Source organism: Pseudomonas sp. 1912-s, from assembly GCF_029269205.1.
Classification (GTDB): domain Bacteria; phylum Pseudomonadota; class Gammaproteobacteria; order Pseudomonadales; family Pseudomonadaceae; genus Aquipseudomonas.
Genome location: NZ_JARIXR010000037.1, coordinates 1 through 49,893 on the forward strand (window position 1 = coordinate 1; position 49,893 = coordinate 49,893).

Sequence of the window (49,893 nt, forward strand, 5' to 3'; positions counted from 1 at the left end):
GCGGCCTCTACAAAGGACGTAGACGGATATGGGGTGGTCGAGCTGAGGTGCGAAGTGTCCTTTACATGGCTGTCTTGTCCTCGAAGAGCCATAACCCGGTGATCGAGAGGTTTTACAACCAYCTGCTTGCTGCAGGGAAGACGAAGAAAGTAGCGCTGGTGGCATGCATGAGAAAGTTGCTGACGATCCTGAATGCGATGGTGCGCGATCAAAAGCATTTCGCTGAAATGGCTTGAATTTCGACACGGTTGCTCACTCCGGTACTACTCCGCGGGCCGCCGCGACGGGGCGTCCCTGCCCCGTCGCGGCTAAACCGGCGTCCTGCCGGTTTACCCGCTCCGCACCACCTGCGTTCGGCCAGCGTGGTTTAACGGGGCGCCTAAGATCAAGATCAAAAGCAGATCAAGAGCACAGCGGCCTACAGGCCGGCTTGAGTGGTGTGAAGCAAAGGCAAAATCAAAATCTAAAGCCAGAGCGGGCACGGTCCAAATGTAGGAGCTGGCTTGCCGGCGATGGTCGTTAACGATGACGTTGGCGTCCTGAATGAACGCGGCGCTCTCAGGATTTTCGCCGGCAAGCCGGCTCCTACAGAAAAGCGGCTCTGCTTTTGCTCTGGATCTGGCTTCTACCACTCAAGCCGGCCTGTAGGCCGCTGTGCTCTTGCTTTTGATCTTGATCTGACTGCCCCAATAAGCCCGAGGCCGAACGCAGGTGGTGCGGAGCGGGTAAACCGGCAGGACGCCGGTTTAGCCGCGCTGGGCCAAGGATGGCCCATCGCGGCGGCCCGCGGAGCAGCGCCGGAGTGAGGGAACGCCGAGCCACAGCGAGGCGCCGACAGGCGGGGCAGAGCCCTTTGCTTACTTTGGGGCTTTTCCAAAGTGAGTCGCTGTAAGAGCGAAACCCATAGCGGCCGTTACCGAAGAAACGGATATGTACCCCGTCAGCTGTACATATCTCCTCCCCCCACCCCACCTACGCAACTATTGGTTACAAGTTGGTGATAACCTCACTTTCCCCCCACCCAGACCTGTCTCCCCGATGCCCAGTGAACCCGCGCTGCTGTTACGTCACCACCGCCCTTTCATCGCGTTCTGGCTGGCGCGGATCTTCACCGCCAGCGGCTTCCAGATGCTCACCGTGGCCATCGGCTGGAACCTCTATCAACTGACCGGCAACGTGCTGGACCTGGGTCTGGTCGGCCTGGTGGAGTTCGTACCACGGGTGCTGTTCATGCTGCACACCGGCCATGTGGCCGACCGCTACGAACGGCGCAAGGTCGCGGCCATCTGCCAGACCGTACAGGCCTTGATCGCACTGTCCCTGGCGATCGGCGGACTGACCGGCAACGTCACCCGCGAGATGATTTTTATCCTGGCGTTCCTGCTAGGCGCTGCGCGCTCGTTTGAAATGCCCACCACCCAGGCCATGCTGCCGAGCATCGTGCCGACCGCACTGTTTCCCCGCGCCGTGGCGTCGTCGCAATCGGCCCAGCAATTGGCAACCATCGTGGCGCCGGCCCTGGGCGGTTTGCTCTATGCCTTTGGCAGTGTCTGGGTGTATGGCCCGACCGTGGCGCTGTACCTGATCGCCTGCGTGCTGACCCTGAACCTGCCGGCACGGCAGACGCCGTTGAACAAGGCCAAGGCGACCATGGACTCGTTGCTGGCCGGGATTCGCTTTATTCGCAGCCGGCCCGACATCCTCGGGGCGATTTCCCTGGACCTGTTTGCCGTACTGCTGGGCGGTGCCACGGCCCTGCTGCCGGTGTTTGCCAAGGACATTCTGCTGACCGGGCCGTGGGGGCTCGGGCTGCTGCGCTCGGCACCGGCGGTCGGGGCGCTGGTCATGTCCTTGTGGCTCGCGCGATTTGCGGTAGACCGGCATGTGGGGCGGATCATGTTTACGGCGGTTGGGGTGTTTGGCGTGGCGACCATTGCGTTCGGCCTGTCGACCTCGTTCTGGTTCTCCCTGGCGGTGCTGGTGGTATTGGGCGCAGCCGACATGATCAGCATGGTGATCCGTGCTTCGTTCGTACAGCTGGAAACCCCCGATGAAATGCGCGGCCGGGTGAGTGCGGTGAACGGGCTGTTTATCGGCGCGTCGAATCAGCTGGGCGAGTTCGAGTCAGGGATCACTGCCCACTGGTTCGGCACCGTACCCGCCGTGGTCATGGGCGGGATTGGTACGCTGGTGGTGACCGGGGTCTGGATCAAACTGTTCCCGACCCTGGCCAACCGCGACCGCATGCATGTGCCGGCGCAAGACACCAAGGTTTAGAACACCTTGTCGAGGGTGACGGGAAAGTCCCGCACCCGCTTGCCGGTGGCGTGATACACCGCGTTGGCCACCGCCGCCGCCACCCCGACTATCCCGATCTCGCCAACGCCCTTGGAACCCAGGGCGTTGACGATTTCGTCGTGTTCTTCGACAAACAGCACGTCAATCTCGCCGATGTCCGCGTTTACCGGAATGTGGTACTCGGCCAGGCTGTGGTTCATGTAGCGGCCCAATTGATGATCAATCTGGGTTTCTTCATGCAACGCCATGCCAATCCCCCAGACCACCCCGCCGAGGATCTGGCTGCGAGCCATTTTCGGATTGACCACCCTCCCCGCCGCAATCGCACTGACCACCCGGCTGACCTTGATGGTGCCCAGGTCCTCATCCACCCGCACTTCGACAAACACCGCCGAATGCGTGGCTGAGGCATAGCCTTCGCGTTTCTTGTCGGGCTCGCAATCCACCTGCACTTCCAGCGCCTGCTCGCCGCTGTCCTGCACCAGTTGCGCCAGGGAGATGCGCTGGTCACCGGCATGCAACTGGCCATTTTCGAACCGCGCCGACTCGGAGTCCTTAAAAGCCGGATACGTCTTGCGCGCAATGTCCAACAGCTTGGCATTCAACGCCTCACACGCCTGCTGCACCGCGCTGCCCACCGACGACACGGTAAACGAGCCACCTTGCAACGGCGCCGTCGGCAGTGACGAATCCCCCAGCAGGAATGTGACGTCGCCTACCGAAACACCACTGGCCTGGGCGGCAATTTGAGCCATGACCGTGTAGGTGCCGGTGCCGATATCGGTGGTGGCACTGCTGACCGTGAGTTTGCCGAGGTGGTCGATGCGCGCCTTGGCGCTGGCCTTCATTTGCAGGGCTTCCCACACGCCACCGGCCATGCCCCAACCGATCAACTGGCGACCATCACGCATGCTTCGCGGTTCCGGGTTGCGCTGGCTCCAACCGAACCGTTCGGCACCTTCGCTGTAGCATTCGCGCAAGGCCTTGCTGGACCAGGGCTTGTCTTCATTCTGATTGCGCTCGGCATAGTTGATCAGCCGCAACTGCACCGGGTCGATGCCCAGGGCGCAGGCCAGTTCGTCCATGGCGCACTCCAGGCCGATCACCCCAAGCGCCGCGCCGGGGGCGCGCATGTCCAACGGTGTGAACACATCCAGCGGCACCAGCTTGTAGGTCAACAGCACGTTGTCGCAGTGATAGAGCATGCCGCTCCATTCCACCACGTGTTCGCTGAAGTCTTCGAAGCGCGAGGTCTGGCCGATGGCGGTGTGCCCCAGCGCGAGCAAGCGACCATTGGCGGCAGCGCCCAGCTGCAAGCGTTGCAAGGTGCGCGGGCGGTAGCCGAAGGTGAACATCTGTTGGCGCGTGAGGGTGACGCGTACTGAGCGCTTCAACGCCAGGGACGCCATGACTGCCAATGGCAGTTGGTACTGCGGACGCAAGCCGGAACCAAACGCGCCGCCGACGAACGCGGCAAAGATCCGTACCTGGCTTTTGTCCAGGCCGAAGACTTTCTGCACGTAGGCCTGGCAGTTCTGCGGGCCCTGGGTTTTGTCGTGGATATGCAGGGTGCCGTCCGGCTGATACAGCACGGTACTGGCGTGGGGCTCCATCGGGTTATGGTGTTCGATGGGCGTGCTGTAGTGCAGATCCAGGCAGGTGGCGGCACCGGTCCATTCGGCCTGGAAGTTGCCGCGCGGCTTGGGCGGTGTTTGCGGCGACGGGTGCGCCTGGTCCTGCAAGGCCAGCAGGTCGGTCTCGGAGGGCTCGACGGCGTATTCGATCTCCACCAGGGAGCCGGCGTGGCGCGCCAGCTCCAGGTTATCGGCAATCACCAACGCCAGGGGCTGGCCGCTGTAGAGCACACGGTCGTTATACAGCGGGCGAAACGGCGAGCCGTCGGCGGCATCGGCGTCGGCGTAGCTGTCATCGTAGCTCGCCAGTTTCGGGCGGTTGAGGTGATCGAGCACCATCACCACACCGGGCAGCGCCAGGGCTTTGGACGCATCAATGCGAATGACGCGCCCCTTGGCGATGGTGCTCGACACCACGCTGCCGTGCAGCAGTCCATCTTCGGGAAACTCACCGGCATAACGCGCTTGCCCGGTGACCTTGAGCAGACCGTCCACCCGGTCCAACGGTTTGCCGATCGCGCTCATGACGTGGCTCCTGCAACAGCGGCATCGCTCAGGGCGCGAATGATCGCGCGGCGGGCCAGTTTGATCTTGAAGCCGTTGTGCTCCAAGGGCTCGGCGTCCAGCAGCAGGGCTTCGGCGGCGGCGCTGAAGGTTTCGCGGCTGACGGCCTGGCCGATCAGCGCCGCTTCAACCGCGCGGTCGCGCCAGGGTTTGTGGGCGACGCCGCCCAGGGCCAGCCGGGCGTCGACGATCACATCGCCGTCCAATTCCAGCGCAGCCGCAACCGACACCAGCGCGAACGCATAGGACGCCCGGTCGCGGATTTTCAGGTAGTGGCTGTGGGCAGCCAGGTGGTCGGCCGGTAACTCGATCGCGATGATCAGTTCGTCGTCGGCCAACTGGTTATCCCGCTCGGGCGCGTCGCCCGGCAAGCGGTGGAAATCGGCAAACTCGATGACCCGTGCACCGCCACGACCTTGCACATGCACCCGGGCATCCAGGGCAGCCAGGGCCACGCACATGTCCGAGGGATGGGTGGCGACGCACTGGTCGCTGGCCCCGAGGATCGCGTGGATGCGGTTCAAACCGACCCGCGCCGGGCAACCACTGCCGGGCTCGCGCTTGTTGCAGGGCACGGCGGCGTCATAGAAGTAGTAGCAACGGGTGCGCTGCAACAGGTTGCCGCCGGTGCTGGCCATGTTGCGCAATTGCGGTGAGGCACCGGCAAGGATGGCCTGGGACAGCAGCGGGTAGCGCTCCTCGATCAAGGGGTGCCAGGCCAGGTCGGCGTTGCTCACCAGGGCGCCGATCATCAAGCCGCCCTCAGTGGTTTCTTCAACGTCGCGAAGCGGCAGGCCGGTGATATCGATCAGGTGTTCGGGGCGGCTGATGTTTTCTTTCATCAGGTCCAGCAGGTTGGTACCACCGGCGATAAAACGCGACGCCGGGCTGACCAGGTGCACCGCCTCCTGCACGTCGGCCGGCTTGCTGTAGTGGAAGGGATTCATTGCTCACCTCCCTGCGTGCGGCACGCGGGCAAGGCTTCTTCAATGGCGTCGCGGATGTTGTTGTAGGCGCCGCACCGGCACAGGTTGCCGCTCATCAGTTCCTGGATTTGCGCGGTGTCGTGGGCGCGGCCTTCGCGGGCCAGGCCCACCGCCGAGCAAATCTGCCCCGGGGTGCAGTAGCCGCACTGGAAAGCGTCGTGCTTGATAAACGCCTGCTGCATCGGGTGCAGGTCTTCGCCCGAGGCCAGGCCTTCAATGGTGGTCAACTCGGCGCCGTCGCACATCACCGCCAGGGTCAGGCAGGCGTTCACCCGCTTACCGTTGAGCAACACCGTGCAGGCGCCGCACTGGCCGTGGTCGCAGCCCTTCTTGGTGCCGGTCAGGTCCAGTTGCTCGCGCAGCAGGTCCAACAGGGTGGTCCAGGGCAATACGTCCAACTGAAGGTCTTGGCGATTGAGGGTCAGGCGTATCGGATGGCTGACGAACGGCTTGGCCGCCGCGCCGTTGGGGGTCGCGCTCATAAACACCTCACGGATTGGTGTGCAATCGCGGCGTTCAGGGAAGTCGCCGTCTTAGCGGTACGACTTCCCGGGGTTATGAGCGTTCAAGGCAATTGATGGGTGGTGATCAGCGAATGCTGAGGGTGGTGACCAGTTGGTTGCGCGGCGGGTTGATCGACGTGTTGCTGTACTGGAACGTGCCGCCGGCTTCGATATCCAGCTGGAACGTATAGATGTAGCCCATCAACGTGCCGGCGCCGCTGCACGCCTGGCTGATGGCGCCGACCTGGCAGATGGCGGTGCTGCTGCCGGACACCGGCGCGCCATCGAAAAACGCCTGGGAGCTGTTGCCCAGGCCGACTTCCATCACATACACGAAGGTTTGCCCGCGGTGCGTGCACATCTGGGTGCTGGCCGCCCGCTCAGGGATGGTTTCAGTGCAAGTGGCCGACTGCACCTTGAACACCCGCACCTCGCTCAACGCCGGTGCAGGCGCGCCCCACGCCGGTGCTGCGCCGAGCCACAGGCCGATACAACCGAACAGAGCTAGACTCCAGGCGCTGGCTTTTTTCATGCTGTCGATGACCCTGTAATAAACGTCGGCGCAGTATGCCTCAAGGCCATGATCAAGCCTATGCGCCACTGGCCCTCGGCTGCTGGTATGATGCGCCGCTTTTTCCGATCCTCTCTGGAACCACAGGCGCTTGGCGCAGTTTGTGCTTTGACTTAGAGGTCAACAAATAACGACGCAAAATAGCGTCACAGGGAGCAGGCATGCTGGAAAAGCTGTTTCAACTCAAGGCACACAATACGAATGTGCGCACCGAGATTCTCGCGGGCGTCACCACCTTCCTGGCCATGGCCTACATCCTGTTCGTCAACCCGAGTATTCTCGGCGAGACCGGCATGGACAAGGGTGCGGTCTTTGTCGCGACTTGCCTGGCGGCCGCCATCGGCTCCACCGTGATGGGCCTGATCGCCAACTACCCGATTGCCCTGGCACCAGGCATGGGCCTCAACGCGTTCTTCACCTACACCGTCGTCCTGCACATGGGCCATACCTGGCAAGTGGCGCTGGGTGCGGTGTTCATCTCGGCGGTGCTGTTCTTCCTGCTGTCGATCTTCCGCATCCGTGAATGGATCATCAACAGCATCCCGTTGCCACTGCGCTCGGCGATTGCGGCGGGTATCGGCCTGTTCCTGGCGCTGATCGCCCTGCACAACGCCGGCATCGTGGTCAGCAACCCGGCCACCATGGTGGGCCTGGGCGACCTGAAACAACCGGCACCGATCCTCGCCACCCTCGGTTTCGCGCTGATCGTTGCGCTGGAAGCCCTGAAAGTGCGCGGCGCGGTGTTGATCGGCATCCTGGTGGTGACCATCGCCTCCATCGCACTGGGCTTTACCCCGTTCGGCGGCGTGATGTCGATGCCGCCTTCGCTGGCCCCGACTTTCCTGCAACTGGACATCAAGGGCGCCCTGGACATCGGTCTGGTGAGCGTGATTTTCGCCTTCCTGTTCGTCGACCTGTTCGACAACTCCGGCACCCTGATCGGCGTCGCCAAGCGCGCAGGCCTGATGGGCAAGGACGGCCACATGCCGAAAATGGGCCGTGCGCTGATCGCCGACAGTACTGCGGCCATGGCCGGCTCTCTGCTGGGCACCTCGACCACCACCAGCTACATCGAATCGGCGGCGGGCGTGAGCGCCGGTGGCCGTACCGGTTTGACCGCCGTCGTGGTCGCCATCCTGTTCCTGCTGGCGCTGTTCTTCTCGCCACTGGCGGCCAGCGTACCGGCCTTCGCCACCGCGCCGGCGCTGCTGTTCGTCGCCGTATTGATGACCTCGGGCCTGGCCGAAATCGACTGGGACGACATCACTGTCGCCGCGCCGGTGGTGATCACCGCCCTGGCGATGCCATTCACTTATTCCATCGCCAACGGCATTGCCTTCGGTTTCATCGCCTGGACCGCCATCAAGCTGCTTTCGGGCCGCTACCGTGAGCTGAACCCGGCGCTGGTGATCCTGTCGATTCTGTTTGTGATCAAGCTGGGCTGGTTCAACGCATGACTTTTGACGCCGCAAGCTACACCGTTCAACTGCAAGACAAGGTCACGCGCTTGCGTGACCTGCTGGCGCCGTTCGACGCGCCAGAGCCGCAGGTTTTCGACTCGCCCTTGCAGAACTTCCGCCTGCGGGCGGAGTTCCGCCTGTGGCGTGAAGGGGGTGAACGTCACTACGCGATGTTTTCCCAGGACGACAAGCGCACGCCGATCCTCATCGAAGAATTCCCGATTGCCAGCCTGCGCATCAACCAGTTGATGCCGCAGCTCAAGGCCGCCTGGCAAGCCAGCGCCGCCCTGAGCCACAAGCTGTTCCAGGTGGAGTTCCTCACCACCCTGGCCGGCGACGCGATGATCACCCTGTGCTATCACCGCCCGCTGGACGAGCATTGGCACACCGCCGCGAACAAGCTGGCGGCTGATTTGAACGTGAGCATCATCGGCCGCTCCAAGGGCAAGCGTGACGTGATCGGCCGCGATTACGTGGTCGAGAAACTCGATGTCGGCGGTCGCACCTTCAGCTATCGCCAGCCGGAAGGCGCGTTCACCCAGCCCAACGGCACGGTGAACCAGAAGATGCTCAACTGGGCATTCGAAGCCCTGGGCGATCGCAGTGATGACCTGCTGGAGCTGTACTGCGGCAACGGCAACTTCACCCTGCCCCTGGCCACCCGCGTACGCAAAGTGCTCGCTACCGAAATCAGCAAGACCTCGGTCAACGCGGCCCTGAGCAACCTCGATGAAAACGCGGTGGATAACGTCACCCTGGTGCGCTTGTCTGCCGAAGAACTGACCGAAGCCTTGAACGAAGTGCGGCCGTTCCGACGCCTGCACGGCATCGACCTCAAGAGCTACGAGTTCGGCAGCGTGTTCGTCGACCCGCCGCGTGCCGGCATGGACCCGGACACCTGCGAGCTGACCCGACGCTTCGAGAACATCCTGTACATCTCCTGTAACCCGGAGACGTTGGCGGCGAACATTGCGCAACTGCATGACACACACCGGATTACCCAGTGCGCGATGTTTGACCAGTTCCCGTGGACGCACCACATGGAATCGGGTGTGTTGCTGACTCGGCGGTAAGTCCCCAGGACACCGAAAATATCCCATGTGGGAGCTGGCCGGCTCTCACATGGGATCCTCATGTATCAGTGGAATCACCGTCCTCCAGCACCTCCTTGCGTGGCCGGCCGCCCTTCTTGCCATTGGCTCGGGCGGCCGCAGATTTGGCGGCGCTGCTCTTGCGACCGTTGCTGGAGGCGACCAGGTTTGTAGCCAGGGCCATTAACGGCTGGCTGGTGGCGATAAGGCCCGTGATGGAGACATCCAGGTCCTGACCCTCACAGCAAAGCGCCTTTCCGCCAAAACCCACCTCCAACTGCTGGAAATCCTGCAAGGTAAACCCTTTGAACTCCGGCAGCCCCGCCACCGGCAACAGGATCCGACTGCCGTCGCTGAAGCCAATGGAAATGCTGTCATTCTCATACCGCACATTGCTGGCGTTGGCGTACAAACGCTTCGACCTGCGTCCCCGGTCGATGGCCTTATCGATATCGGCCTCGGTAATCGGTACATACGGTAAAACCTTGGCCTTTACGATTTTTTTCATAAATCGATCTCCACAAAACCCGGTGCCCTGACCAGATTCAAAATTGTTTTCTGCCCCACGACATCGTGCCGGGCACGTGCGATCACATAGACACCGCGCTGAATGATCAACCCAGGCAACACCTCGCTGGCTTCCCAATCCCAGGAGTGATTCTCCAGACAAACCGTTTGCAGTTTTTCCCACCAGATCCGGCGTGCCCGCGCCAGGTAATGCGGTTGCATCAAGGTGTAGCGAATTCCTTCAAGAATCGACATCGATGGCCGGCGCCGTTCGGGGTCTACGTCCCACAACGCCACATGCCCATCCAGAAAGCTGAAACGAAACCGCGCATCCCATTCCTTGCCCGCCACATGCACATGAGGCGGGCAATGCTCATCCCTGAGAAACACCGCAATCACACATCCTTTGTAAGTGCCTACTTTCATCGTAACCCATCCGTTAGGTTATTTTCCGTCAGGTAACACTTTTCCTCATGCACCCGACAACCGGCTCCATGCCCCGAAGCTGTTTCACAGATTAGTAACCACGAACAACCCGTCGAATGCCGGGTTGTAACCACTCATGCCGATGGCTGGAAATACCCCGCCAACGCTCGCAGGTCCTGCTCGTTCAGCAACCCGGCGAAATACTTCAGCTGTATCCGCGCCAGCAGGTACGCATGCCGTGCATCCGCCAGGTCGCGGCGGGCCGTGAACAGTTGCTGCTCAGCGTCCAGCACGTCGAGGTTGACGCGCTCACCGCCGGCCACACTTTTTTTGGTCGCCGTCACCAAGGCCGTGGCCGAGCTGACCGCCATTTCATACGCCCGCACTTTGGCCGCGCCGCTGGTGTTGAGGTTGAATTGCTTGCGCAGTTCGATCAACGTTCTGGCGGTTTGCGCGTCCAGCTCGTATTGGGCCTGGGACAGTTGATTGGCGGCCTGGCGCGTCGACGCCGACACCGAGCCACCGGCGAACAGCGGCAGGCTGACCTGGATCCCGACGCTGTTGGTGTCGTATTTCTGGTTGTAGCTGCTTTCCGAATCCGAGCTGGTCTGGCGGCTGCTCGCATACAGGCTGACCTTGGGCATGTGCCCGGCGCGCTTGCGCTCCACTTCGTATTCGGCGACGTCCAGCGCGTGGTGCTGGGATTTGAGCTCCGGGTTGTTGGCCATCGCCATTTCCCGCCAGGTCTCGAAACGGTTGGGCTCCAGCGGCGGGATCTCGAACTGGCGAGTCAGCGGCGCCAACTCGTCTATCTGCAACGGCTGGCCAACAATCGCTTCCAGCTCGCGCAAGGCTGCGTCCTGGGTGTCCTGGGATTCGATCTCTTCGGCCTGGGCCAGGCTCAGGCGTGCCTGGGTTTCCAGCACATCGGTGCGGGTGCCCTCGCCGCCCTTGAGCAGCCGTTCATTGAGTTGCAGGCGCTCGGCGTACGCGCGTTTCTGGGCGCGGCTCAGCTCGATCCGCTCCTGGGCCAGCAACGCCTGGCTGTAGGCGCTCAACACCCGCACGGCCAGTTCCTGGCTCTTGCTGCGAAAGCGTTCATCGGCAAACAGCGCCTGCGCCGCACCCTGGCGATAGCGCGCATAGGCTTCGTAATCAAGCAGCGGTTGTTGCAGGGTCAGGGTCGAGGCATAGCTGCGGTAATCGCGGTCGCTGGTGACGTTGCCCACCGCCGTCGACTGGGTGACTTCGGATTCATTGCGCGAGTTGTTGTAACTCCAGGACAGGTTCGGCAACAGCCCGGCGCGTCCGATGATGCGGTTTTCCTCGCCGGCCTCGCGCTCCTGGATTGCCGCCTGAAACGTCGGGTCGTTGCGCAGGGCCAAGTCATAGGCGTCGAGCAATCCCAGCGCCTGGACCGATCCACTGCAGGCACAACACAGACCGAATAACAGCGCCTTCATTCTTCCACCAACGCCATGTGAGTCCGATCCAGCAAGGGTTTGAACAGGTAGTTGAGCATCGAGCGCTCACCGGTTTTGACGAACGCTTCCACCGGCATGCCCGGGCGAATCTGCAAGCCGTCGAGCTGGCGCATGCCGGCTGCGCTGACCTGGGCGCGCAAGGTGTAATACGGCTCATCGGTGCGCTCGTCGACCTGGCGGTCGGCCGACACCAGCGTCACTTCACCGGCAATGCGTGGGGTGGTGCTCTGGTTGAACGCCGAGAACAGCAACTCCACCGGCAAGCCCGGGTGCACCTTGTCGACCATCTGCACCGGCACCCGCGCTTCCACCAGCAGTGGTTCGCCCTGGGGCACGATGTCCATCAGCGCCTGGCCGGGCTTGATCACGCCGCCTTCGGTGTACACGTCCAGCCCCACCACCACGCCAGCCGCCGGCGCGCGCACCAGGCTGTTGGCCAGTTCGAATTCGGCCGAGGCCAGCCGGTTGCGCAAGTCGTCGCTGCGGGTGCGGGTTTCGGCCAGTTGGCCGCGCAGGTCTTTCTGGAAGTCTTCGCCGAGCTGGCGGATGCGCAGGCGCAGTTCAAGGACTTGCCGTTGCAACTGGCCGATGCGGCCGAAATCCTCGGCAATCGCACCGTCGAGCTGGGCATACAGCCGTTCATTTTCCAGCAGCCGATTGCGCGGGATGTAGCCGTCCCGCGCCAGCTCGCGCAGGCCTTGCAGTTGTTCATTCATCGCGGTGCGTTGCAGCACTTTGCTGGCCTGGGATTCGCGGGTGCCGCGCAATTGTGCCTCGGCCCCGGCGATGGTTTCCCGCAGGCCTTGCTGCTCCGTGGCCAGGGCCTGGGCCCGACTGCTGAACAGTTGCCGTTGCAGGCTCAAGGTGGTGGCGGCCTCAGGCTCGTTCAGCAGTTCGGGGCCGAAGACGATGGCCGACAAGCCTTCGCTCTCGGCACTCAAGCGCGCTTCGCTGGCCTGGGACGCAATGAACTGGCTGCGCAAAGACTGCATCTGCCCGCGCAACGGGGTTTCCTTCAGGCGGATCAATACCTGGCCGGCGCTCACCACCTCGCCATCGCGCACCTCGATCCGCTCGACGATCCCGCCCGCCGGGTGCTGCACCGTCTTGCGGTGCCCCGATACCATGACCTTGCCGGACACCGCCACGCCCTTGTCCAACGGCGCCAGCGCGGCCCAGCCGAGGAACCCGGCAAACCCGCCGAGCACCAGCAACCAGCCCAGGCGGGCGTATTTTTTATCGTCCAGCGCCAGCACGTTGTTCACCGGCGGCACGCTGTTGTCCGTCACAAGCACAGGTCGGCTCATGCTTTTTTTCCTTCACCGAGGCGGTAGCTCATGCTCATCGCCGACACCGGTTTGGGTGGCGCGGCCGCCGGTTTCTGCGTGGCCTCCAACACCCGCGCCGTGGGCCCGAACGCCTGCAACTGGCCGTCCCGCAGGATAAGCAGTTGGTCCGTCAACGCCAGCACAGGGGTCTTGTGGGTGATCAGCACCAGCGTGCGACGCTGCGCCTTGAGCAAGGTGATGGCATGGAGCAAGGCCTGCTCGCCGGCCTCATCGAGATTGGAATTGGGCTCATCCAGTACGATCAGCGCAGGCAAGCCGTACAGCGCCCGCGCCAGCGCGACACGTTGCTTCTGCCCGCCGGACAACCCGGCACCGCCCTCCCCCAGTTGGGTGTCGTAGCCTTGGGGCAACTGCAGGATCAGTTGATGCACGCCGGCCATTTGCGCGGCAGCGAGCACCTTGTCCGAATCCACGGAGTCGAAACGCGCGATGTTGTCGGCAATGCTGCCGGCGAACAGCTGGATGTCCTGGGGCAGATACCCAATGTGCGGGCCGAGTTGTTGCTTGTCCCATTGCGCCAGGTCCGCGCCGTCCAGCCGCACCTTGCCGGCCATCGGCGACCAGGCCCCCACCAGCAACCGCGCCAGGGTCGACTTGCCGCAACCGGAAGGACCGATCACGCCCAGCACGTCACCGGCAGGCAGGCTGAACCCGAGGTTGGCCAACGCGGGCCGTCGACTGCCGGGCGCACACGCGCTTACCTGCTCGACCGTCAACTGGCCGCTGGGCGCCGGCAAGCTCATGCGCTCGGTGCGCGCCGGGTTGGCCGCCAGCATCAGGGTCAAACGCTCATAGGCCAGGCGCGCCGAACTCCACTGTTTCCACACGCCGATCAGTTGGTCGATAGGGCTCAGTACCCGCCCCATCAGGATCGAGCCGGCGATCATCATGCCCGGCGTAATCGCCCCCTGCACCGCCAGCAATGCGCCCAAACCGAGGACCAATGACTGCAACGCCAGGCGCACGCCCTTGGACCAGGCACTGATGGCGGCGGTCTTTTCACTGGCCAGGTTCTGCGCCGCCAGAAAGGCCTGGTGCTGGGCAAACCAGCGCGCACGCAGGGTTGCCAGCATGCCCATGGCTTCGATGGCTTCGGCATTGCGCAGGTTGGCCGTGGCCTGCTGGCTGGCGCTGATCGACAGCTGATTGGCCTGGGTCAACGGTGCCTGGCAGATGTGCTGGTTGGCCCACGCCAGCGCCATCAGCATCAGCGCACCGGTCAGCGCCAGGACGCCGAGCCAGGGGTGGAACAGGAAGATCACCAGCAAGTACACCGGAAACCACGGCGCATCAAAAAACGCGAACAGCGCCTGGCCGGTGGCGAACTGGCGCAAGGTCGTCAGGTCGCTCAACGCCTGCCCTGCCGCCTGGGTGCCGCCCTTGAGTTGCGCCTCGAACGCGGCGTCGTACACCCGCTGGTTCAGGCGCATGTCCATCTGTGTGCCAAGGCGAATCACCACCTGGCTGCGCACCCACTCCAGCGCGCCCATCAAGCCGAACAAGCCAAGGATCATCAGCGTCAGCATCAACAGGGTCATCGGGTTGCCGGAGGCCAGCACCCGGTCGTAGACCTGCAACATGTACAGCGCCGGGGCCAGCATCAACAGGTTGATCACTGCCGAAAACAGGCCAATGTTGAGGAAGCCACTTTTATAGGCCGTGAGAGCGGCCAGGGTTTCGTTGCCGGCATGGCGCATCGAGGGATTCTCATGGGGGAAATCGGGAAGCGCCGCCCGCGTTTGACACGCCGCGCGCCGCTCCGCAGAATTTGTCACCGCCGTCGCCCTGGCCTTCGAAACTCACGGCGACGACGGGGTTTACGCAGCGAATGGGAGAGCGATCTTCCATTCGCTTTTTTCATTGCGCAGCAAAAATCAGGCAGCGAGTGCCCAGTCCTGTGCAACGTCCTGCACGCCTACCAGGGCGACGTCGGTGGTGGTTGCCGTAGCGTGTGCTGCCAGGCCGGCCGAGATCTCGTCGAAGGTGTTGGCGGTGGACAGGCCGAAGTCGTCCAGCAGGTTGTTGAGCACGGTTTCCAGTGCCGAGGTGTTGCCTTGCATCAGGCTGTAGATCACGTTCTGAACGTCGTTGCCGACGCGGCCTGCACCTTGTGCCGCGCTCAGGTCGAGGCCGTTGAAAGCCACTTTGAACGCATCGAGGGTGAAGTCGCTGCCATTGCCGCCGCCCAGGCCGGTGCCCAGTTGAACGTTATCCAGGTTGCCCCACAGGTAGTGGTTTTCGTTGTGGCTGGCTGGCAGCGCCGGGTTGAATACGTAGTGCAGGCCGTTGCTGGTGTTGCTGTCGGCAATGAAGGCGTAGTCGGAATTGTTGGCGCCGTGGGTCGAATACTGGTCGCCGCTCAGGGAGCCGTTGCTGAAGCCGCCGGTGTTGCTGCTGCCGTGACCCGCAGTGTTGAACCCCAGTGCCCAGTCGGTCAGGTAGTCCGAGACGGAGTAAGCACCGAGCGCAGCTTCGTAACTAACAGAAATAGTCATCACTTAACCTCGTTATAAACAACACGATTGATCAGCACGCTCATGCAGCGCACTTTTTGCCCACCCTTGGGCAAAACCGTTGGTTGATAAAGTGCCGTGGCACCTTGATCAGAACTTGTATTCGAGCATCCCGCTCAACGTTCGCCCGCGCGCCAGGCTCAGGTTATTGGCATCCCCCATGGCGACGAAGTAGGCCTCATCGGTGGCGTTTTCCAGCGCCAGGGCGATGTTCAATTGGTCGGTCATCCAGTAGCTGGCGTACAGGTCATAGAGGGTGTACTGGGGCCAGAGCGCCTGGTCGATGAAGTCATAACCTTGTGAGTCGAGGTTCTCGCCATTGCCTGAGCTGTAGCGCACGCGGACGCCCATATCGAGTCGCTTTTCCAGGAAGCGCGCGCCCAGGGTCAGCGAGCCGCGATCAGCCGGCATATAGGTGGCGTTGCCCATGATCCGGCCACAGCTTTCCTTGTTGTTGGCGACATCGTCGTCCAGCACTTCATACGTGGTCACCGGGCGCAGGCCGATCGTGCCGTTCGGCCGGGTGTAGCGTTCATAGCGTGTGGTGGACGGCCCGTTCTTCTTCGCCCCGCCCATGTAATAGTTCTTCGAGCAGAACTCGTTGCTGCCGATCATGTGGGTGTAACTAAGGTTGGCGTAGGCCCGCCCCATGTCGTAGTTGAGTTGGTACTCCACCCCCCGGAAGCGCGTGGGGTTGGTGTTATTGACGTACGCCATCGTGCCGAGAAAACCGCCGGCGGAGGTCTCCGGCAAACTGACGCTGTGATTGAGGAAAGAGAAGTTCTCGATCCGGGTATCGAAGTAAGCCACCTTCATGCCCAGGCGGTCGTCACCGAACAGCAGCCCCTCTTTGAATACGTTCACGCCCACTTCCCAGTCCCGCGACTCTTCGGGTTTCAGGAACGGGTTGGGAAACACCCGCTCTGATGAGCTGCCACCGTGAGGACGCCCGGTCATGAAGGTTTCCGTCACCGCCGGCGGGCGCCAGCCCTTGCCCCAGCGGGCGTAGAGTTGCATCCAGTCCAGCCCCGGCTTTATGCCGATACCGAACGTGGGAGAGAACTGGCCCTCTTCTCTATCAATGTCGAAAACCTCCTCGACACGCTTGGCACCTACCGTGCTGCTGTAGAACCGATCGCGCCGGTACAGCGTCATCCCGGTGACCCCTTCCAGCCGATAGCGGTCGTACCGCAAGCCCGCCTCCAGCGTCAGCCAGTCGCCATATTCGTACTGCAGGTTGTTGAACAGGCTGGCGATGGTGCGTTTGCCACCGGGCGTCCCGCCTTCAACGTAAGGCAACAGGCCGGAAAGGTTGGTGGCCTCGACCTTGTTGGTACTGGGCTTGAACTTGTCTTGATACACCTCCACGCCGTAGTTCCAGCTCACATGACCCAACGCATCGAAGTCGAACCGCGACGTGTTGTCGCCCTGTACACCCCAGGTATCGGTCTGAAAATGATCCGTGTAGCCCGCCACATAGTTGCCGGAGGTCAGTGTCGCGGCGTGGGGCGCATTGTCCCGGTCCATCTGTGTGGTGACGTAGTAGACCTTGGCTTTGAAATCGATCAGCGGGTTATCCGGCGTGTAGCGATAATCCAGCCCGACGTTCTTGGCATTGAGGTTGTTCTTGCTGACGCGCTGGTAGTACACGCTCTGGTTATCCGGGGCGGTGTAGGCCCACGCGTCATTGCTGTCGCTGTCACTTTCCAGGTAGCTCAGTTGCACCCGTTGGTCATTGGGCAGGTTCAGGCCGAACTTGACGATTTGGGAGCGGGTGACGCTGCCGGTGTCACCGACCTCACTGTTCAGCCAATCGTCGAAGGCCGCAGGCTGGGAGTCGCGAGCGCGCAAATGAGTGCCCAGTTTCTGGTCGTTGTGGGTACCGGCGCGGTAGTCGCCAAAATGCCGTTCGCTGTACCCCAGCAGCACGTCGCCGCGCTCGTCGCCAAAGGCAAACACACCGCTGCCGTTGAAATAGGTGCCGTTACCCAGTTCACCAATCCCGCTACCGGCGCGCAGACGCCCGCCATAGTCCTTGCCATCGGCCAGGAACTCACTGGCCTCCAGGGTCTTGAAGGATGCAATCCCGCCCAACACGGCAGCGCCGCCCTGCCCGGACTGGCTGCCCTTGTCGATTTCGATGCTGGAGATGAATTCCGGGTCGATCAACATCGTGCCGTTGCGCTGCTGGTGGCCGTTGACGTTGAAGTTCTGGCGCATGCCGTCGATGTTCATGTTGACCCGGCCGTAGTCCTGCACGCCGCGGATGTTCACCGAAAGGCCCGGGTCACGCTGGTTGACGGCGGTGTACACGCCGGCGGTTTCTTCGAGCATGTCGGCGGCGTGGCGTGGTGGGCGTTTGTCGATCTGCTCGCGACTGATCACGGCCACCGAGCGCGGTGTGTCGTATACCCAGTCGCTTGGCTTGCCGTTGGTGTTGCCGGTGATGGTGGTGGTGCCCACGGTCAGCGCACCGTCATGGTCGGAGCTGACGCGAGTCAGCGTCACCTGCCGGTCCCCGGTAAAGCGGTACTCCACCGGTGCACTGCCCACCAATCGGCCGAGGCCTTCCTGGGCGCTGTAACGGCCCTTGAGCGCGGTGCTGGTGAGGCCTTGCAGGCGCGCGCTGTCGAAGAGCACTTGCAACCCGGCCTGGTCAGCGAACGTCAGTACGGCAAGGCCCAAGGGTTGCGCCGCAATATCAAACGTCAATGTGACAGGCTGTGACTCACCGGCCGGCGCCTCGGCGGCCTGCACCTGGCAGGCGGAGGCGAACAGCCCCAGGTGGATGGCAAGGGCCAACCGGCTACCGGTGTTGCGCCCCTTGGTGATTGCAGACATCGACGTTATCCCTTCGCTGACCATTCTTGTTTATGCGAATACTTCTCACTTAACAGGACGTGTCAGGCGTCGGAACTCAGTAAGGTTTTTTTGAAAGTTTTTCCGAAGGGCGTAAATGGGGCCCGGCGACCCCATCAATAGATCAGGCTCAGCCCCGCCAGATCAAAGCGCTGCACCTGTAATTCTTCGGTCAGGGTGCCGAGGGCCGTGTCGAGCATATCGAGGCGGAACACGCCGCTGACTTCACGGGTGCCGAGGTCGGCATTGGTCAGCACCACCTTGCCCGGCCGGTAGCGGTTGAGCTGCTCGATGACCTTGGCCAGCGGCAAGCGGTCGAAGATCAGCACACCGCGACGCCAACTGGTGGCGCGCTCCAGGTCGAGGTCGTCGAGGGCGACCACGCCGTTCTCGGGGCTGTAGCGCGCAGCCTGGCCTTCCTTGAGCACGGTTTCTTTCTGCGGCACCGCTTGCAGCGTGACGGCCACACTGTGTTGCAACACCCCGACCCAAGCCTGCCGGTCGTCCTCACGTTCGACCACAAACCGCGTGCCCAGGGCGCGGGTTTGCCCGCTGGCGCTCTGCACCACGAACGGCCTTTTCTCCTCACCGGCCATGGGCGCCACATCAAAGATCGCCGAGCCTTTGATCAGGCTGATGCGCCGCTGCACACCGTCAAAATCCAGCTTGATCGCACTCGCAGAATTCAGTTGCACGCTGCTGCCGTCCGCCAGGTGCACGGTGCGCACTTCGCCTTTTTGGGTGAGGTAATCGGCCTGCATCTGCAGCAGCGCCTCAGGCCCGCGCACCCAGCCGACGCCGGCCACCACCAGCAACAGCGCAACACTCGCCGCCATGCGCCACGGCCTGCGGCGACGAGAGCCGCGCACCGGCGCCGCGGTGGCGGGCGGCCGCTGGCGATGCACCGTCTCATCGCGATGCACCTCGCCCAGCGCCGCCCACGTCTGCTCGGCAAACCGCAGCGCCGCTTCATGGCGGCTGTCCCTGGCGATCCATTGGCGCAACTCGGCCTGCTCCTGATCGGTCAGGGCGCCGGCGTGCAGGCGCACCGCCCAATCGGCAGCCGCCTCGGTAATGCTGTGCTGTTGCGGACCCGGGCTATTCACGTGTGAATCTCGAATTTTTCGTTATATAACGCTGTGACGTCTGACCCCAGGTTTGTCGGTAATTCATTCGTCGGACGGCCCCGCCTCACCTTCCTGCAAACGCTGCATGACATACGCCAGCGCCTTGGCCAGGTGCTTTTGCACTGAACTGTCGGAAATGCCCAGGTGGCGCGCGACCTGGGCATGGGTCATGCCCTCGATCCGGTTGAGGCGGAAAATCTGCCGGGTACGCTCCGGCAATTCCGCCAGTGCCTGCTTCAATGCCTGCCGCTGTTGCTGCGCCATCGCCTGAGCCTCCAACCCGGCCATTTCATCTTCAATCTCGGCCAGCGCCTCATGGGGCACGGAGTCGGTCTTGCGCCGCGCCTCCTGGCGGATATGGTCGATCAGCAGATTGCCGGCCGTGCGATAGAGATAGCCCTGGGAGTTGTCGATGCGCTCGCTGGCCGGCTTTTGCGCCAGGCGCAGGAAACTCTCCTGCACCAGGTCTGCGGCCAACTGCGGGTCCCGTACCTTGCGTGCGAGATACCCGCGCAGGGTATCGGCGTGCTTGAGAAACAGGCCTTTGAGATCCACGTCCGACAAACCGACTCCCTGGAATGTAAAGGAAACAGGCGGGCATCTTAAGCGTTATCGAGAATGATTTTCAATTGAATAAACAGGTGCGGGTGGAGACGTCAGAGATCCAGCAGTTCAGGGCCAAAGAAACGCTCGAAAAACTCGGTCGGCTGATTGTCCTCCGTCAACAAGTCGAAATGCCGCCCCACCCCACGCCCAACCGACAACAGTGTATTGGCCGACGCCGGCGTGCCGGCATAACCATGGCCAATCAACCACTGTTGCGTCGATAGTCCTTGTGCCCGCGCCAACGCCGGCGCCCGGCCTGCGAGCCAGGCATTCACCAGGCAGACCTGCTCACGCTCCTCGCCATGAAAATAGGTGGCCACACCGCCGTTGGCTTCAAGCAAACCCGCCTCACCTCCGTCGACGATGGTTTTCAAGCTGTCCAGTGAGCACGCAGGCAGATCGAACTCTTCAGCCCGCAGCGGAAAACCGTAGGCACGCGCAGTACTTGCAGGCCGCCCTTGGCTGATCAGCCAATCGAGAAAAGTGATGCCTGGATTTTGTTGGCGGAACGCCAGATATGCTTTAAGCACCGCGGCGAAGGGATGGCCGGTGGGCACCCAGCCGCGTTTTTTCGGCGGCGTTGGGGCGGGTGAAGCCGCGGAGGCGGAGCGCAAAAAGCAGCGCAAGTCATAACCGAGCATGAACAACGACGCTTCGAAGGCATGGCAGCGCTCGCGTAGCGACAGCTGTGGCTGCGGCGGCGTTGCCTGGAACAGCGACGTACGCGTCAGCACCTCCCGGATGATCCAGCCCAGTTGCACCTGGGCGCGGGCCCATTTCTCGCGCGGAACCTGAGGGCTGAAAAACTGCGGGGCATTGGCATAACCCAGTTCGCCGGGGTTACGGATTTGCTTTCCACGTGCCGCGCCGGAGGGGAAATCCAACACTGCCGGGCACGTGGCCGTTTGCCGATACAGGGCATAAAGCATGGCGATGGCCGCGCCGACACGGCTGTCGTAGATCGGTGAACCGCTGACGTCGACCAGCGCATGGATCTTGGTCAGGCCGGCATCGAAGCGTCGGATTGTGCGCGAATCAAGGGCACTGAGCCTTTGCGAGCCAGCAAGGTCGAACAGCGGCTGGCAGGCCGTCAAGTACGCCACCAAGTCATGTTTGAGCATCAACTGACGCAAGAACACCAGCGCTCCCCGTACGCCGCCCCATTGCAGGACTGCCACGCACGCCTTGAAGACTTGCTGGTCATTCCTGGCCAACAGGCCAGCTTGCAGACGTTGGTGCAGCAGGGCCAATGACGCCTGGGTCTGACTCCAGTTCTGTGAGGTGACCCAGTGCCCGGTGACCGGATCCTGCCAGCGGGTTTTCCAGCAGTAGTGAGGCAGCAACGACTCGATGCCGACCACACGCTGCTTCAAACCCATGGGTACATAGCGGCTCCGGGAAAAATTCAATTGCACCGTCAACCGGGGCAATTCCAGGCAGAGCCAATCAATAAAGGCCTTCACATCAGGTTGAGCGAGAAACCGGGAACGCAACATGGATACCACCGGGTAAGTCGAGGAGTGAGCCAACACTATCAATGGGCCCACTGTGGGAAAGCGCAGTGCGCATGATGGCATATCGACACCCCTCGGAAAATGCCGCAATCTGCCGCGTCGTACACCGGTAAAACTGACAGGTCATTACGCCCTACTGACAGGGCACCACAGGATTCTCAAGAAGAGATAGCGTCATGAGCGATGCAGTACGCTTCAACCAGATCATCGAAACCTGGCGGCAACAAAAGGACTTCCAGGACCTTTTACCCTACAACCAATACCGTCACTGGCTCGACTACCAGCGCCTGCACGAACACAACTTCCAGAACATGTTGTTCTGGTTGCTCAACCCACGAGAAGGCCACCAGTTGGGCGACTTTTTCGTCCGAGCCTTGCTGGACGCGCTACCAGCGTTTAGCCCGGCGAACAAAACCGCCCTGGAAGGCTGGATTGAGGAGGAAAGCTGGATCGCCCCCGAGACGTTGCAAGCCATGAACCTGCACAGCCTGTGCGTGGCGACCGAAGCCGGACGTATCGATCTGGTTCTGGTCGACCCCGTCAACCGCTTCGTGATTGCCATTGAACGCAAGGACCAGCATGTCCTGACCAAAGACCAACTGAAACGCCACACCGACTGGATCGAGGAACATTACGGGCAGCACTACTACTGGCTCGGGGTGGTTTGCGACAGCCGCCACCAACTTCGCCAACAGCCGTTCACTGACAGCAATTGGCTGCATATCGACGATCAATGGCTGATCACAGCCCTTGATCAAGCCGTGAGCCGGGCGCAACCCCATGTGCAGGACCAACTGCTCAATATTCGTTCGCGCCTGGGTTTGATCGAGTCATGGGAAAACGACCCGGTCTTCGTTGCCCTGAAACCCAAACTGGCTGAGTTCGCCGCCACACATTCCGGGCTTATTGACGAGTTGCTAAGCCTGAAGCTGACTGCTCCCGAGGTGCCGCTGGTCGGTATCGACGCGCAATGGGCAGTCAAACACCTGCTGCCGGCGCTCGCCAAAAGCAACGCCGAAGACGAGCAGGTCAAGGCGGTCCTGCACGCCGTCGAGCATTTTGAATTGCTCTATGCCTTGAGAGACCTGCACAAGCGCCGCCCCGCGCGTTGATGGTGTCGCCGGCAAGGACTGTTCGATTATCGAACCGTCCTTGTCGTTTTTGCTGTGCCGGCGATTGACCAAATTAACCAATCAGTACATTTTCTACCCACAGACCAAAGGCACCTTCATGCCGACTAATAAAAACTGTGGAGAATCCCTCATGCCCCCGATCGTGCTGGTGCTCAACGGCCCCAATCTCAACCTGCTCGGCACCCGCGAGCCCGCCACTTATGGCCATGAAACCCTGGCCGACCTTGCCGCCCTGTGTGGCCGCAGCGCCGAGCAACTGGGCCTGAAAGTCGAATTCCGCCAGACCAACCACGAAGGCGAATTGCTGGACTGGATTCACGGCGCCCGCGCCCGTTGCGCCGGGATTGTGATCAACCCGGCAGCCTGGACCCACACCTCGGTAGCGATCCGCGACGCGCTGGTGGCCAGTGAAGTACCGGTGATCGAAGTGCATTTGTCCAACGTGCATGCCCGGGAAGCGTTCCGTCATCACTCCTTTGTGTCGCCGATCGCCAAGGCGGTACTCGCCGGCTTTGGCAGCCATGGTTATCACCTGGCCCTCGAACACTTCAGCAAGACCTTGAAGGGATGAACCCGGTGTCCAGACGTCGAATTCTCGCCGGCCTGATCGGCGCCGGCATCCAGGCCTCCCGCACGCCGGCCCTGCATGAGCACGAGGGCGATGCCCAGGGCTTGCGGTACCTGTATCGCCTGATCGACCTTGACCAGTTGCAGGTGGATACCCGCGCCCTGCCCGACCTGTTGATGGCGGCCGAGCAGATGAACTTCACTGGCTTGAACATCACCTACCCGTGCAAGCAGGCGATCCTGCCGTTGCTGGATGACCTGTCGCCCGAAGCACGGGGCATCGGCGCGGTGAACACCGTGGTGTTCCGCAACGGTGAACGCATCGGCCACAACACCGACTGCCTGGGTTTTGCCGAAGGCTTTCGCCGCGGCTTGAATGACGTGGCACGCAGGCACGTGGTGCAGATGGGCGCGGGCGGTGCCGGGGCGGCAGTGGCCCATGCGCTGCTGGGCGAAGGCGTGGAACGCTTGAGTATTTTCGACATGGACCCCGAGCGCGCCCGGAGCCTGGCGGACAACCTCAACCAGCATTTCGGTGTCGGCCGGGCCAAGGCGGGCAATGACCTGGAAAGCGCCATGGCCGAGGCCGACGGCCTGGTGAACACCACACCGATGGGCATGGCCAAGCTGCCCGGCATGCCGGTGCCGCTGCACACTTTGCGCGCTGATTTGTGGGTGGCCGAGATTGTGTATTTCCCGCTGGAAACCGAACTGCTGCGCAACGCCCGCGCCCTGGGTTGCCGCACGCTGGATGGCGGCAACATGGCGGTGTTTCAGGCGGTGAAGGCGTTTGAGTTGTTCAGTGGGGAGGTGGCGGATGCAGAGCGCATGCTCGCGCACTTCCAGAGCATGAACATCGAACTGTAGAAACCGGATCAAAATGTGGGAGCTGGCTTGCCTGCGATGCAAGCACCTCGGTACTTCAGACAAACCGAGTTGATCCTATCGCGGGCAAGCCCGGCTCCCACATTTGCTCGGTGTTGAACTCAGGCCTGCAGGTAGCGCAACACCGACTCGCAGATCATCGCCCGATGCCGCTGCTTGACCGCCTCGTCCGACAACTCGATCTGAAAGATCTCGCTGAAGGTGTGGCGGTTGGACACCCGGTAAAAGCTGAACGAGTTGATCAGCAAGTGCACGTCCAGCGGCTCCAGCCCTTCACGGAACAGCCCCAGTTCGGCGCCCCGGCGCAATGTGGTGCCGAGGGCTTCGAGGATGTTGCTGTTCATCGCCTTGATCGATGTCGACTGCTTTACATACTCGGCGTTGTGGATGTTCTCGATGCTCACAATCCGCACAAAATCCACGTTCTGATCATGGTGATCAAAGGTGAATTCCACCAGCCGACGGATCGCTTCCCGAGGCTCCAGGGCCGTCAGGTTCATCCGGGTTTCGGTGTTGCGAATGTCGCCGTAGAGCTTCTCCAGCACCTCGACGTAGAGCTGCTCCTTGCTGCCGAAGTAGTAATAGATCATGCGCTTGGAGGTCTGGATACGCTCCGCGATCGCGTCCACCCGGGCGCCGGAAAGGCCCTGGGTGACAAACTCGACGATGGCTTCCTGGAGGATGTTCTCGCGGGTCTTTTCCGGGTTGTTCTTGCGACTCTTGCGCGGCGCGGCGGCCGCGGCGGGAAGCTCGGAAGTCAGGGTCATGGTGCGCTCACGGCCTTAGGTGCAGGCGGTGATTATGGGCTGCCGCGCACGCCGAAGGAAGCGCCGGCACCTTACAGCCTGGCCTGGCGCGCCGCACCGCTGCGGGACTTGGCCATGGCCGCCAGGCGCACCGCCACGTTGGCCGCGCCGTAACCGGCATAACCGTTCTTGCGCTGGATGATCTCGAAGAAAAACCGGCCTTCGAACGGCTCGGTGTACACGTGAAACAGCTCACCGCCCTGGGCGTCGCGGTCGTACAGCACGTTGTAGTACGCGAGCTGGCTGAGGAACTCGTCATCGAAGTCAAACCGCGCCGCCAGGTCATCGTAGTAGTTCAGCGGGATATCCAGCAGCGGCACGCCGGCATCCTTGGCCCGGCTGACCTCGGCGAAAATGTCCGCGCAGTCGAAGGCAATGTGGTGCACACCCGAGCCGCGATAGCTCGACAGCGCGTGGGAAATCGCGGTGTTGCGGTTCTCTGAAATATTCAGCGGCAGGCGAATCGAGCTGCAACGGCTGCGCAGTGCGCGGCTTTTCACAAGGCCGTACGGGTCGGGCAGTACCACTTCGTCATCGGCTTCGAAATCCAGCAGGCTCTTGTAGAACAGCACCCAACTGTCGAGGCTGTCGGCGGGCAAGGCCATGGCCATGTGATCGATGCGCAACAGGCCGCCACTGGCAGCGCTCGCCGGTTGCAGGTTGAAATCGGTGTCGTAGAGACCACCTTCGTTCTGGTCCACCAGGTAGATCAGGCTGCCATCCGGTGCGCGCACCGCCGCCAGCTCCAGCTCATTGGGGCCGACCAGGCCGCGATACGGCTGGCCCTTGTAGGCCACCGCCCGCTCCAGGGCCTTGGCGCTGTCTTTCACGCGGATCGCCGTGGCGCACAACGACGGGCCATGGGCCTCGAAGAAGTTATGGGCGAAGGAATAGGGTTCGCAGTTGAGGATCAGGTTGATATCGCCCTGGCGCAGCAAGCTGACGCTCTTGGAGCGATGCTGCCCGGCCTTGACGAAGCCCAGGCGCTCCAGCCATGAGGTGAGCTTGGCGCCGAGGTTTTCATCCACAGCGAATTCGAGGAATTCAATGCCGTCGTATTCGCTGGCGGCGGGGGTTTGAAACAAAATCTCGGGGACCGGTCTGGCTTCCTCGGCCAGCCGCTGGCGGGTCTTCTCTTCGAGATACAGCAGCGAGCGCAGGCCGTCGGCGGCATTCGCCCGGGTCGGTGCGGCGCGGAAGCCGTCGTTGAAGATTTCCAACGACAACGGCCCGGTGTAGCCACTCTTGATGATCGGGGCCAGGAAGCCTGCCAGGTCGAATTCGCCCTGGCCGGGGAAGCAGCGGAAATGCCGGCTCCACTCCAGTACGTCCATCGCCAGGAGCGGCGCGTCGGCCATCTGCACAAAGAAAATCTTGTCGCCGGGGATCTCGGCGATGGCACTCGGGTCGCCCTTGAGGGACAGCGTGTGGAAGCTGTCGAGCAACACGCCGAGGCTTGGGTGATCGATCTTGCGCACCAGGTTCCACACCTGTTGCCAGGTGTTCACATGCCGTCCCCAGGCCAGCGCTTCGTAGCCAATGCGCAGGCCACGGCGGCCGGCGTGTTCGGCCAGCAGGCTCAAATCATCCAGCAGAATGCTTTCATCGCCGACGGCATCGGCTGACGCGTTACTGCACACCAACACCAGGTCGGTGCCCAACTCCTGCATCAAGTCGAATTTGCGCTCGGCCCGCTCCAAGTTGCGCGCCAGGCGGTCGCGGCGGCAGCCTTCAAAATCCCGGAAGGGCTGGAACAGGGTGATGGCAATGCCGAGGTCGGCGCACATTTGCCTAACTTCACGCGGGCTGCCGTCGTCATACAGCAGATCGTTTTCAAAGATTTCCACGCCATCAAACCCGGCCGCCGCGATGGCTTCGAGTTTTTCCGGCAGGGTTCCGCTCAAGGAAACGGTGGCGATGGAGCGTTGCATGGGGCGACTCCCGGCATTGAGGCATGTCTTGTTTACGGCAAATTATTGGCCGCTGAACTCCTCACAGCAATTGAAATGTACGAACCGGTTAGTTTTATGGGCGATTATCGAACAGAATGGCAATCAGCGAATTGACGATTTTTTAGCCACTGCGCACCATCGACAGCACATTGAGTCCCGCTCCTGTTGAGCGGCCTCGGTTAACCAAGACCCTGAACACACCATAAAAATTTCAAAAAAACGGGTACTTCCTCATGCCTTCGCAAACTCCCGCCGTGGCCGTGCGCCACAGCAATCCCCATAGCGGCATCGGCGACAAAATCCGTGGCGCCATGGCTGTCGGTAAAACCCGCTGGGGCATGCTGGCCCTGGTGTTTTTCGCCACCACCCTGAACTACATCGACCGCGCCGCACTCGGCGTGATGCAGCCGATCCTGGCCAAGGAAATGAGCTGGACGGCGATGGACTACGCCAACATCAACTTCTGGTTCCAGGTCGGCTACGCCATCGGCTTTGTGCTGCAAGGCCGGTTGATCGACCGGGTCGGCGTCAAGCGCGTGTTCTTCTGCGCGGTGCTGCTGTGGAGCCTGGCCACCGGCGCCCACGGCCTGGCCACCTCGGCGGTGGGCTTCATGGTGTGCCGGTTCATCCTCGGGCTCACCGAGGCCGCCAACTACCCGGCCTGCGTCAAGACCACCCGCCTGTGGTTCCCCGCCGGCGAGCGTGCGGTGGCGACCGGGATCTTCAACGCCGGCACCAACGTCGGCGCAATGATGACGCCGATGCTGCTGCCGCTGATCCTCCACGTGTGGGGCTGGCAGGCGGCGTTCCTGTGCATGTCGGCACTGGGCGGCATCTGGCTGGTGTTCTGGGGTTTGAAGTACTACAACCCCGAAGACCATCCGAGCGTGAAGCAATCGGAACTGGACTACGTGCAGCAGGAAGTGGAACCGGAACAACCCCGCGTGCCGTTCAGCCGAATCCTGCGCATGCGCGGCACCTGGGCCTTCGCCCTCGCCTACTCGATGACCGCGCCGGTGTTCTGGTTCTACCTGTACTGGCTGCCGCCGTTCCTGAATCAGCAATACAACCTGGGCATCAACGTGACCCAGATGGGCATCCCGCTGATCATCATTTACCTGACGGCGGACTTCGGCAGCATTGGCGGCGGGATTCTGTCTTCGTTCCTGATTGGCCGCGGGATGAATCCGATCAAGGCGCGGCTGTTGTCGATGCTGCTGTTCGCCTGCTGCATCGTCGGCGTCATCATGGCCGCCGGTTCCAGCCAACTGTGGGTCGCGGTGTTTGCCATCTCCCTGGCCATCGGCGCGCACCAGGCCTGGACCGCCAATATCTGGAGCCTGGTGATGGACTACACGCCCAAGCACATGATGAGTACGGTGTTCGGTTTTGGCGGCATGTGCGCGGCCATCGGCGGGATGTTCATGACCCAGATCGTCGGCCATATCCTGACCGTGACCAACAACAACTACACCGTGCTGTTCACCCTGATTCCGGCGATGTACTTCATCGCGCTGGTCTGGATGTACTTCATGGCGCCACGCAAGATTCCGACCGTCGAGGTCTGAGTTTCCTACCTGCGCCGCTGCTGCCAGGCAGCGGCCAACCCGCTCAGGCAAATCACCCCGATCCCGACCACGGTGGTCAGGTCCGGGGTGTGGTTGAACACCAGCCAGCCCAACAACCCCGCAAACACGATCTGGCAATAGCCGAACGGTGCCAGCAGCGCTGGCGCCGCGAAGCGGAAGGCCTGGGTCAGCATCAAGTGTGCGGTCATCCCGCAGGTGCCCAGCGCCAGCATCAACACCCCGTGCCACAGGCTCGGCACCTGCCAGAAGAACGGCACCAGTGCACTCATCACCAAGGTGTTGCACAGCCCGGCGAAGAAGTTGCTGGTGGTGGGTGTGTCGTACTTGCTGAGGATGCGCGTGAGCAGCTGGTAGAAGCAGAAGAACAGTGCGGAGGTCAGCGGCAACAACACCGCCGGCGTAAACAGCTCACCGCCCGGATGCACGATGATCAGCACCCCGATAAACCCGCAAATCACCGCCAGCCATTGGCCGCGGGTCACGTGCTCGCCCAGCAGCGGCACCGACAACGCGGTGACCAGAATCGGCGCAAGAAAGTTGACCGCCGTGGCCTCGGCCAACGGGATAAAGTGCAGCGCCGCCGTAAAGAACAGGCTGGTGCCCAGCAGGCACAAGGCCCGCGCCACCTGCAGCAACGGTCGCTTGCTGCGCAGCACCCGCAGGCCCGATTGCGGCAGGAAGATCCCGGCCATCAACAGCGTGTGCACCAGGTAACGGGCCCACACCACCATCACGATCGGGTAAAACCCGGCCAGGTATTTGGACAGCGCGTCGTGGCTGGAAAAAAGAAAAGTCGCCACCACAATCAGCAAAATGCCTTTGAGCGGGTGGTTGACGCCGGAAAGTGGGGTACTGAGGGTCATTGCATTCTCTTGAGTGGCAGGCTGAAATGACCGCCGCATGCCGCGGCATAATCTAGAACGGGTGACGCGCCTCGCTCAAGAGCATAACCAAACACTGTTCGAACAGCGCACTAAATTGCGCTTTTCCAGTCCAACGCTCCACGCCCACCCGCCCATTGCGCGTTTTTTAACCAAGGCCTTCTCACCATGAAAAAAACCCTGTTGATGCTTTCGACCCTGGCGCTGCTCAGCGCCTGCGATAAACAAGCCGAGACGGCTAAAGCGCCTGCTCCGCCGTCGGTTCAAGCGACGTTGGTGCCGGAAGTGCTGCCCACCGACAAATGGGTCGGCAAGTGGATGGGCGTCGAAGGCCTCAACCTGACCATCGCCAAGGACGACAGCATCGGCCGTGGCCACTATGTACTGACCATGAAATACGGCCTGGATGACGATGACTCCGGCACCTTCAAGGGCCAGGCGTCTGAAGACGGCATCACCTTTGAACGCCCGGACGGCCCGCAGATCCTGAGCGCCGGTGACGGCGAAGCCACGGGCCTCAAATGGCTGGCCGACAAGAAGGACTGCCTGATCGTCGACACCGGCGAAGGTTATTGCCGCGACTGACACAAGCTTCATACAGGCCGGACGAGACAGCGTTTAGCATCGTCAGACAGCCGGACTGGCGCCAACCCTACACACCAACAACACTGAGCTGCAGGTTTAACAAGAGGATTGCCACATGCTATGGAAAAAAGGCCGACGCAGCGACAACGTGGTGGACGCCCGCGATGACAGTGGCGGCGGTGGCGCAGGCATGCGCTTTGGTGGCGGCAAGGGCCTGAGCCTGACGGCGATCGTGCTGATCGTCGGCATCGGCTGGCTGACCGGCCAGGACCCGATGCAGATCCTCGGGCAACTCAGCGGCCAGCTCACCGAGCAAGCGCCCTCCGTCAGCCCGCAAACCCGCCAGGCGCCGCCGGCCAATGATGAACAGGCTGACTTTGTGCGCGCCGTGCTCGGTGACACCGAAGACACCTGGGCCCAGGTGTTCCAGGAAAACGGCCTGACCTACAAGAACCCCAAGTTGATCCTGTTCCGTGGCCGGGTGAACTCTGCCTGCGGTGGCGCCACGTCCGCCAGCGGGCCGTTCTATTGCCCGGCAGACCAACAGGTGTACCTGGACCTGGATTTCTTCCGGGAAATGTCCCAGCGCTTCAAGGCCGCTGGTGATTTCGCCCAGGCCTACGTGATCGCGCATGAAGTCGGACACCACGTTCAGACGCTGCTGGGCATCTCCGCGAAGATTCAGGCAGCCCGCCAGCAAGGCCGGCAGATGCAAGGCGACGGCGGCCTGCTGGTGCGCCAGGAACTGCAAGCCGACTGCTTCGCCGGGGTGTGGGCCAACCGCGCACAAAAGCGCCTGAACTGGCTGGAGCCTGGCGACATTGAAGAAGCACTGAATGCGGCCAACGCCATTGGCGATGACCGCTTGCAGCAACAGGGCCAGGGCCGTGTAGTGCCTGACTCGTTTACCCACGGCACCTCGGCACAGCGGGTTCGCTGGTTCAAGACCGGCTTCGCCCAGGGCCAGATCACTCAATGCGATACCTTTACCGCCAAGAGCCTTTAAATGAATAAACGACTGGGTCTGCTGTTAGGTTTGTTGATCACCTGTTCTTCCTCCTCCTGGGCCGCCGAGCATGGCGTCAAGGAGGTCAGTCCCGATCGTTTCCACCTGGATGCCGGCGACCTCAGCGTCGGCTTGAGCCAGGACTGGCGCCAGCCACTGCCTCAAGTCACCCGCGCGCTGATCATCGTGCATGGCCGTTTGCGCAACGCGATGACCTACCTGGACAGCGGCGAAAAAGCCGCCGAAGCCGCAGGACAAAACGCCAACACCCTGGTGATTGCGCCGCAGTTCCTCAACCAGACCGACCTCAAGCGCAACCAGATCGACAGCCAGACCCTGCGCTGGAACAGCAATGACTGGATGGCCGGCGAGCCGTCCACCGGCCCGGGCCAGATCAGCTCCTATGGCGCGCTGGACCAGATCATCAAGCACCTGGGCAACCGCAAGCTGTTTCCGAACCTGAAGGAAATCGTGGTGGCCGGCCATTCCGGCGGCGGCCAGGTGGTGCAGCGTTTTGCCCTGACCGGGCATGATCACCCGCTGTTGCAAACCGAAGGCATCAGCTTGCGCTACGTGGTGGCGAACCCGTCGTCCTACGCGTACTTCAGCCCGCAGCGTCCGGTGAAGTTCGATGTTTCCAGTTGCCCTGATTTCAATGACTGGAAATACGGCATGCAAAACCTGCCGGCCTACGCCAAGGGGCAAAGTGCCGAGCAGCTGGAGCAAGCGTATGTGTCGCGCAATGTCACCTACCTGCTGGGCCAGCAGGACACCGACCCGAATCACCCGGCGCTCGACAAGAGCTGCGGGGCTGAAACCCAGGGCGCGTATCGCCTGATTCGCGGGCACAACTATTTTGACTACCTCAAGCAGCGGCACCCGCAGTTGGGCCACAAGCTGGTTGAAGTACCGGGCGTTGGGCATAACGGGGACAAGATGTTTACCTCGCCTGAAGGGCAGAAGGTGTTGTTCTCCCAATAACTGACAAAACCGGATCAAAAATGTGGGAGCTGGCTTGCCTGCGATGGCATCCGCTGGGTGTTACTGATACACCGCAGTGTCTGCATCGCAGGCAAGCCAGCTCCCACATTTGATCTTCATTGCCTGGGGTTAGAGCATCCGGCGCAGTACCGCGCAATCTTCAGCATGCCAATCCGCCAGCTCCGGCCACGGGTTTTCCGGCAGATTGACCAGCACAGTCTTCGTGCCCGCCGCCCGCCCGCAATCCAGGTCAAACCGGTAATCACCGACCATCACCATCTCTTGCGGCGCCACTTCCCATGCTTGCGCCAGCTTCAACAAACCACCCGGATCCGGCTTTGGCGGCGCATCATCACGCCCCAACACATCCTCGACCGCAAAGCAGTCCGCCAAACCAATCGCCTGCAATGTCACATGGGCCAGCTCCCGCGCATTGCGCGTCAGGATGCCCAGGCGATAACCCCGCCCGGCCAACTCCCGCACCAACTCCACCGCACCGGTCGCCGCCACCGAACCCAGCGCCAACTCACGCTCGTGTTCCAGCAACCACGCGTGCTTGGCCGCGGCTTCATCGGCAGGCAACGCCGCCAGGTGGGTCAGAATGTCGTCGGTCGCCGGAATACCCAGCGCCACGCGAATCGCCGCAAAGTCATGCACGGCCACCGTCAGGGTGCCGTCCATGTCGAACACCCAGTGCTTCACATCAGCCAGGCTCATGCCCAGTCCTTGCGATGACGAATCAAGCCTTCCTGCGTGACCGACGCCACCAATTGCCCGGCGCGGTTGTACACGCTGCCCCGGGAGAACCCACGGGAATTGCCGGCCCACGGGCTGTCCATGGCGTAGAGCAACCAGTCATCGGCACGCAGGTCGGCGTGGAACCACAGCGCGTGGTCGAGGCTGGCGACTTGCATGTCTTTCTGCCACACGGTCTTGCCATGGGGCAGCAGCGAGGTGGTCAGCAAGCCGAAGTCCGAGGCGTAGGCCAGCAGGTATTTGTGCAGTGCCGGCGAGTCGGCCAGGGCGCCGTCCGCGCGAAACCACACGTACTTGACCGGGTCGGACGGCTGCGGGTTGTACGGGTCTTTCTCGGTGACCGGGCGCACTTCGATCGGCTTGGGGCACAGCAGCTTTTCGCGCATGTGCTCAGGGATCAGGTGCGCGCGCTGTTGGGTGAGCTCCAGCTCCGACGGCAGGTTTTCCGGGCCGACCACCACGGGCATGGTGGTCTGGTGCTCGAAACCTTCTTCGTCGTACTGGAACGAGGCGCTGCAGGTGAAGATCGGATTGCCCTTCTGGATCGCCGTCACCCGGCGCGTGCTGAAACTGCCGCCATCGCGCACCCGGTCCACCGAGTAAACCACCGGCAACGCCGCATCGCCGGGGCGCAGGAAGTAACCGTGCAACGAATGCACATGCCGCGTCTCCTCAACGGTCTGGCTGGCCGCCGACAGCGACTGGCCCAATACCTGGCCGCCGAACAGCTGGCGAAAGCCCAGGTCCTGGCTGCGGCCGCGAAACAGGTTTTCCTCGATCGGCTCCAGGGTCAGCAGGTCCACCAGATCTTCCAACACTTGGCTCATAGAGCATCTCCTACAACAATCTATTGGGCATTCCGGGCTGCTTATCCGTGCAGCGTGTCCAACCATTGGGCGCGGGTGATGCGATACAACACATGATGCCGCACCGGGTCATCCGCTGCGACCTTGGGGTGCTCAAAATCTGCCAGGGGATCGTAATGCATACCGATGGCCTGCATGACTTTTTGTGATGGCAGATTGGCTTCAGTGGTAAACGAGACAATTTCGTCCAGCTTCAGCCGGTCGAAACCACAACGCAGGGCGGTCCAGGCGGCTTCACTGGCATAGCCCAGGCCCCAATGCTCCCTGGCCAGGCGCCAGCCAATTTCCACCGCCGGGGTGAACGGGGCGTCGAAGCTCACATTCAACAACCCGGTGAGGCCGATGAATTCGCCGCTGTCCTTGCGCTGCAAGGCCCACAGGCCAAACCCGTACTCGGCGAAATGGCCGCGAATGCGCCCGATCAGCGCGGCGCTTTCCAGGCGACTCAACGTGGCCGGGAAATACCGCATCACCTGCGGGTCGGCGCACATGCGCGCAAACTCCGGCAAATCGGCATCGCTCCATTGGCGCAGCACCAGGCGTGCGCTCTCCAATTCCAGTATCGGCTCCATTGGTCCCCCTCCCTTGCCATGTGCGTGAGTGTAACGCGCTGTTAAGATCCTTCGCTGGTTCCCGTCAGAAATCGCCATGCCTTTGCCATTGATCTACCACGACGACTACAGCCCCGAGTTCCCGGCGGACCACCGCTTTCCCATGGATAAATTCCGCCTGCTGCGTGACCACCTGGTGGAGAGCGGCCTGACCCGGGACAGCCAGCTGCTGCGCCCGGAACTGTGCCCAGCCGAGATTCTGGCCCTGGCCCATGAACCTGGGTATATCGAACGCTACATGAGCGGCGAGTTGTCCCGCGAAGACCAGCGGCGCCTCGGCCTGCCCTGGAGCGAAGCGCTGGCCCGGCGCACCGTGCGCGCAGTGGGCGGCTCGTTGCTGGCCGCCGAGCAGGCACTGGAACACGGCCTGGCCTGTCACCTGGCCGGCGGCACCCATCACGCTCACTACGATTACCCGGCGGGGTTCTGCATCTTCAACGACCTGGCGGTGATCAGCCATTACCTGCTGGCCAGCGGGCGGGTCAACCGGGTGCTGATCTTCGACTGCGACGTGCACCAGGGCGACGGCACCGCGCGCATCCTGCACGACACCCCGGACGCGATCACCGTGTCCCTGCACTGCGAAAAGAACTTCCCCGCCCGCAAGGCCGAAAGCGACTGGGACATCCCGCTGCCCATGGGCATGGGCGACGAGGATTACCTCAAGGTTGTCGACGATGCCCTCAACTACCTGCTGCCGCTGTATCAGCCCGACCTGGTGCTGTATGACGCCGGCGTGGATGTGCACAAGGACGACGCCCTCGGCTACCTGAAGCTGACAGACGAAGGCGTCGCCGCCCGCGATGAAAGCGTGATGCGCCACTGCCTGGGCCGCGATATTCCGGTGGTCGGGGTGATCGGCGGCGGCTACAGCAAGGACCGCCCTGCCCTGGCACGTCGCCACGGGATTCTGCACCACAGTGCGCAGCGCGTCTGGACGTCATCAGGCTGTCATTGAGTTATGCACGTTACCCACAATCGCTGTGGAACTGCCTGTGGATAACCTGAGTGGAAACCTCTGCAAGCCATACGCCGCATGGCCTGCAGAACGCTGTACGTTTTTTGATCAGGCAGCATGAGCATCCTCGGGTAGAATGCTCGGCCTACTTTGCCGAACCGCAGTTATCCCCATGCCCCAGACTCACACCTCAGCTCAACACGTCATCATCATCGGCGGCGGCCCGGCCGGGCTGATGGCCGCCGAAGTGTTGAGCCGGGCCGGCGTGCGCGTCGATCTGTACGACGGCATGCCGTCGGTGGGCCGCAAGTTCCTGCTGGCGGGCGTGGGCGGCATGAACATCACCCATTCCGAAGCCTATCCGGCGTTTCTGTCGCGCTACGCCGAGCGGGCGCCGTTTATGGCGCCGTTGCTGCGTCAGTTTGGCGCCGAGGCGTTGTGCGAATGGATACACGGGTTGGGGATAGAAACGTTTGTCGGCAGTTCCGGCCGGGTGTTTCCTACCGACATGAAAGCCGCCCCGCTACTGCGTGCCTGGCTTAAGCGCCTGCGGGACCAGGGCGTAGTTATCCACACCCGCCATCGCTGGCTGGGCTGGCATGCCGACGGCAGCCTGCTTATCCACAGCCCCGAGGGCGGTAGAAGCGTGCGCGGTGATGCGGTGCTGCTGGCATTGGGGGGCGGCAGTTGGTCGCGGTTGGGCTCGGACGGTGCCTGGCTGAAGGTGCTGGAAGGCCAAGGCGTGCCGTACGCGCCGCTGCAACCGAGCAACTGTGGCTTCGAGGTCTCGGCCTGGAGCGAATTGATGGTCAGCAAATTCGCCGGGGCACCGTTGAAAAACGTCGCCATCGGGTTGGCAGACGACAAGCCTCGGCTGGGTGAATGCGTGATCACCGCCACGGGCATCGAAGGCAGCCTGATCTATGCATTGTCGGCGCCGATTCGTGAGGCGATCAACCGGGATGGATCGGCCACGGTGCATATCGACCTGCTGCCAGGTAAGCCGCTGGACAAGGTGATTACGGCATTAAGCAAGCCACGCGGATCCCGCTCGATGAGCAAGCATTTGCACAGTCAGTTGGGGTTGGATGGGGTGAAGGCGGCGCTGCTGCGGGAATTGACGCCGGCTGAGCACTTTAATGATCCGGCGCAGCTGGCGGTGGATATCAAGGCACTCCCGTTGACGCTGGTGAAAACCCGGCCGATGGACGAGGCCATCAGTACTGCGGGCGGTGTGCCGTTTGAGGCGCTGGATGAACGCTTGATGATCAAGCAATTGCCGGGCGTGTTTTGCGCAGGCGAGATGCTGGATTGGGAAGCACCGACGGGCGGGTATTTGCTGACGGGGTGTTTTGCCAGTGGGCAAGTGGCAGGGCGCGGGATTCTGGAGTGGTTGGCGGAGCCTTGAAATACGCCATCGCAGGCAAGCCAGCTCCCACATTTTGATTTGTGAACACATTCAAATGTGGGAGCCGGGCTTGCCCGCGATGAGGCCCGGCCAGTCAGCGCAAATTACTTCTTCTTACGCGGCCCGGTGTTAAACGCAGGCACCTTGCGCACCGGCTTGATCGACGGCTCCGCCACCGACACTTCGCCACTCTCCACCCACTTGCCCAGGTTGCGCTTGCCGCCACCGGACGCCTTGGGTTTCTTCGGCTTTTTCGGCTTCTTCACCACCTGGCCAGTGGCATCGGTATCCGGCACACGGTGCTCCGGTTCGAAGTCCTGCTCCATCTTGCGGGTCAACGTCTGACGGGTCAGCATCTCAATGGCCGACAGCATGTTCACTTCATCGGCACACACCAGGGAAATAGCCTCACCGGTGTTGCCCGCACGACCGGTACGGCCGATGCGGTGGATGTAGTCCTCGGCCACGATCGGCAGGTCAAAGTTGACCACCAGCGGCAAGTCTTCGATGTCCAGGCCACGGGCCGCCACGTCGGTAGCCACCAGAATCTGCACGTCGCTGCTCTTGAAGCGATCCAGCGCACGCTGGCGCGTGGCTTGTGGCTTGTCGCCGTGAATCCCGTCGGCATTGATGCCCAGGCCCTGGAGTTTTTCCACCAGCGCGTCCACACCGTTACGGGTCTTGGCGAACACCAGCACCTGCTTCCAGCGGCCCTTGCGCATCAGGTGCACAAACAGCTCGGCCTTGCGCTTCTTGTCCACCGGCACCACCCATTGCTTGACGGTGTTGGCGGCGACGTTGCGCGGGCTGACTTCGACGGTCAACGGGTCGTTGAGCATCTGCCCGGCCAACTGGCGGATCTCGTCGGAGAAGGTCGCGGAGAACAGCAGGGTCTGGCGCTTTTTCGGCAACATGCGGTAGATGTTCGCCAGTTCTTCGGAAAAGCCCAGGTCGAGCATGCGGTCGGCTTCGTCCAGCACCAGGGTTTGCAGCTGATTGAGTTTCAGCGCGTTCTGGCGGAACAGGTCGATCAGGCGGCCAGGCGTGGCCACCAACACATCGACGCCTTTGCGCAGCTTCATCATCTGCGGGTTGATGCTCACGCCGCCGTACACGGCGTAAGTGGTCAGCGGCAGGTTTTGCGCGTACTCGGCGACGCTGGCGTGAACCTGTTCGGCGAGTTCGCGGGTCGGGCACAGGATCAGCGCGCGCACCGAGTTGGCGCTGACTTTCGGCCCTTCCATGGTCAGCAGTTGCAGCAGCGGCACGGCGAAACCGGCGGTTTTGCCGGTGCCGGTCTGGGCCGCAGCCATCAGGTCGCGACCGGCCAGCACCGCCGGAATGGCTTGCGCCTGCACCGGCGTCGGGGTCTGGTAGCCAAGCGTCTCAAGGGCGCGCAGCAAGGGTTCGATCAGGCCAAGTGTGGCGAAAGTCATGGAAGTACCGTAGGAAAAAGTCAGCGCAAGGTCGCAATGCGCGGCAGTTTACCTTATTTCCGGTTTCGGCTTTCGCCACTGTGGCAGGCTGATCAGCAGCACCGCGCTGATGATCACCAACATTGCCAGGGCTTCTTCCATGCCGATGGTCTCGCCGACAAACACAATCCCGAGCAACACTGCCACCGCCGGGTTGACGTAGGCATAGCTGGTAGCGGCTGCCGGGCGCACGTGCTTGAGCAGGTACATATAGGCGTTGAAGGCGATGATCGAACCGAACACGGTCAAGTACGCCAGGGCCAGCCAGCCTTCCAGCGGCGGCATGGCTTGCAGGTGTTCGCCGCTGACGGCGCTGAGCACCAGCAACACGGCACCTGCAATCAGCATCTCTGCCGCACTGGCCATGGCGCCTTGAGGCAGCGGCAAATGCTTGCTCCACACCGAACCGAAGGCCCAGGCCGCCGCCGCAAAAATCAGCAGGGCCGCCCCGGTGGGGCTCGATTGCAGGTTGGAACCCATATTGAGCATGGCAATGCCGATAATCCCCAACACCACCCCGGCCCATTCCAGACGGGTATTACGCGCACCCCAGAAATAACCGCAGAGCAAGGTGAACAGCGGCACGGTCGCCACCGCCAACGCGGCCACGCCGGACGCAACGCCCGTGTGCTCGGCCACACTGACCGCGCCGTTACCGAAGGTCAGCAGCAAAATGCCGATCTTGCCGGCGGCCTTCCACTGCACCCAGGTCGGTGCCGGGGCCCCACGCCAGCGCAGGAAGGCATACATCAGCGCGCCTGCCGTCATGAAGCGAATTCCCGCCAGCAACAGCGGCGGCCAGTACTCCACACCAATGCGAATCACCAGGTAGGTAGACCCCCAGATCACGTACAACGCAAAAAAGGCGGCGATCAACGGTAAGGGAAAGCGACGTGGGCCAGGCATTGGGCAGCTCTGCGGCAGGACAAGGGAGCGTTATTTTAGAAATCCCCGACTGTAAACATAAGTTACAAAACCTGTTTAAAGCGCCAGTACACTTTTCAAAACACGGTTATCAAGGCTATAAACCGTGCTTTCGAAAGCCACGCATTCCCGGAGCCTTATCATGGACAAATACGACCGCATGCTTCTCAGCGCCCTGCTGGAAGACGGCCGCGCGTCCTACGCGCAATTGGCGCGCACGGTAAACCTCTCGGCGCCCGCCGTGGCCGAACGGGTGGCGAAGCTGGAAGCCAGTGGGGTGATTACCGGGTATCAGGCCAAGGTCGACCTGTCGAAGGTGGGGTTGCCGATCCAGTGCGTGATTGAGTTGCGGTTGACCAATCATGGGAGCCAGAAGGTGTACGACGCGCTGTCGGAAATTCCCGAGTTGACTGAATGCCATCGGGTGACCGGGGATCCGTGCGTGATCATGCAGGCGGCGGTGGGCTCGATGCCGGAGCTGGAGAGTTTGATCAATCGGGTGGCGAAGTTCGGGTTCAGCAAGACCTCGATCATCTTGTCGAGTGCGATAGAACGGCGGGTGCCGCTGGGGCAGTTGGAAGGGAATGGGAAGAATGGTGGGTGATCTATCGCTGGACTGCCTACAACCTCGATAGCCATGCTTTCTGTGGCGAGGGGGCTTGTCCCCCGTTGGGCTGCGCAGCAGCCCCAGCAGGCTCACCGAAGTCTTTCAGTTAGATAGTGGAGTTTTTGGGAGGGGCTGCTTCGCAGCCCAACGGGGGACAAGCCCCCTCACCACAGAGAGCCCCTCTCCAAGAAAGTACCCAGCCACAGGGAACGGTGCAGGAATCAGAACCCGCGATGCTTCTTCAGATGATCATTGATCTTCGCCGCCGGAACCTTCTGCAAGCTGCACAGCAATTCGTGTGACAACTCCCGCAACCCGTGGGTGCGGCGCAGTTCCTCGGCCAGGTGTGCGGTGAGGTTGGCCGCCATCTCCGCATCCGCCATCGCCCGGTGAGCCTTGCCGGTGTGGGGCAGTTGGGCAAATGAGGTCAGGGTGCCGAGCTTGTGATTCGGCGCCGCCGGCATCAAGCGCCGCGCCAGCAACAATGAACAGGCAAACTTCTGCAAACGCGTACGGCGGATCAACCCCAGCTCGAAGTCCCAGAACTTCTGGTCAAACGCGGCGTTGTGCGCCAGCAGCGGCGTGGTGCCGACAAACTCGTTCACCTCGTTCATCACCCGCTCCGCCGACGGCGCCGTGCGCAGCATGGCGTTGCTGATGCCGGTCAGTTGTTCGATAAACCCCGGCACGCGCACGCCCGCATTCATCAGGCTCTGGTAGCGGTCCACGATCTGGCCCTGCTCCAGGATGACCACGGCGATTTCCGTGGCCCGGCAGCTGCTGCTCGGCTGGATGCCGGTGGTTTCAAAGTCGATGACCGCTATACGTTCCAAACCTGTTCCAACTCCGTCAAAAATCTATTTAAGCAGCAACGCGCCTTCGATCGGCACGTAGCGGCTGGCGGCGCGTATCAATGAGTTGGCCGTCAGCCCCGGCACGCCGTAGGCCACGGCTTCGACGCCGTGCTTACTGATGATGCGGTCCAGCAGCATGTCGAAATCACCGTCGCCGGAGGCCAGCACCACTTCGTCGACATGGGCGGCGGCGTCCATGATGTCGATGGTGATGCCCACGTCCCAGTCGCCCTTGGCCGAGCCGTCGCTGCGCTGGATGTAGGGCTTGAGCTTCACGGTAAACCCGAGGTTGCGCAGGATCTGCTGGAATTGCTGCTGCTTGCTGTCGCCACGGTCGATGGCATAGGCGTACGCCTCGACAATCTGCCCGCGCTGGCTGATATCAGCCCACAGGGCGGCGTAGTTGAAGTGACAGCCGTACGCCTGGCGCACGGTGTAGTAGAGGTTTTGTACATCGGCGAACACGGCTATCTTTTTCACCGCAAATCCTCATGACACGCGCATGGACCCCGGACTCAAAGGCCCGGAAAGGTTGCCAGTATGCCAGCCACACGGAAGTTTCCGAGAAAAATCAGCCCGGGGCGACGAAGCGCCCCGGTTGAGTGTGGGTCAGACGAAGGAATCGTCGTCGCCAAAGGAGGAGGAGTCGTCGGAATAGTCGTTGTCGGCGAAGCTGTCGGATGAGTTGTCGCTGCCCCAACTGTCGTTGCCGGCAAATTTCTGGTCGTCGTTGCCCCAGTTGCTGTTGTCGCTGGCAGGCGCCGGCTCTTCGCGGATGATCTCTTCAACCACTTGAGGTTGTTGCGAGTTGTGGCTGAACAGGCTGCTGATGCCTTCTGCCAGCATCACACCACCGGCCACGCCGGCTGCGGTTTTCAGTGCGCCGCCGAGGAAGCCGCTGCCAATCGGCGCTGCGGGTGCCTGTTGCGGCTGTTGGTAATTCTGCTGGGGCGCGCCGTAGTTCTGCTGCGGTGCAGGTTGCCCGCCAAACGACGGACGCGCCGGTTCACGCCAGCCACCGCCGGAAGACGCAGGGGCGCTCTGGGCCGGCTGCGGGTCGCGGGAGCCACCGCCAAAGATGCTCGACAGGAAACCGCCACTGCTCGGGGCAGGCTGCGCCGCCTGGGATTTGGCCTGTTGCAGTTGGTCCTGCAATTGCCGGATCTGCTCGGCCTGCTGCTTGTTCTGCGCATCAAGGCTCTTGATCGCATGCTCTTGCACCAGGATCGACTGGGTCATGTAGTACGCAGCGGCCGGTTGGCGAGTGACGTGTTCCTTGATCCGCGCTTCGGCCTGGGCGTCGCGGGGGGCTGAGTCCGTTTCGGCTTGCTGCAACCGTGAAAACAGTCCATCGATCAGGGTTTGCTCTTCGCTGTTCATGGCGACCTCGTTAGATTGCCGGTAGAAATCTTCGCCTTGCCCACTATGTGCAAGGTACAACCCAGTTATGGGGCTGTTACTGATTGTTTCAATGGTCTTTACGCAAGGTTTACGTTTGCTTGCATCTGGTCATGATCGGTTAAAGTAACGCCCTTGCTTTTCGGCCTGTGAAGACCCTGATGAATCCGTTAGACGTACTGCGCGACTCCTTCTTCTTTTTCAAGCGCAACCTGGGCGCCATCGTGCAGTTGTGCCTGCCGTTGGTGATCGTCGAAGCCCTGCTGCAACAAGTGCTCGACCACACCCTCGGCCCGGATGCGTTTCCCGGCTACAGCGTGATCGTCGGCCTGCTGGTGTATCCGCTGTACACCGGCGCCCTGATCCTGTTCCTCGACGCCCGCACCCGTGGCGAATCGCCACGTACCCTGGACGTGCTGGCCATGGCCCTGACCCTGTGGCCGCGTTTTGCCTTGCTGACGGCCGTCAGCACGCTGCTGATCCTGCTGGGCTTGTCGCTGTATTTTCTGCCCGGCCTGTGGTTGATGGTGGTGCTGGCCTTCGCTGAATACCTGCTGGTGCTGCGGGGCATGTCGGCGTTGTCGGCCATGAAGGAAAGCCTGCGCCTGACCCGTGGGCATTTCTGGCGCATCCTGGTGTGCCTGCTGTGCGTGATGACCCCACTGTGGTTGCTCAAGGGCGCCAGCGTGGCGGTTTACCCGGACCCGAACCCGCTGCTGGGCCTGCTGATCGACAGCGCACAAAGCTTCCTGCAGTTGTTCACCAGCGTGGTGTTGTTCCGCCTGTTCATGTTGATTGGTGGCGACGCCGACGCGCGGTGATATGCTCCGGGCCTTGTCCTGCAACGCCATAAGCCGAGCCGATGACCCGACTACTGCGCATTACCTTGCTGGGCCTGCTGATTCTCGCGGCCCTGCTGACCGGCTTGATCTACAGCCTGACCTGGCGCCCTGCCGACAAGGAAACCCTGCCCATCCGCTGCGTCGCGCCCCGCGCACCCACCCTGTTGCCGGGCCAGGCGCTCAAGGTGATGACCTGGAACGTGCAGTACCTGGCGGGCAAGAACTACGTGTTCTGGTACGACACCCCGGACGGCAGCGGCCCGGACGACCGCCCCACCGTTGAAGACATGGCCGCCAGCCTCGACGAAGTGGCGCGAGTGATCCGCGACGAACAGCCTGACATCCTGCTGTTGCAGGAAGTCGACGAAGGCGCCAAGCCTTCCAGTTACCAGGACCAACTGGCCCTGCTCCAGGAGCGCCTGGCCGATCTCTACCCGTGCAGCGCCCAGGCCTTCGACTGGAAAGCCGACTTCGTGCCCGACCTGCACATTTTCGGCAGCGTCGGTCGCAAGCTGGTGACCATGAGCCGCTACCAGATCGAACACGCCGAGCGCCTGCAATTGCCGGTAGCACGCGCCAACCTGATCAGCCGTCAATTCCAGCCCAAACCCGCGTTGTTGCTGACCTACCTGCCGCTGAGCGATGGCGGCCAGTTGGCCGTACTCAATACCCGCCTGGACGGCACAGCCCCTGCGCACAACGCGGTGCAGGAACAGGTGCAGGCAACCGTCAAGCTGGTGGATAAATTCGAGAGCCGTGGCACGCCATGGCTGATGGGTGGGGATTTCAACCTGTTGCCGCTGGGGCAATTCCTGCGTCTGGACGCCGGCAAACGCGGGCAATATTCGCCGGACAGTGAACTGCATCTGCTGTGGGAAAAGTATCCGATGATTCCGAGTAACAGCGAATCCAGCGGGATTGATCGGAACCAGTGGCTGACGTATTTGCCGAACGACCCGACTGTAGAGGGCCCGGATCGTACGCTGGATTATCTGTTCTACAGCTCGCGGATCAAGAAGGTCGAGGCCAAGGTGCGGCAGAGCGATACGGTGCGTATCTCCACTCACTTGCCAGTGATTGCGCGGTTCCTGTTGCCGGCTGCGCAGTAAGCCACGCGGCAAAACAGTGTGGGAGCTGGCTTGTGTGGGAGCCGGGCTTGCCCGCGATGCAGGCACCTTGGTCTGTCCGACACACCGAGGTGATGCCATCGCAGGCAAGCCAGCTCCCACAGTTGATCTTCATCGCGCTTACTTTCTTGGTTTGATCCGAGCCGTAGGTTCAGCAATCAACGGATCATCCGGCCAGTAATGCTTCGGATACCGCCCCTTCAAATCCTTCTTCACCTCGGCGTACGTACTGCGCCAGAAGTTCGCCAGATCCTGCGTTACCTGCACCGGGCGCCTTGCTGGCGACAACAGGTGCAGCTTGACCACCTGCCGTCCGCCGGCAATCCGCGGCGTGTCTGCCAGCCCGAACAATTCCTGCAGGCGCACCGCCAGAATCGGCGGCTGCTCGCTGTAGTCCAGACGCACCGACGAGCCCGATGGCACCTTCAGATGGTGCGGCGCCAACTCGTCCAACCGCGCAGGCAACGGCCACGGCAGCAGGTTATGCAGGAAGCTGGAAATATCCAGATTGGAAAAATGGCTCAGGCGCGACACCTTGCCCAGGTACGGCATCAACCAATGTTCCAGGCTGGCGAGCAAGGCGCTGTCGCTGACATCCGGCCATTCACTGGCCTTGCCGGTGTCCAGATGACGCAGCAGCATCACCCGCGCCTGCCATTGGCGCAGCTCCGGGGTCCAGGGCAGCAGTTCCAGGCCTTTGCGTCGCACCAGGTTGACCAGCGCCTGGCTGCGGGCAGACTCGTCGAGGCCGGTCAGCGGCTCGCGGCTGAGCACCAGCTCGCCGACCTTGCGCTGGCGTTCGGCGCGCAGCACGCCTTCGCGTTCGTCCCAGTCGAGTTGGTCGACATTGCGCACCTGCTCGGCCAGCACCGAGTCAAACAGCGCCGGGTCAAAATCCGCCGCGAGGTAAATCCGTTCTTCGCGCTGGCCCTGGCGGCTGCCCAAGTCGGCGATCACCAGCCAGGGTTGTTTCATCAGGCTGTCGGCTTCGGCGAACAGTGCAGCACGGCCGTTGGCCAGGCGGTATTCAGCCCCGCCGGCACGCCGCTGCTGGGCGACGCGGTCCGGGTAGGCCAGCGCCAGCAAGGCGCCCAGCCAGCGCGGGTGATCGGGATCAGCGACCGGCTGCTCGGCCTTGCCTCTTAAATAACCACGGTATTGCCGGGCCAGTTGCCGGGCGCGCTGCACGCCACCTTGGGTGCCACGGGCCTTTTCTTCACCGGACAACAACGCCAGCCGGCTGTGCAAGTCCGCACCGGCGCCGCGCAAGATATCGCGCTCACCCAACAGCGCTGCCACGTCACACGCCATGTGCGCCAAGCCCAAATCCTGACCACGCAACAGCAGATGGGCGATGCGCGGGTGCGCCGGCAACCCGGCCATTTTCTGGCCGTGGGCGGTCAGCTTGGCGTCGCTCAGCGCGCCCAATCGTTCGAGCAAATCCTGAGCCTGTGCATAAGCTGCGGTGGGCGGAACGTCGAGCCACACCAACTGAGTCGGCGCCACGCCCCAGCGACCCAGTTGCAGGGCCAGGCCGGAAAGATCGGCCGAGAGAATTTCCGCGCTGGAATACGCCGCCAGCCCTTCATGTTGATCCTCGGACCACAACCGGTAACACACCCCCGGCTCCAGGCGCCCTGCCCGGCCGGCACGCTGGGTGGCGCTGGCGCGGGAGATGCGCTGGGTGTCGAGGCGGGTCATGCCGCTGCCCGGGTCGAATCGCGGGACCCGCGCCAGCCCGGCATCGATCACCACACGCACGCCGTTGATAGTCAGGCTGGTCTCGGCAATGTTGGTGGCCAGCACCACTTTGCGCTTGCCGGCGGGCGCCGGGTCGATAGCGGCGCGTTGGGCAGCCAGGTCCAGTTCGCCGTGCAGCGGGCATAGCAGCACCTCGGTGTTATCGCCCAGCGCGTCAGCCAATTGCTGATGGACGCGACGAATCTCGGCCTGCCCCGGCAGGAAAACCAGCACGCTGCCGGTCTCGTCGTGCAGGGCTTCCAGAAGGGTCTGCACCAACCGTGGCTCGATAAATTCGCCGGGCTGGAATGGCCGCCCCCAACGCATCTGCACCGGGTACATGCGCCCTTCACTGCGCAGGATCGGCGCATCGTCCAGCAGGCCGGCGAGGCGCTCACCTTCGAGGGTGGCCGACATCAGCAGGATTTTCAGCGGCTGCTCGTCGCGAAACAGGTCCCGGCCATTCAGGCTCAGGGCCAGCGCCAGGTCGGCGTCCAGGCTGCGCTGATCGACTTGACCGATTGCACGATCCTGTCAAGATCTCCTAACTTCCTGAAATACAAGCCTTTAGTGACGATTAAAACGAGCAGAATCAATTGACAATCATCAGAAAAACCGCATTCCTAGCCAACTATCCGTTCAGGGCACTATCGCGAGAGGTCGTCGCCTTGATGGAGCGCGTTGCTAAAGGCTACAAAAGCCCATCGGCGGTGCTGATGAAGCTCTTCGAATGTTATTGCGATCTGCAGGGCGCGAAAGTTTCGTACCTCAGCTTATCCAGTCCCTCATACCAAAATCTGGCTCGAGGCTTCTTGGGGGCTCTAGAGAGCACTGATTTCGTTGACAACGGCAAGTTGTCTCGGTGGGTATTCATTCGTGCGTTCGCTAATACCCACAACCTCATTCGAGCAGAAGTACCCGGCATGCAGGAGCTGCGGGTTGACCCAAGCAGCATGGCGAGCAACGTCTCGCTGTGGCAAGCGCAGCGCTCCAAATTGGATGAAGAAAGCATTAGGTACTGGAATGGGTGGGGAATCCCCTCTCAGCAAAAGGGGCGGGAGTATTTCCTCTACCTGCCGTGCTTGTGGGTAAGCCACGGTAAAGAATTTACGGAGGAATTCTATCGCCACTGGCAGCTTCATTTTAAAAAGTATGCTCAACCTCCATACACGGTGTTGAACAAGATGGCCAAGTACCTTTCGGAGCACGGCGAAGATTGGCCACCTGTAACGTTCCAACATCCCCGGATGATCAAGGCGTTCTTCTTGGCTTTCATGAAGGATTACTTCCTCACTGCCCACAAGCAAAAGAACAACATGAACGCACAGATCCGAAGCTGGAACTCGTTCATCACCCAATGCGAGGAGGCTTTCATCGATCCGGGTGTGTGGGCAATGCCATTTCAAGGCGGCCTTCCCAAGCCCATTGCAAGGCCTGACCTGGGCATTGGAACACATAAGAAAATGCGCGAAGATGGCGTTATTGTGCATGAGAAGCTGATTACGCCAGTTCCTCTTCACGTGACCGACGAAGAAGCAATCGAGATCATCTTCCACAACATCGAATCTGACATCTCGGTCGTAAAACTGTGGGCCACTGAACAATGCCGACAGCTGTGGTCTAGAGTTCAGGAGCGTAAAGCGCTAGCAAAACTTGGTGAGGCCATTCTACGGCACGGCAGTACAAAGTCAGTAGAACAACTGGGCCTGGAAAACATCTGCGCTACGTTTGAGCAAGACGGGTTTCAGACTGACAGCAATTATTTGACGACCCGTTTCGGAAGTGGCAACAGGGTCGAGGTAGCCAACCTGCTTGGCCTTCCAACTTCCGATAAACTTTTTCCCTATCAGTGCTTGCTTGTCACCCAGCACCCAGAGATCACTCCAAGTTTTCTGCTGAAATTTGCTGTCTTTGACGACAATGGAGACTATATCGGATTTATCAAAACCGATACCGGTGCCAACCTCATCGGCTACAAAGATCGCAAAGGCAAAAAAAGAAGTGAGCAGGTGATTGAGCTCACCGCTGAGTCCCAGCAATGGATCGAAGAGATCATCGAGATCACTGAGCCGTTGAGAAAGTTTCTGCGCAAGGAAGGAAACCCCATATGGAAGGAACTGTTTATTAGTTGCGGCCAGGGTTTTTCCTTTCCAAGCAGCACGGCTGTTGCGATCTGGAACCGCTGGAGGTTCGAAAATAGCCCAAAGGTTTATGAAGACCTGCAGCCTCAATTCGCCCCTTACGAACACCTGTTACGCTGCGACTTACAGCTGTTCCTTGAAAGACTATCGCTTGTGACTATCCGTTCGTCCTGCGGGGTGGAAATCTATCTGCGTACAAAAAGCGTTGTCGAAATGTCCAAAGCACTCGGGCATACGCGCTATGACGCTGAATTGCTGAAACGGTATCTCCCTGATGCGATCCTGGCGTTCTTCCAGTCTCGATGGATTCGTATATTCCAGCGCAGCTTCATATGCGAGGCCATGAAGGACAGCCCTTACTTGCTTGAGGCGACAGATTTCGCCACCATGAATGAGCTCCACACCTTCCTGAAGAACCATGCATTGAAGGACATTCCAAGTTATCTCGTAAACCCTGAAAACAAGCCAAGCCCAAAACAAGTCGAGTCACAAAATAGCCATATCTACATTTCGATTGATGTAGGGATCATGACCGCAATGCTTTCACTTGAAGCAGCCGTCAAGAACCCTAAAAAAGACCAAGAAGTGTGTGGCCTTGCAAAGTATTGGGCAGACGTTTCAAAAGCTGTAAGTGACGAAATCGAACGCGGCAGCGACCCTCTGCTAAAAGAGCACCTCAACACAGCCAGGATTCACTGCAACCCGTCTCAAATGGAGAAAGTTATTTATGTCGCTGCCGCCTGAGTTGGATTTCCTTGAATGTTTTTTCGTTGACCCATACGAAGCTTCCAGATCGGCTGAGTGGCTGCTCAGCGACTTCGACTCTAACGTCTGGGAATATAGCTTCGGCTTCAAAGAGACGAAGTTTATCCATTGGGATGTGAAACTTAACGACGGCAGCAGCCTAGTCGACAAAAAGAATAAAGAACTGCTGGAAGGATTCAAATACTTCCTCACAGGCTCAACTCAGGCCAATACCGCTCCGGGCCCAAAAGTCCAATGGGCCAGCGAGCTTGCCCGCGCAGTTCACATCGTCGACTTTCTGCTATTGAACGCCGAACAATTCAAACTAGCACAATATGGGCTAGCTGGATTGGGCCGAGATAAATTGAAGCTGATTTTGTCGGAAATCGGCTCCAGCAAAGACACTGCCGAGTCTATCTATGGTTGGTCAAAGCGCATGTCGCTTTACGGCCTCAGTCTCGCGTTGAAAACTAGCAAAACTGAAATCGCACACGCGATTTCCCAATGGCCTGAGTTGGCAGTCATCACTCCAGAACAGCTTGATGAAAACACACTGGACATACCGCTCGAATTGATACCTCAAGTCAGGGCTGCTCTATACTTGAAGGGATTGTACCGTGCGTCTCGTGACAAAGGGCATAATCCAAATTCTGCACGACTGTCGAACGAGATTTATAGAAATACACTTGGCGGTAGATTTCAGGATAAGCCTATTATTAGGATCTTGGCTGTCCAAAGTGAGGATGACTTCGTTCGAGAATATCCTCCAATCCCCGTCGCCACGGGAGCCCGAGACAAAATGGGTGATATCAACTTTAGCGAATATAGAAGGACGCTCTACGGCCTCGGAGGTCTTCATGACCTTGGGCTTCCTGCGCCATCAACAGAAGATTTGATAAGCGCAAAGAATTTCACTATTGATACGGCGAGCGCTGGTAGATTCCGCACGCTACCATCCCCAGTCGTTTTCAGTGCTGTCAGAAATTCCATTGAGTTTTATCTTAAGCATGGATCAAAAATCGTAGATGGGTTTTGCCGTACGATAATGTACTGCAAAAAGGAAAACATCCCGTGGAGCAAATTGACAGACCAGCAATTCAAAAAGGTAGTTGGTGAAGAGTTGACCTCAATAGGCGTCGAGAAACTTGGGATTTCGCGGCGTGCGGTTGACACGCCGTATGCTAGCGAGCTGAAGGGAACTAAAACCGAGTATTTTACGAAACTGCGTTCCAATTACGGATTGATTGAATTAGTGAAGATACTCATTGGTTGCACTCAGGTTGTTACTGGGGCATTGATGGGCCGGCGTATTGAATCGCCCCGGATTCTCTAGACACCTTGCAAGCTCATTGCGTAACGCTTTTCAAACTCTACCGGTGACAGCTGATTGTTGAAACCATGGCGGCGTTTTACGTTGTAGAACATCTCGATGTAATCAAACACATCACTCAGAGCATCTTCCCTCGTGGTGTAGATTTTTCGCTTGATCCGTTCCCGTTTCAGAAGCTGGAAAAAGCTCTCGGCCACGGCGTTGTCATGACAGTTGCCTCGGCGACTCATGCTGG

Annotated in this window: 44 protein-coding genes and 1 pseudogene; 18 read left to right on the top strand and 27 right to left on the bottom strand. The window is 61.2% G+C overall.

The genetic code is table 11. The features are described 5' to 3' along the window. Both P3C29_RS28905 and P3C29_RS28910 read left to right on the top strand, forming a co-directional pair. Positions 1–236 (top strand): transposase (locus P3C29_RS28905; RefSeq protein WP_275966051.1); only part of this gene is annotated, 236 nt, incomplete at its 5' end. Between the two features lie 802 nt (positions 237–1,038). Then, positions 1,039–2,277 carry an MFS transporter gene (locus P3C29_RS28910; RefSeq protein ID WP_010174892.1) on the top strand — a complete coding sequence of 413 codons (1,239 nt, stop codon included), beginning with the start codon at positions 1,039–1,041 and terminating at the stop codon, positions 2,275–2,277. Here the strand turns inward: P3C29_RS28910 and P3C29_RS28915 are convergent. The 4 genes from P3C29_RS28915 to P3C29_RS28930 all read right to left on the bottom strand — a co-directional run bounded on the left by P3C29_RS28915 (position 2,274) and on the right by P3C29_RS28930 (position 6,517). Further along, positions 2,274–4,457 carry a xanthine dehydrogenase family protein molybdopterin-binding subunit gene (locus P3C29_RS28915; RefSeq protein WP_275966052.1) on the bottom strand — a complete coding sequence of 728 codons (2,184 nt, stop codon included), beginning with the start codon at positions 4,455–4,457 and terminating at the stop codon, positions 2,274–2,276. The two genes, P3C29_RS28910 and P3C29_RS28915, sit on opposite strands and share 4 nt — an antisense overlap. After that, positions 4,454–5,443 (bottom strand): xanthine dehydrogenase family protein subunit M, encoded by a 990-nt coding sequence (locus P3C29_RS28920; RefSeq protein WP_201125417.1) that lies wholly within the window; start codon positions 5,441–5,443, stop codon positions 4,454–4,456. The genes P3C29_RS28915 and P3C29_RS28920 overlap by 4 nt, the downstream gene beginning before the upstream one ends. Continuing rightward, entirely contained in the window at positions 5,440–5,964 is a 525-nt protein-coding gene (locus tag P3C29_RS28925) for a (2Fe-2S)-binding protein (RefSeq protein WP_010174884.1), read from the bottom strand. The genes P3C29_RS28920 and P3C29_RS28925 overlap by 4 nt, the downstream gene beginning before the upstream one ends. Positions 5,965–6,070: 106 nt before the next feature. Further along, positions 6,071–6,517, bottom strand: a complete 447-nt coding sequence (locus P3C29_RS28930) for a DUF4879 domain-containing protein (protein WP_201125418.1) — start codon at positions 6,515–6,517, stop codon at positions 6,071–6,073. A gap of 200 nt (positions 6,518–6,717) precedes the next feature. Here P3C29_RS28930 and P3C29_RS28935 point away from each other — a divergent pair, with 200 nt between their 5' ends. Then, a complete protein-coding gene (locus P3C29_RS28935; RefSeq protein WP_063026981.1) occupies positions 6,718–8,013 on the top strand; it encodes an NCS2 family permease in 1,296 nt (431 codons plus the stop codon). Next, a complete protein-coding gene (trmA, locus tag P3C29_RS28940) occupies positions 8,010–9,089 on the top strand; it encodes a tRNA (uridine(54)-C5)-methyltransferase TrmA (protein WP_275966053.1) in 1,080 nt (359 codons plus the stop codon). Before P3C29_RS28935 ends, trmA begins: the two co-directional genes overlap by 4 nt. A 58-nt stretch (positions 9,090–9,147) precedes the next feature. On the opposite strand, the gene P3C29_RS28945 is transcribed toward trmA, so the two are convergent. From P3C29_RS28945 to P3C29_RS28990, 10 genes are all read right to left on the bottom strand, one after another. Further along, the gene (locus tag P3C29_RS28945; RefSeq protein WP_275966054.1) at positions 9,148–9,615 is read right to left on the bottom strand and encodes a DUF2442 domain-containing protein; all 468 of its coding nucleotides are present in this window, start codon (positions 9,613–9,615) and stop codon (positions 9,148–9,150) included. Further along, positions 9,612–10,040 carry a hypothetical protein gene (locus P3C29_RS28950; protein WP_010174874.1) on the bottom strand — a complete coding sequence of 143 codons (429 nt, stop codon included), beginning with the start codon at positions 10,038–10,040 and terminating at the stop codon, positions 9,612–9,614. Before P3C29_RS28950 ends, P3C29_RS28945 begins: the two co-directional genes overlap by 4 nt. Before the next feature lie 134 nt (positions 10,041–10,174). After that, the gene (locus tag P3C29_RS28955) at positions 10,175–11,503 is read right to left on the bottom strand and encodes a TolC family outer membrane protein (protein ID WP_201125421.1); all 1,329 of its coding nucleotides are present in this window, start codon (positions 11,501–11,503) and stop codon (positions 10,175–10,177) included. Continuing rightward, on the bottom strand, positions 11,500–12,831 hold the full coding sequence (locus P3C29_RS28960; protein WP_275966055.1) for an HlyD family type I secretion periplasmic adaptor subunit: 1,332 nt from the start codon (positions 12,829–12,831) through the stop codon (positions 11,500–11,502). The genes P3C29_RS28955 and P3C29_RS28960 overlap by 4 nt, the downstream gene beginning before the upstream one ends. Then, the gene (locus P3C29_RS28965) at positions 12,828–14,570 is read right to left on the bottom strand and encodes a type I secretion system permease/ATPase (RefSeq protein ID WP_201125423.1); all 1,743 of its coding nucleotides are present in this window, start codon (positions 14,568–14,570) and stop codon (positions 12,828–12,830) included. Before P3C29_RS28965 ends, P3C29_RS28960 begins: the two co-directional genes overlap by 4 nt. A gap of 177 nt (positions 14,571–14,747) precedes the next feature. Continuing rightward, on the bottom strand, positions 14,748–15,368 hold the full coding sequence (locus tag P3C29_RS28970; protein ID WP_003215551.1) for a heme acquisition protein HasA: 621 nt from the start codon (positions 15,366–15,368) through the stop codon (positions 14,748–14,750). A gap of 108 nt (positions 15,369–15,476) precedes the next feature. Next, complete coding sequence (locus tag P3C29_RS28975) at positions 15,477–18,227, bottom strand: TonB-dependent receptor (protein ID WP_275966056.1); 2,751 nt, start codon at positions 18,225–18,227, stop codon at positions 15,477–15,479. A 134-nt stretch (positions 18,228–18,361) separates the two neighbouring features. After that, entirely contained in the window at positions 18,362–19,351 is a 990-nt protein-coding gene (locus tag P3C29_RS28980; protein WP_275966057.1) for a FecR family protein, read from the bottom strand. 63 nt (positions 19,352–19,414) lie between these two features. Continuing rightward, complete coding sequence (locus tag P3C29_RS28985) at positions 19,415–19,936, bottom strand: RNA polymerase sigma factor (protein ID WP_201125426.1); 522 nt, start codon at positions 19,934–19,936, stop codon at positions 19,415–19,417. A 92-nt stretch (positions 19,937–20,028) separates the two neighbouring features. Then, positions 20,029–21,474, bottom strand: a complete 1,446-nt coding sequence (locus P3C29_RS28990; RefSeq protein WP_275966058.1) for a hypothetical protein — start codon at positions 21,472–21,474, stop codon at positions 20,029–20,031. 194 nt (positions 21,475–21,668) lie between these two features. On the opposite strand from P3C29_RS28990, the gene P3C29_RS28995 reads away from it, so the two are divergent. The 3 genes from P3C29_RS28995 to P3C29_RS29005 all read left to right on the top strand — a co-directional run bounded on the left by P3C29_RS28995 (position 21,669) and on the right by P3C29_RS29005 (position 24,059). Further along, positions 21,669–22,604, top strand: a complete 936-nt coding sequence (locus P3C29_RS28995; RefSeq protein ID WP_201125428.1) for a PD-(D/E)XK nuclease family protein — start codon at positions 21,669–21,671, stop codon at positions 22,602–22,604. A gap of 151 nt (positions 22,605–22,755) precedes the next feature. Continuing rightward, entirely contained in the window at positions 22,756–23,196 is a 441-nt protein-coding gene (gene aroQ, locus P3C29_RS29000; RefSeq protein WP_087693554.1) for a type II 3-dehydroquinate dehydratase, read from the top strand. Next, on the top strand, positions 23,193–24,059 hold the full coding sequence (locus tag P3C29_RS29005) for a shikimate dehydrogenase (RefSeq protein ID WP_275966059.1): 867 nt from the start codon (positions 23,193–23,195) through the stop codon (positions 24,057–24,059). Before aroQ ends, P3C29_RS29005 begins: the two co-directional genes overlap by 4 nt. A 119-nt stretch (positions 24,060–24,178) precedes the next feature. On the opposite strand, the gene P3C29_RS29010 is transcribed toward P3C29_RS29005, so the two are convergent. Both P3C29_RS29010 and quiC read right to left on the bottom strand, forming a co-directional pair. Beyond that, a complete protein-coding gene (locus tag P3C29_RS29010; RefSeq protein ID WP_010174854.1) occupies positions 24,179–24,844 on the bottom strand; it encodes a TetR/AcrR family transcriptional regulator in 666 nt (221 codons plus the stop codon). Between the two features lie 71 nt (positions 24,845–24,915). Beyond that, the gene (quiC, locus tag P3C29_RS29015; RefSeq protein ID WP_275966060.1) at positions 24,916–26,814 is read right to left on the bottom strand and encodes a 3-dehydroshikimate dehydratase QuiC; all 1,899 of its coding nucleotides are present in this window, start codon (positions 26,812–26,814) and stop codon (positions 24,916–24,918) included. A 254-nt stretch (positions 26,815–27,068) separates the two neighbouring features. On the opposite strand from quiC, the gene P3C29_RS29020 reads away from it, so the two are divergent. Beyond that, entirely contained in the window at positions 27,069–28,403 is a 1,335-nt protein-coding gene (locus P3C29_RS29020) for an MFS transporter (RefSeq protein WP_010174849.1), read from the top strand. A gap of 5 nt (positions 28,404–28,408) precedes the next feature. Here the strand turns inward: P3C29_RS29020 and P3C29_RS29025 are convergent, their stop codons facing one another. Continuing rightward, on the bottom strand, positions 28,409–29,287 hold the full coding sequence (locus P3C29_RS29025; protein ID WP_003215531.1) for a DMT family transporter: 879 nt from the start codon (positions 29,285–29,287) through the stop codon (positions 28,409–28,411). A 186-nt stretch (positions 29,288–29,473) separates the two neighbouring features. Here P3C29_RS29025 and P3C29_RS29030 point away from each other — a divergent pair, with 186 nt between their 5' ends. The 3 genes from P3C29_RS29030 to P3C29_RS29040 all read left to right on the top strand — a co-directional run bounded on the left by P3C29_RS29030 (position 29,474) and on the right by P3C29_RS29040 (position 31,877). After that, a complete protein-coding gene (locus P3C29_RS29030; RefSeq protein WP_010174846.1) occupies positions 29,474–29,890 on the top strand; it encodes a hypothetical protein in 417 nt (138 codons plus the stop codon). 115 nt (positions 29,891–30,005) lie between these two features. Next, positions 30,006–30,896 (top strand): neutral zinc metallopeptidase, encoded by an 891-nt coding sequence (locus P3C29_RS29035; protein WP_010174845.1) that lies wholly within the window; start codon positions 30,006–30,008, stop codon positions 30,894–30,896. After that, positions 30,897–31,877, top strand: a complete 981-nt coding sequence (locus P3C29_RS29040) for a hypothetical protein (RefSeq protein WP_010174843.1) — start codon at positions 30,897–30,899, stop codon at positions 31,875–31,877. It abuts the gene before it with no gap. A gap of 129 nt (positions 31,878–32,006) precedes the next feature. Here P3C29_RS29040 and P3C29_RS29045 read toward each other — a convergent pair whose 3' ends face one another. From P3C29_RS29045 to P3C29_RS29055, 3 genes are read right to left on the bottom strand one after another with little or no spacing between them, the layout of a single operon-like run. Then, positions 32,007–32,594, bottom strand: coding sequence for an HAD family hydrolase (locus tag P3C29_RS29045; RefSeq protein ID WP_275966061.1), 588 nt, complete (start codon positions 32,592–32,594; stop codon positions 32,007–32,009). Beyond that, positions 32,591–33,460, bottom strand: coding sequence for an acyl-CoA thioesterase II (gene tesB / locus P3C29_RS29050; RefSeq protein WP_010174840.1), 870 nt, complete (start codon positions 33,458–33,460; stop codon positions 32,591–32,593). The genes P3C29_RS29045 and tesB overlap by 4 nt, the downstream gene beginning before the upstream one ends. A gap of 41 nt (positions 33,461–33,501) precedes the next feature. Beyond that, a complete protein-coding gene (locus P3C29_RS29055) occupies positions 33,502–34,071 on the bottom strand; it encodes a GNAT family N-acetyltransferase (protein ID WP_010174838.1) in 570 nt (189 codons plus the stop codon). Between the two features lie 76 nt (positions 34,072–34,147). On the opposite strand from P3C29_RS29055, the gene P3C29_RS29060 reads away from it, so the two are divergent. Together P3C29_RS29060 and P3C29_RS29065 are read left to right on the top strand one after the other, a co-directional pair. Then, complete coding sequence (locus P3C29_RS29060; protein WP_010174836.1) at positions 34,148–35,068, top strand: histone deacetylase; 921 nt, start codon at positions 34,148–34,150, stop codon at positions 35,066–35,068. 172 nt (positions 35,069–35,240) lie between these two features. Then, positions 35,241–36,476, top strand: coding sequence for a TIGR03862 family flavoprotein (locus P3C29_RS29065; protein ID WP_275966062.1), 1,236 nt, complete (start codon positions 35,241–35,243; stop codon positions 36,474–36,476). 104 nt (positions 36,477–36,580) lie between these two features. On the opposite strand, the gene P3C29_RS29070 is transcribed toward P3C29_RS29065, so the two are convergent. Then, a complete protein-coding gene (locus P3C29_RS29070) occupies positions 36,581–37,912 on the bottom strand; it encodes a DEAD/DEAH box helicase (RefSeq protein WP_275966063.1) in 1,332 nt (443 codons plus the stop codon). A gap of 48 nt (positions 37,913–37,960) precedes the next feature. Next, positions 37,961–38,857, bottom strand: a complete 897-nt coding sequence (gene yedA / locus P3C29_RS29075; protein ID WP_010174826.1) for a drug/metabolite exporter YedA — start codon at positions 38,855–38,857, stop codon at positions 37,961–37,963. A 160-nt stretch (positions 38,858–39,017) separates the two neighbouring features. Between yedA and P3C29_RS29080 the strand changes: the two genes are divergently transcribed. After that, positions 39,018–39,479, top strand: coding sequence for an Lrp/AsnC family transcriptional regulator (locus P3C29_RS29080; RefSeq protein WP_177043328.1), 462 nt, complete (start codon positions 39,018–39,020; stop codon positions 39,477–39,479). Positions 39,480–39,703: 224 nt separating this feature from the next. On the opposite strand, the gene P3C29_RS29085 is transcribed toward P3C29_RS29080, so the two are convergent. From P3C29_RS29085 to P3C29_RS29095, 3 genes are all read right to left on the bottom strand, one after another. Then, positions 39,704–40,315: a 3'-5' exonuclease gene (locus P3C29_RS29085; protein ID WP_003215504.1), complete on the bottom strand. Its 612-nt coding sequence runs from the start codon at positions 40,313–40,315 to the stop codon at positions 39,704–39,706. Between the two features lie 24 nt (positions 40,316–40,339). Further along, complete coding sequence (locus P3C29_RS29090) at positions 40,340–40,816, bottom strand: NYN domain-containing protein (RefSeq protein ID WP_003215502.1); 477 nt, start codon at positions 40,814–40,816, stop codon at positions 40,340–40,342. 129 nt (positions 40,817–40,945) lie between these two features. Beyond that, positions 40,946–41,716 carry a DUF2076 domain-containing protein gene (locus P3C29_RS29095; protein WP_010174816.1) on the bottom strand — a complete coding sequence of 257 codons (771 nt, stop codon included), beginning with the start codon at positions 41,714–41,716 and terminating at the stop codon, positions 40,946–40,948. 179 nt (positions 41,717–41,895) lie between these two features. On the opposite strand from P3C29_RS29095, the gene P3C29_RS29100 reads away from it, so the two are divergent. Beyond that, complete coding sequence (locus P3C29_RS29100) at positions 41,896–42,555, top strand: YciC family protein (protein ID WP_275966064.1); 660 nt, start codon at positions 41,896–41,898, stop codon at positions 42,553–42,555. A gap of 41 nt (positions 42,556–42,596) precedes the next feature. Next, entirely contained in the window at positions 42,597–43,685 is a 1,089-nt protein-coding gene (locus P3C29_RS29105) for an endonuclease/exonuclease/phosphatase family protein (RefSeq protein WP_275966065.1), read from the top strand. A 138-nt stretch (positions 43,686–43,823) separates the two neighbouring features. Here the strand turns inward: P3C29_RS29105 and hrpB are convergent. Further along, positions 43,824–46,027, bottom strand: a pseudogene (hrpB, locus tag P3C29_RS29110) (ATP-dependent helicase HrpB); the annotation flags it as partial. 12 nt (positions 46,028–46,039) lie between these two features. On the opposite strand from hrpB, the gene P3C29_RS29115 reads away from it, so the two are divergent. Further along, positions 46,040–48,328: a hypothetical protein gene (locus tag P3C29_RS29115; RefSeq protein ID WP_275966066.1), complete on the top strand. Its 2,289-nt coding sequence runs from the start codon at positions 46,040–46,042 to the stop codon at positions 48,326–48,328. Beyond that, positions 48,312–49,661 (top strand): hypothetical protein, encoded by a 1,350-nt coding sequence (locus P3C29_RS29120; RefSeq protein ID WP_275966067.1) that lies wholly within the window; start codon positions 48,312–48,314, stop codon positions 49,659–49,661. Before P3C29_RS29115 ends, P3C29_RS29120 begins: the two co-directional genes overlap by 17 nt. Here P3C29_RS29120 and P3C29_RS29125 read toward each other — a convergent pair. After that, a partial coding sequence (locus tag P3C29_RS29125) for an IS3 family transposase (RefSeq protein ID WP_275966068.1) occupies positions 49,658–49,893 on the bottom strand: 236 nt, incomplete at its 5' end. The two genes, P3C29_RS29120 and P3C29_RS29125, sit on opposite strands and share 4 nt — an antisense overlap.

Bases quoted from the DNA above. Each gene is read 5' to 3' on its own strand.
- P3C29_RS28950 (WP_010174874.1), bottom strand. From the start codon at position 10,040: ATGAAAGTAGGCACTTACAAAGGATGTGTGATTGCGGTGTTTCTCAGG.
- P3C29_RS28965 (WP_201125423.1), bottom strand. From the start codon at position 14,570: ATGCGCCATGCCGGCAACGAAACCCTGGCCGCTCTCACGGCCTATAAA.
- P3C29_RS28960 (WP_275966055.1), bottom strand. From the start codon at position 12,831: ATGAGCCGACCTGTGCTTGTGACGGACAACAGCGTGCCGCCGGTGAAC.
- P3C29_RS28915 (WP_275966052.1), bottom strand. From the start codon at position 4,457: ATGAGCGCGATCGGCAAACCGTTGGACCGGGTGGACGGTCTGCTCAAG.
- P3C29_RS29120 (WP_275966067.1), top strand. From the start codon at position 48,312: ATGTCGCTGCCGCCTGAGTTGGATTTCCTTGAATGTTTTTTCGTTGAC.
- P3C29_RS29070 (WP_275966063.1), bottom strand. From the start codon at position 37,912: ATGACTTTCGCCACACTTGGCCTGATCGAACCCTTGCTGCGCGCCCTT.
- P3C29_RS29105 (WP_275966065.1), top strand. From the start codon at position 42,597: ATGACCCGACTACTGCGCATTACCTTGCTGGGCCTGCTGATTCTCGCG.
- P3C29_RS29020 (WP_010174849.1), top strand. From the start codon at position 27,069: ATGCCTTCGCAAACTCCCGCCGTGGCCGTGCGCCACAGCAATCCCCAT.
- P3C29_RS28935 (WP_063026981.1), top strand. From the start codon at position 6,718: ATGCTGGAAAAGCTGTTTCAACTCAAGGCACACAATACGAATGTGCGC.
- P3C29_RS28910 (WP_010174892.1), top strand. From the start codon at position 1,039: ATGCCCAGTGAACCCGCGCTGCTGTTACGTCACCACCGCCCTTTCATC.
- aroQ (WP_087693554.1), top strand. From the start codon at position 22,756: ATGCCCCCGATCGTGCTGGTGCTCAACGGCCCCAATCTCAACCTGCTC.
- P3C29_RS28955 (WP_201125421.1), bottom strand. From the start codon at position 11,503: ATGAAGGCGCTGTTATTCGGTCTGTGTTGTGCCTGCAGTGGATCGGTC.
- P3C29_RS29040 (WP_010174843.1), top strand. From the start codon at position 30,897: ATGAATAAACGACTGGGTCTGCTGTTAGGTTTGTTGATCACCTGTTCT.
- P3C29_RS29045 (WP_275966061.1), bottom strand. From the start codon at position 32,594: ATGAGCCTGGCTGATGTGAAGCACTGGGTGTTCGACATGGACGGCACC.
- P3C29_RS28930 (WP_201125418.1), bottom strand. From the start codon at position 6,517: ATGAAAAAAGCCAGCGCCTGGAGTCTAGCTCTGTTCGGTTGTATCGGC.
- P3C29_RS29095 (WP_010174816.1), bottom strand. From the start codon at position 41,716: ATGAACAGCGAAGAGCAAACCCTGATCGATGGACTGTTTTCACGGTTG.
- P3C29_RS29100 (WP_275966064.1), top strand. From the start codon at position 41,896: ATGAATCCGTTAGACGTACTGCGCGACTCCTTCTTCTTTTTCAAGCGC.
- P3C29_RS29065 (WP_275966062.1), top strand. From the start codon at position 35,241: ATGCCCCAGACTCACACCTCAGCTCAACACGTCATCATCATCGGCGGC.
- P3C29_RS29080 (WP_177043328.1), top strand. From the start codon at position 39,018: ATGGACAAATACGACCGCATGCTTCTCAGCGCCCTGCTGGAAGACGGC.
- P3C29_RS29055 (WP_010174838.1), bottom strand. From the start codon at position 34,071: ATGGAGCCGATACTGGAATTGGAGAGCGCACGCCTGGTGCTGCGCCAA.
- P3C29_RS29030 (WP_010174846.1), top strand. From the start codon at position 29,474: ATGAAAAAAACCCTGTTGATGCTTTCGACCCTGGCGCTGCTCAGCGCC.
- yedA (WP_010174826.1), bottom strand. From the start codon at position 38,857: ATGCCTGGCCCACGTCGCTTTCCCTTACCGTTGATCGCCGCCTTTTTT.
- P3C29_RS28920 (WP_201125417.1), bottom strand. From the start codon at position 5,443: ATGAATCCCTTCCACTACAGCAAGCCGGCCGACGTGCAGGAGGCGGTG.
- P3C29_RS29035 (WP_010174845.1), top strand. From the start codon at position 30,006: ATGCTATGGAAAAAAGGCCGACGCAGCGACAACGTGGTGGACGCCCGC.
- P3C29_RS29025 (WP_003215531.1), bottom strand. From the start codon at position 29,287: ATGACCCTCAGTACCCCACTTTCCGGCGTCAACCACCCGCTCAAAGGC.
- quiC (WP_275966060.1), bottom strand. From the start codon at position 26,814: ATGCAACGCTCCATCGCCACCGTTTCCTTGAGCGGAACCCTGCCGGAA.
- P3C29_RS29010 (WP_010174854.1), bottom strand. From the start codon at position 24,844: ATGACCCTGACTTCCGAGCTTCCCGCCGCGGCCGCCGCGCCGCGCAAG.
- P3C29_RS29005 (WP_275966059.1), top strand. From the start codon at position 23,193: ATGAACCCGGTGTCCAGACGTCGAATTCTCGCCGGCCTGATCGGCGCC.
- P3C29_RS28945 (WP_275966054.1), bottom strand. From the start codon at position 9,615: ATGAAAAAAATCGTAAAGGCCAAGGTTTTACCGTATGTACCGATTACC.
- P3C29_RS28970 (WP_003215551.1), bottom strand. From the start codon at position 15,368: ATGACTATTTCTGTTAGTTACGAAGCTGCGCTCGGTGCTTACTCCGTC.
- P3C29_RS28990 (WP_275966058.1), bottom strand. From the start codon at position 21,474: ATGTTGCGTTCCCGGTTTCTCGCTCAACCTGATGTGAAGGCCTTTATT.
- trmA (WP_275966053.1), top strand. From the start codon at position 8,010: ATGACTTTTGACGCCGCAAGCTACACCGTTCAACTGCAAGACAAGGTC.
- P3C29_RS28995 (WP_201125428.1), top strand. From the start codon at position 21,669: ATGAGCGATGCAGTACGCTTCAACCAGATCATCGAAACCTGGCGGCAA.
- P3C29_RS28925 (WP_010174884.1), bottom strand. From the start codon at position 5,964: ATGAGCGCGACCCCCAACGGCGCGGCGGCCAAGCCGTTCGTCAGCCAT.
- P3C29_RS28975 (WP_275966056.1), bottom strand. From the start codon at position 18,227: ATGTCTGCAATCACCAAGGGGCGCAACACCGGTAGCCGGTTGGCCCTT.
- tesB (WP_010174840.1), bottom strand. From the start codon at position 33,460: ATGAGCCAAGTGTTGGAAGATCTGGTGGACCTGCTGACCCTGGAGCCG.
- P3C29_RS29060 (WP_010174836.1), top strand. From the start codon at position 34,148: ATGCCTTTGCCATTGATCTACCACGACGACTACAGCCCCGAGTTCCCG.